Source organism: Pedococcus sp. (genome assembly GCF_036554925.1).
Lineage (GTDB): Bacteria > Actinomycetota > Actinomycetes > Actinomycetales > Dermatophilaceae > Pedococcus_A.
Genome location: NZ_DATBMI010000069.1, coordinates 1 through 42,050 on the forward strand (window position 1 = coordinate 1; position 42,050 = coordinate 42,050).

Genomic DNA, 42,050 nt, shown 5'->3' on the forward strand with positions numbered 1-42,050 from the left:
CACCGACGAGGACCGCGAGCTCGACACCCTCATCCCGGACAGCCCGAACCAGCCGTACGACATGCACACCGTGATCGGGCACGTGCTCGACGACGGCGAGTTCCTCGAGGTGCAGCCGTTGTTCGCGCCCAACATCGTCTGCGGGTTCGGCCGCGTCGAGGGCCGGTCCGTCGGGGTGGTCGCGAACCAGCCGATGCAGTTCGCCGGGACCCTCGACATCGACGCCTCCGAGAAGGCGGCCCGCTTCGTGCGCACCTGCGACGCCTTCAACGTCCCGGTGCTGACCTTCGTCGACGTGCCCGGCTTCCTGCCCGGCACCGACCAGGAGTGGGACGGCATCATCCGCCGTGGCGCCAAGCTCATCTACGCGTACGCCGAGGCGACCGTCCCCCTCGTCACCGTCATCACGCGCAAGGCCTACGGCGGCGCCTACGACGTCATGGGGTCCAAGCACCTCGGCGCCGACATCAACCTGGCCTGGCCGACGGCGCAGATCGCGGTCATGGGCGCGCAGGGAGCCGTCAACATCCTCTACCGCAAGCAGCTCGCCGCGGCCCAGGAGGCGGGCGAGAACGTCGACGAGGCACGCCAGCGGTTCATCACCGAGTACGAGGACACCCTCGCCAACCCGTACATCGCGGCCGAGCGCGGCTACATCGACACCGTCATCACGCCCAGCAACACCCGCATGAACGTCACCAAGGCGCTGCGGGCCCTGCGCAGCAAGCGGGAGACGCTGCCGCCGAAGAAGCACGGGAACATCCCGCTGTGAGCGCCGACGACCACGCTGCCGCGGCACACCAGACCCCGCCGCTGCGGCTGGTGCGTGGCGACGCGACTCCGGAGGAGCTCGCCGCCCTCCTCGCGGTGCTCTCCGCTGCGGGCGGCGGGGACGACGACCCCGACACGACGCCGCGGCCGCGTTCGCGGTGGGCGTCACGGGAGTCGGCCCTGCGCCGACCCCTGGCGCCCGGCCCCGGGGCGTGGCGCGCGTCCGGCCTGCCGCGGTAGAACGTCCCGATGACCCGCTTCGACTCACTGGCCCCGGTGCTACCGGTGCGGAACCTCGGCGACGCCCTCGGCACGTATGAGCGGCTGGGCTTCGCCGTCAGCCGGTACACCGGCGACGCCGCCTACGGCTATGCCCGGCGCGATGGGGTGAGCCTGCATCTCAGCGAGGTCGGGGGCCTCGACCCCCGGACGTCCCTGGTGTCGGTCTACCTCTACGTCGACAGCGCCGACGACCTGCACGTCGAATGGCTCGCGGCCGAGGTACCAGGCCGCCTGCACGCACCGCAGGACACGGACTACGGGCTGCGCGAGGGCGCCTACGTCGACCCCGACGGCAACCTGCTGCGCTACGGCTCCCCGCTCGAGGGCGATCGCGGCGGCGCCTAGGTCTGCGCCCCGGGGCTGGCGTCCGCGAGCACCGGACCAAAGCCCCTTCCGCGTCCCTGCCGACCCGGGCAGCGTGGGCAGGATCATGGGACTCCAGCACTCGACCAGGGAATGGCGGTTCGCGCTGCGGCGGTGGATGTACCGGGGCGGCCATCCTGACCGGCTCGCCCGGCTGGCGAACCGGCTCACGGCACGGCAGTTCTCGGCCGGTCTCCTGTCGCCACAGCGGGCGGTGACGCTGGAGGTCCGCGGGCGACGGTCGGGCCGGGTCGTCACCCTGCCGCTGGTGGTGACCGAGCTGGCCGGCGAGCGCTACCTCGTCTCGATGCTCGGCAACGATGCGAACTGGGTGCGCAACGTGCGGGCCGCAGGGGGCCGGGCAGTCCTGATCCGGGGTGGGCGCACCCCGGTGCGGCTGGAGGAGGTCGACCCGGGCCAGCGCGCAGCGATCCTGCGCCGCTACCTCGCGGTCGCGCCCGGAGCCAGACCGCACGTTCCGGTGGACCGCAACGCACCCCTCGAGGAGTTCGAGCGCATCGCCGACCGGTACCCGGTCTTCCGCATCACCCAGGCCCCGACGAGCCGGCCGGAGCTGCCCTGACGGATCAGGCCTGACGGATCAGGCCTCGTCGACCACGCCATCGGCGATGAGGGCGTCGACGTCGCGAATCCCCCACGCTTGCAGGGCCATTCGGGAGTGCTGCCCGGGCAGGCTCGGCGGCGCACCGAGCTTGGCCGGCGTGCGGGAGAAGCGGGGCGCCGGGGAAGGCTGCAGCACCCCTTCCCGCTCCACATAGGTGTGCCGCGCGGCCAGGTGCGGGTGGCGCGCCGCCTCCGTGAGCCGCAGCACCGGAGCGACGCAGGCATCGCTGCCCTCGAAGACCTGCACCCACTCGGCCTGGGTGCGCTCGCGGAACCGGGCGGCCAGCGCCGCGCGCAGAGCGGGCCACTGGGCCGGGTCGTCGCGGTCGGGCGCCCCCTCGGCCAGGCCAAGGCGGTCGAGCAGCTCCATGTAGAACTGGGCCTCGATCGCGCCGACGGCCAGGTGGCGCCCGTCCGCGGTCTCGTAGACGTCGTAGAACGGCGCCCCCGAGTCCAGCAGGTTGACGCCGCGCTCCTCGCGCCAGGCGCCACCGGCGACGAGCCCGGCGAGCATGGCACCCAGGTGCGCGGTGCCGTCGACGATCGCGGCGTCGACGACCTGTCCCTCCCCGCTCGACCGAGCCTCGAGCAGCGCCGCCAGCACGCCGATGACGAGGTAGAGCGAACCTCCGCCGAAGTCGCCCAGTAGGTTGTGCGGGAACTGCGGCGGCCCTCCCGCACGGCCCAGCCCGTGCAGGGCGCCGGAGACCGCGATGTAGTCGATGTCGTGGCCGGCGACCTCCGCGAGCGGGCCGTCCTGTCCCCAGCCGGTCATCCGCCCGTACACCAGGCGCGGGTTGCGCTCCAGGCACTCGCGGGGGCCGACGCCGAGCCGCTCGGCCGCGCCGGGACGCATCCCCTCGAGCAGCACGTCCGCGCGCGCCACGAGGTCGAGCACCACGGCGACCGCCCGGGGGTTCTTGAGGTCCATGGCGACGCTGGGCCGGCCTCGTGTCAGCACGTCCTTCTCGCGGTCGACCGCGGTGAGGGTGCCGCCGGGCCGCTCCACACGGATGACCTCGGCGCCGAGGTCGGCAAGAGTCATGGCGGCATGGGGCCCCGGGCCGATGGAGGCCAGCTCGACGACGCGCACCCCACGCAGGGGGCCGGCCCCGCTGCCGGTCCCACGCGGCACACGGGCGAGGTCCGGCGCGTGGGCCGCGCCCCTGCTCACGCGCCGAGCCCCGGCGCGGTGCGCCGGCGGACGGTCTCCGCGAGCTCCTCGTGGTCCTGCGCGTTCAGGCAGCGCGCGGCCAGCACCCGCTCGGCCGCCTGGAGGTCGCCGGTGAAGGCGCGGAACGCGAGCCGCACGCCGATCCCGTGGTCGGGGCGGCTCACCACCTCGACGGGGTCGCCGAGACGCACGGTCCCCGGCTGGACCACCGCGAGGTAGGCGCCACTGTTGCCGACCTCGGTGAACCGCCTGACCCACCCACGCTCCCCCATGCGGGAGGCGAAGGTGCTGCACGGGATGCGCGGCCCGGCCACCTCGAGGACGACGTCCTCGCCGACCTGCCAGCGCTCCCCCACCAGGGCGCCGTCGACGTCGAGGCCGGCCGTGGTGAGGTTCTCACCGAACAGGCCGGGCGGCAGCTGCCGGCCCAGCCGGCCCTCCCAGGCGTCGAGCTCCTCGCGCGCGTAGGCGTACACCGCCTGGAAGTCCCCGCCATGGTGCCGCTGGTCGCCGACGAAGTCGCCGACGACCCCGCTGCCGAGCCCACCGTGCTTCGGCCCTGGGGCACGCAGCTCCACGGCGTCCACCGGCTGCTTGCCGATGCCGGTGGGGATGCCCTTCTTGGCCGGGTTCGGCTCGGAGCGGCCGACGTTCAGGGAGAGGACGTGCGCCATGGCCGAAGGCTATGCCGTCCGCGCTCGCCGCCGCCGCCGGGCCGTCACCGACGCGTCGCGTTTCCGGCCGATATCCGGTGCGGTGCGGTCAGGGTCGTGGGGTACGTTCGCTCAGGTGACCACAGACGCTGCGCAGAACGCGCGACCCTCGACCGAGGTCGACCGCATCGCCGAGGAGTACCTCGAGGCGTTCGTCGACCTGAGCCCGATCACCGCGACCTACCTCGGCATCGCCGGCCACGACGAGGAGCTCGACGACTTCTCGCCCGCCGGCCACGAGGCGCACGCCGTCCTGCGGGGCCGCACCTTGGCCGCGCTCGACCGCGCGACGCCGGTGGATGACATCGACCGGGTCACCATCGCCGCCATGCGAGAGCGCCTCGGCCTCGCCGAGGAGACCCACCGTGCCGGGCTCGACGAGATGGCGCTCAACGTCATCGCGAGCCCGCTGCAGGAGGTCCGCGGCACCTTCGACCTCATGCCGACGGCGACCACCGAGGACTGGGGCGTGATCGCGCGGCGCCTGGCCAAGGTGCCGGACGCCCTCGACAGCTGGATGAGGAGCCTGCACTCGGCCGCCGACAAGGGCAACGTCGCCCCGCGGCGCCAGGTCGAGGCCTGCATCAAGCAGTGCGGTGACCTCATCGCCGACGACGGCTACTTCGCGGGGCTGGTCACCGGCGCCCTGGCCGGCGACGCCGACCTGACCGACGCGGTGCGCTCCGACCTCGAGAAGAGCGTGGCCGCCGCCTCCGACGCGTACCGCGTCCTCGGCGACCGGCTGCGCGACGAGATCCTCGACCGAGCCCCCGTGTCCGACGCCTGCGGCCGCGAGCGCTACCAGCTCCTCTCGCGCGCGTTTCTCGGCGCGACCGTCGACCTCGAGGAGACCTACCGGTGGGGTCAGGAGGAGCTCGCCCGCATCACCGCCGAGATGGAGGCGGTCGCCGAGCAGATCAGGCCCGGCGCGACCGTCAAGGAGGCCATCGCCGCCCTCGACGCCGACCCGGCATACCAGCTGCACGGCACCGACGAGCTCAAGGCGTGGATGCAGACCAAGGCCGACGAGGTCATCGCCAACCTCGCGGGCACCCACTTCGACATCCCCGACCCGGTGCGCACGATCGAGTGCCTCATCGCGCCGACCCAGACCGGCGGCATCTACTACACCGGCCCCAGCGAGGACTTCTCCCGCCCCGGCCGCATGTGGTGGTCGGTGCCCAAGGGTGTCACCGAGTTCGGCACCTGGCGCGAGCTGACGACCGTCTACCACGAGGGGGTCCCGGGCCACCACCTGCAGGTCGCGCAGACGGTGTTCCGCTCCGAGCTGCTCAACCGCTGGCGTCGCATGTTCGCCTGGACCTCCGGCCACGGCGAGGGCTGGGCGCTCTACGCCGAGCGGCTCATGGCCGACCTGGGCTACATGGACGACCCGGGCAACCGCATGGGCCTGCTCGACGGCCAGTCGCTGCGCGCCGCCCGGGTGGTGCTCGACATCGGCTTCCACTGCGGCTTCGAGGCGCCGGAGGAGGTCGGCGGCGGCGAGTGGACCTACGACAAGGCGTGGGAGTTCCTCACCGCCCACGCCAACATGGACGAGGCGTTCCTGCGCTTCGAGCTCGACCGCTACCTCGGCTGGCCGGGTCAGGCCCCGGCCTACAAGATCGGCGAGCGCCTGTGGATGGAGCTGCGCGACGAGGTCCAGCGCCGCGAGGGCGACGCCTTCGACATCAAGGCGTTCCACCGCCGGTCGCTCGACATCGGCGGCGTCGGGCTCGACACGCTGCGCGAGGCCGTGCTCGGCGACCTGGGCTGATCGACCGCCGCGCAGCGACGCGCTGAGACGGCACGAGGGGCGGCCCCGGCTGGGGCCGCCCCTCTCGCGTGTCTCCACGCCCACTGCGCTCGCCCCCGTCCGCGGAGGTCCCTGCGGAGGGAGGGTGCGGTGTGTCGTCCGCGCCGGTCAGCTGGCGACCGCGGCCTCGGCGTCGACGACACCGAAGCCGTACGTCGGCGAGTAGGTGCCGCGGGCGCCCGTTCCCGGGGTGACCGCCGTGCTGAGAATGGCGTCCTCGACCTGGTCGACGGTGCGGCCCTGGGCGTAGAGCAGGGCCGCGACGCCTGCGACGTGCGGCGTGGCCATCGAGGTGCCCGCGTAGGCGTCGTAGTCCGCCTGCCCGCAGCCTCCGGCGGTGCCGGTGCCCCGCGGGACCGTCGACCAGATGTCGTCGTCGCAGCCGGTCAGGCCGGCGCCGCCGGGAGCGGAGACCGCCTTGAGGTCGGTCTTGTTCGGCAGCTCGGAGTACCACGAGTGCAGGCCGTTGCGGTCGGTGGCGCCCACGCAGATGCCGTCGGTGGTGAAGGCCGGGTCGTTGCACAGGGCCGTGGAGCTGTTGCCGGCCGCGGCGACGGTGAGCACGCCCTTGGAGCGCGCGTAGTCGATGGCCTCCTTCATCGCCGAGTCGAGGCCGGTGATGGACAGGGCCTGCCCGCCCGGGACCGAGCCGAGCGAGAGGTTGACCACGTCCGCGCCGTGGTCGGCGGCCCAGCGGATGCCGTCACCGATGTCCTCGGAGGAGCCGGAGCCGGCCTCGAGGACCTTGACCGGCAGGATCTTCGCGCCCGGCGCCACGCCGACGACGCCGACACCGTTGTTGCGGGCCGCCGCGACGGTGCCGGCCACGTGGGTGCCGTGCTCGTCCCCGTCGTTCTGCCCGTCCGGGCCGCGGAAGTCGCCGTTGCCGCAGGGTCGCTGGTTCGCGGGGCAGCCGGTGAACGTGGCGCCCTGCAGGAGCTGGCCCCGAAGGTCCGGCTGGGAGAAGTCGACGCCGGTGTCCACGACCGCGACGACGGTCCCGGTCCCCGTGCTGCTGCCCCACGCCTGCTCGGCGCGGACCTGCTGCAGGCCCCAGAGCTTGCCGTGGAGGGGGTCGTTCGTCGCTGCCTGTGCCGTCGGGGCGGTCGCCAGGGTGCCCACGAGGGCGAGGGCGCTGGCTGCTGCTGCGCCGGTGAGTGCGCGAGTTCGCATGTGCCTGACCTTTCGGGTCGGTGGTCGTCTCGAGCGCGGGACCTCTCCCGCCCGCTGACCAACGAGCCGGCGCCACCGAGGACACGGGGGGACGCCCGGTTCCTCCTGGTTCGCGGGGAATTCGCCCGCCGACCTGCGGGCTCCTGGGTGCTGTGGCAGCCTCGGCAGGGCACCGGGCAGCGATGACGCGACAGGGGACCTCGATGACGACCGAGCACACGGCCGAGCACGCACCCGCGGCGACCGGCGACCCGTTGCTGCGGTCCGCCACGGCGAAGGTGGCCCGGCGCCTGACCCCCTACCTCGCGCTGCTCTACTTCGTGAACTACCTCGACCGCACCAACATCGGCTTCGCCGGCCCCAACGGCATGAACGACGAGCTCGGCCTGAGCGAGGCGGCGTTCGGCCTGGCTGCGGGCATCTTCTTCATCGGGTACCTCCTGCTCGAGGTGCCGAGCAACATGGCGCTGCACCGCTTCGGGGCCCGGCGCTGGATCGCCCGCATCATGGTGACCTGGGGCATCGTCGCGGCGGCGCTGGCCTTCGTCCCGAACGCCGGCTGGCTCTACACGCTGCGATTCCTCCTCGGTGTGGCCGAGGCGGGCTTCTTCCCCGGCATCATCCTGTACCTCACGTTCTGGTTCCCCCAGCGCGAGCGGGCCCGGATGACGGCGCTCTTCATGGCGGCGATCCCGATCTCCTCAGCGGTCGGCGCGCCGCTGTCCTCGCTGCTCATCGAGTTCGGCGAGGGCCTCTTCGGGCTGTCCGGCTGGCGGGTGATGTTCCTGCTCGAGGGCCTCCCCGCGGTGGTCCTCGGCGTCGTCACCTGGTTCTTCCTCACCGACCGGCCCGGCGACGCCACCTGGCTCGAACCCGCGGAGCGCCGGGCCCTGACGACCGCCCTCGAGGCCGACGACGAGCACAAGGCCAGCACCTACCACGTGTCGATCCGGGAGTCGCTCACCAGCGGCCGGGTCTGGGCGCTGGCCTTCGTGTACTTCGGCATCGTCTACGGCCTGTACGCCCTCGGCTTCTTCCTCCCGACGATCATCAAGGGCTTCGAGGAGCAGTTCGGCACGAGCTACTCCCTCGTCGAGCGGGGCGTCATCAATGCCATCCCGTATGCCGTGGGCGCGGTGGCGATGCTCTGGTGGGCCAGGCACGGGGACCGTCGCGGGGAGAGGGTCTGGCACGTCGCCCTCCCCGCCTTCGTCGGCGGCGCCGCGATCCCGGTCGCGCTCCACCTCGGCAGCCCGGCTGCGGCCATGGCCGCGGTCACCGTCTGCGCCGTGGGGGTGATGTGCGCGCTGCCGACCTTCTGGGCCCTGCCGACGGCGTTCCTCACCGGCGCGGCCGCGGCGAGCGGCATCGCGTTGGTCAACTCCGTCGGCAACACGGCTGGCTTCGCGGCCCCCTATGTCACCGGCTGGCTGGCCGACCTCACCGGCAGCCAGAAGACGGGGCTGTGGCTGGTCGGCGTCGCCATGGTCGCAGCCGGCGCGACGGCCGTCAGGCTGAAGGCGGCCCCGGCACCCCGGCGCGACTCCTCCGTCGCACCGGGTCGGGTCGGCGGCGCCAACCGGGTCTGAAGACCCGGGTCCGGACCACACCCGCGGGCATAGCCTTCAGGTATGGCCCTCCACAGGGCTGGAGGGCTGTCTCACAAGGAGGCCGCCATGGGTGACGTCAACAGCGAGCGGGCCCGTCGCGAGGCAGCCGAGCACGTCGGCAACACGCGTCCGACCGAGGGCGAGAACCGGGTGCAGGCGGCGATGCGTCGCTACCTCGGGGCGTCGTACTTCCACGACACCGAGGCGGAACCGAGGCCCACGGGCGAGAAGCCGAAGAAGGACAAGGCCGACCAGCGCGAGGACGGCGCCGACTGACCCGGGACGCCACCGCGCCGGTAGCCTTCGGCGCGTGACCGTCCACATCGTCCTCGCGTCCGCCTCCCCTGCCCGCAAGAAGCTGCTGCACGCCGCCGGCATCGAGCCGAGCGTGGTCGTCAGCAGCGTCGACGAGGACGCCGTCACGACAGCCGCGCGTGAGACGTACGGCGCGCTGGCACCGGAGGACGTCGCCCTGGTGCTCGCCCGGGCCAAGGCCGAGGACGTCGCCGCCGAGGTCGCCGGAGCCGTCATCGTCGGCTGCGACTCGGTGCTCGAGCTCGCGGGCGAGATCCACGGCAAGCCCGCCGATGCCGCAGAGGCCGTGTCGCGCTGGCGCCGCATGCGCGGCGCCAGCGGGGTGCTGCACACGGGGCACTGGGTGGTCGACACCCGCGAGCACTCCGCGGGCGGGACGGGCGCGACCCTGGGGGCCACCGCGTCGACGACCGTGCACTTCGCCCGGCTGACGGATGCCGAGATCGAGGACTACGTCGGGACCGGCGAGCCGTTGCGCGTGGCGGGGGCCTTCACCCTCGACGGGCTGGGCGGCCCGTTCGTCGCCGGCATCGAGGGCGACCCGAGCAACGTCGTCGGGCTGAGCCTGCCCCTCCTGCGCGAGCTCTTCGCGGAGGTCGGGCTGGCCTGGCACAGCCTGCGCGCCCCCGGCACCCCCACCTGACCCGACTTCTTGCCCCGGACCCACCGCGCCGGGGCCGGTGGAGACCCGTTTCAGGTGGGTGCCGGGCAGGAGTGGCTAGACCGGCGGGATGTCGCGGCGCTTGGTGGCGAAGTGCCGCTCGCGCCTCGCGGCGTAGCGCAGCCGCAGCAGCAGCTCCGGGCGCAGGGCGTCCGCCTCGACGACCTGGTCGAGCACCAGGTCGGCCGCGAGCCGCTCGAGGTCCACGTCGGCCTCGTACTCCCGGCGCTTCTCCTGCACGTACTGCTCGCGCTCGGCGTCGTCCTCGATCGCGGCGATCTTGTTGGCGTACACGGCGTTCACCGCCGCCTCGGGCCCCATGACGGCGATGCGGGCGGTCGGCAGCGCGATCGTCGCGTCGGGAGCGAAGCCCGGGCCTCCCATCGCGTACAGCCCGGCGCCGTAGGCCTTGCGCACGATGACGCAGAACTGCGGCACGGTGGCCGACGACACCGCTGAGACCATCTTGGCGCCGTGACGGATGATGCCGCCGCGCTCGACCTCCGACCCGATCATGAAGCCGGGCACGTCGGCGAGGTAGATGAGCGGGATCGAGTAGGCGTCGCAGAGCCAGATGAACCGCGCGGCCTTGTCGGCGCTGTCCGTGAAGAGCACGCCGCCCTTGACCGCGGAGTTGTTCGCGACGATGCCGACGGTCTCCCCCGCCATCCGCCCGAACCCGACCACGAGCTCGGGGGCGAAGAGCGGCTTGACCTCGAAGAACGACTCGTCGTCGACGAGGCCGTCGATGACCTCGTGGATGTCGAACGGCTGGCTCTCCCGCTCCGGGACGGTGTGCCGCGTGAGGGGCGTGGAAGGCTCCTCCGGCGCGTAGGTCGGCAGCTCGGAGCGCCAGCTCGCGGGCAGGTAGGAGAAGTACAGTTTGGCGAGCTCGATGGCCTCGGCGTCGTCCTGGACGAGGAGGTCCCCCACGCCGGAGACGGTGCAGTGCATCCGGGCTCCGCCCATCTCCTCGAGCGAGACTCGTTCTCCCACCACCATTTCCGCCATCCGGGGGCTGCCGAGGTACATCGACGCGTTGCCCTCGACCATGATCACGAGGTCGGTGAAGGACGGGATGTACGCGCCGCCAGCGGCGCTCGGCCCGAAGAGGCAGCAGACCTGCGGCACCTTGCCCGACAGCGCCACCTGGTTGTGGAAGATGCGGCCCGCGCCGCGGCGGCCGGGGAACATCTCGACCTGGTCGGTGATCCGGGCCCCGGCGGAGTCGACGAACCAGAAGACCGGCAGCTCCTCCCGTAGCGCCATCTCCGTGGCCCGCACGATCTTCTCGACGGTGCGCGCGCCCCACGAGCCGGCCTTGACGGTCGGGTCGTTGGCGATGACGATCGCGGGCCGGCCGTCGACGGTGCCCCGCCCCGTGACGACGCCGTCGGCGGGCAGTCCGTCGGCCATCGCGTTGGCGTAGCGGCCGTCCTCGACGAAGGACCCCTCGTCGAACAGCAGCCCGATCCGGTCGCGGACGTACAGCTTGCCCTGGCTGTCGAGCTTGGCCTTCGCCTTCTCCGGCGGCAGCGCCGACGCCTCGTGTGCCGCGGCGAGCCGCTCCCGGACGTCGGTCACCTTGGGGTCGGCGCCGGAGTCCGGGCCGATCGCAAAGGGTGGCTGTGCGCTGGTGGAGGTCACCGGCATACCCTCTCGCACTGTTGCCATGTCATGAGCCTCAGGCGCTGGGCAGGCCGAGGTTCCGGGCGATGACCATGCGCTGCACCTCGGAGGTGCCCTCGCCGATCTCGAGGATCTTGGCGTCGCGGTAGAACCGCGCGACGGGGTACTCCTCCATGAAGCCGTTGCCGCCGAAGACCTGGGTGGCGATGCGGGTCGCGGTGACCGCGGCCTCGGTGGAGTAGAGCTTGCAGATCGCGGCGGCCTGCTTGACCTCGGCGACGGAGCGGCGGCCGTGCTCGAGCTCGTCCTTGAGCCAGGCGGCCTTGTAGGTGAGCTGGCGCGAGGCCTCCACCATGACGGCGAGGTCGGCGATCTGGAAGGAGACGCCCTGGTTGACCCCGATGGGCCTGCCGAACGCCTTGCGCGTCGTGGCGTAGGCGGTGGTCTCCTCGAGCATCCGCTGGGAGAGGCCGACCGCGAGGGCGGAGATCGCGATGCGGCCGTCGTCGAGGGTCTTGAGGAACTGCTTGAAGCCCTCACCCTCGGCCCCGAGCAGGTTGCCGGCGGGGACGCGGCAGTCCTCGAAGGTCAGGCCGTGGGTGTCGGAGGCGTGCCAGCCGAGCTTGTCGTACGCCGGCTCGACCGTGAAGCCCGGCGTGCCGCTCGGGACCATGATCGCGCTGATCTGGGCCGAGCCGTCCTCGTTGGTGCCGGTGCGGGCGGTGACGGTGACGACGGAGGTGATGTCGGTGCCCGAGTTGGTGATGAACGCCTTGGCGCCGTTGACGACCCACTCCTCGCCGTCGCGGACCGCCTTGGTGCGGGTGGCGCCGGCGTCGGAGCCGGCGTCGGGCTCGGTGAGGCCGAAGCCGGCGAGGGCCCGGCCCGCCACCAGGTCGGGCAGGAAGCGCTGCTTCTGCTCGTCGGAGCCGTAGGTGAGGATCGGGTTGATGCCCAGGCCGACACCGGCCGAGAGCGTGATGCCGACCGACTGGTCGACGCGGCCGAGCTCCTCGATGGCGACGCACAGGCTCGTGAAGTCGCCGTCCTCACCCATGCCACCGAACTCCTCCGGCACGACGAGGCCGAACAGCCCGAGCTCCCCCATCTTGGGCACCAGGTCGGACGGGAAGTGGTGGTCGCGGTCCCACTTCGCGATGTGGGGCTCGACCTCGTCCTGCGCGAACTCGCGCACGACCTTGCGGAAGTCCTCGTGCTCCTTGCTCAGCTCGAACATCGCCCACTCCTTCGGGGGAAGCGCGGTGCGGGGGTCGCCCGACCGCGCGGCATACCGGTCACTGCTTGACGTTGACGTAAACGTAAAGCACGATGAGCGCCATGACAACCCCAGCCGCGACCGACGAGCGGACCTGGACGATCCGCGAGGTCGCGGAGGAGTTCGGGGTCACCCACCGCACCGTCCGCCACTACGAGGACCTCGGGCTCATCACCCCCGAGCGCCGCGGCACCACGCGGGTCTACCACCGTCGCGACCGCACCAGGCTGAACCTCATCCTGCGCGGCAAGCGCCTCGGCTTCCCGCTCGAGGAGATCCGCACGATCATCGACCTCTACGACCGGCCCCGCGGGAAGGCGAGCCAGCTCGAGTACGTCCTGGGGCAGATCGAGACCCGGCGGACGGACCTCGAGCAACGCCGGCGCGACCTCGAGGACGCCCTGGCCGAGCTCAGCGAGTTCGAGCGTCGCTGCCGCGAGGACCTGAACCGCCTCGGGTGAGCCGGCCGCCGGCCGCGGATAGGGTCCCGTCATGAGCCATCTGCGAGTGTTGTTCATCGGCGGGACCGGGATCATCAGCACGGCCTGCTCGCGCCAGGCTCTGGCCCGGGGGATGCGGGTCGCCGTGCTGAACCGCGGGCAGACGCAGCACCGGCCGGTGCCCGAGGGCGTCGAGGTGTTGCGGGCCGACGTGCGCGACGCCGACGCGGTTCGCGCGGCGCTGGGCGGTCGGGAGTTCGACGTCGTCGCCAACTTCCTGAACTTCACCCCCGAGCACGTCCAGCAGGACATCGACCTGTTCGCGGGCCGCACCTGGCAGTACGTCTTCATCAGCTCGGCCTCGGCCTACCAGACCCCGCCGACCCGCCTGCCCGTCACGGAGTCGACGCCGCTGCGCAACCCCTTCTGGGAGTACTCGCGCAACAAGATCGCCTGTGAGGACCTGCTGGTGCGGGAGTACCGCGAGCGCGGCTTCCCCATGACGATCGTGCGCCCGTCGCACACGTACGACCCGACCCTGGTGCCGTTCGACGGCGGCTGGACGGTCGTGGAACGGATGCGGCAGGGCCGTGAGGTGGTGGTGCCCGGTGACGGCACGTCGCTGTGGACCCTCACCCACCACGAGGACTTCGCGCGTGCCTTCGTCGGCCTGCTCGGGCAGCACGCAGCCCTCGGCGAGGCGTTCCACATCACCTCCGACGAGGCGCCGACGTGGAACGAGATCTACACCGCGATCGCCGACGCGGCGGGCGTCGAGCCGCGCCTCGTGCACGTCGCCTCCGACGCCATCGCGGCGGCCGACCCCGACCTCGGCGCCGGGCTGCTCGGCGACAAGGCGAACTCGATGGTGTTCGACAACACCAAGGTCAAGGGGCTCGTGCCGGGGTGGGCCGCGCAGGTCCCGTTCCGAGAGGGAGCACGCGAGATCGTGGACTGGCACGACGAGGACGCGTCGCGCCGGGTGGTCGACGGCCGGATGGACGCCCTCTTCGATGCGCTCATCGAGGCCTACCGCCCCCGCCCGTTGCGCTGACTGCTACCCGCCGACGCGGGTGCGCACGGCATACAGCTCGGGGAAGAAGGTCAGGTCGAGCGCGCGCCGCAGGAAGTCGACGCCGGAGGACCCACCCGTGCCCGTCTTGTGCCCGATGGTGCGGGTCACGACCTGCAGGTGCCGGAAGCGCCACTGCTGGAAGTTGTCCTCGAGGTCGACCAGCTCCTCGCAGGTCTCGTAGACGCCCCAGTGCTCGTCCGGCGCGGCGTAGACCGAGGCGAAGGTGTCGACGAGTGGCTCGCTCATCCGGTAGGGCTGTGACACGTCGCGCTGGAGCACCTCGGCCGGCACGTTGTAGCCGCGGCGGGAGAGGTAGCGCAGGAACTCGTCGTAGAGGCTCGGCTCGTGCAGCAGCCCCTCGAGCAGGGAGCGGGCCGCCTCGTCGTGCTCGAAGACCTGGACCATCTCGGCGTTCTTGTTGCCGAGCAGGAACTCGACGGCGCGGTACTGCCATGACTGGAAGCCCGAGCTGCTGGCGAGGAACGGCCGGATCTGGGCGTACTCGCTCGGCGTCAGGGTCGCGAGGACCGACCACTGCTCGGTGAGGGTGTTCTGGATGTGCTTGACCCGGGCCAGGCGCTTGAGGGCGGGGGCAAGGTCGTCGCCCGCCAGCAGGCTGCGGGCAGAGCGCAGCTCGTGCAGCATGAGCTTCAGCCACAGCTCGGAGGTCTGGTGCTGGATGATGAAGAGCAGCTCGTCGTGCTGCGCCGGCTCGCTGCGCGGGTGCTGCGCCGTCAGCAGCCGGTCGAGGCCGAGGTAGTCCCCGTAGGACATCGCGGCTGTGAAGTCCCGCTGGATGCCCTCTTCGAGCTCGCGGCGGGCGCGCGGGTCGGGGCTGTCGGCGACGCTCATGGCGCCCACCCTAGAACCGCCGCGGGCGTGCCGCGGCACCGCCGTCGCCGACGGCACCGCGGCACAGTCGCCGCTCAGCGCGAGGTCAGTTGAACTCGTTCGGGTGCGGGCCGGTGCGGTGCTCCTCCTCGAGCGTGGCGATGGCCGCGAGGTCGTCGGCGTCGAGCGAGAACCCGAAGATGTCGAAGTTCTCGGCGATGCGGCTGGGCGTGACCGACTTGGGGATCACGACGTTGCCGAGGTCGACGTGCCAGCGCAGGATCGCCTGGGCAGGCGTGACACCGTGCCTGGCAGCGATCGCCGCGATCTTCTCGTCCCGCAGCACCTCGCCACCCGAGGCCAGCGGGCTCCACGCCTCGGTGAGGATGCCGTGGGCCGTGTGGAACGCGCGCAGCTCCTCCTGCTGGAGGTACGGGTGCAGCTCGATCTGGTTGATGGCCGGGAGCTCGCCGGTCTCGTCCGCGAGCCGCTGCAGGTGGTCCACCTCGAAGTTGCAGACACCCACGGCGCGCACGCGGCCCTCCTCGCGCAGCCGGAGCAGCGCCCTCCACGTGTCGACGTAGGTGTCCTTCTCCGGCGTCGGCCAGTGGATGAGGTACAGGTCGAGGATGTCGAGGCCGAGCCGCTTCATCGACGCGTCGAAGGCCGAGAGCGTGGAGTCGAAGCCCTGGTCGTCGTTCCAGACCTTGGTGGTGACGAAGAGCTCGTCGCGTGAGACGTCGGCGCGCGCGATGGCCTGGCCGACGCCCTCCTCGTTGCCGTAGATGCGTGCGGTGTCGATGCTGCGGTAGCCGGTCTCGATGGCGGTCGACACGGCGGCGACCACCTCGTCCTCGGGCACCTGCCAGACCCCGAAGCCGAGCTGCGGGATCTCGATGCTGGACGTTCCGGCGGACAGGGGGAGGTTCGGGACAGCAGTCATGCGCACGACTGTATGCCGGGTGCCCGTCGCCCACAGCCCGGGTCACCTGCCGGGACGGCCGGGAACACCACGGTGCTCCGCGCTGTTGCCGAGCCCACACCGGTGGGGGGCGGGTTGACGCGGCGGAAAGCGACTAGGCTCCGCGCCATGGCGCCCATCTCCAAAGTCCTGATCGCCAACCGCGGCGAGATCGCCGTCCGCATCGCCCGTGCCTGTGCGGACTCCGGCCTCGGCTCGGTGGCCGTCTACGCGGAGCCGGACCGCGACGCCCTGCACGTGCGCGTGGCCGACGAGGCGTACGCCCTCGGCGGCTCGACCCCCGGCGACAGCTACCTGGTGCAGGAGAAGCTGCTGGACGTCGCGAAGCGCTCCGGCGCCGACGCGGTCCACCCCGGGTACGGCTTCCTCGCGGAGAACGCCTCCTTCGCCCAGGCCGTGATCGACGCCGGGCTGACGTGGATCGGCCCCTCCCCCGCCGCCATCGACGCCCTCGGCGACAAGGTCAAGGCCCGCCACATCGCAGCTGCGGCCGAGGCCCCGCTCGTGGCCGGCACCCCCGACCCCGTCGAGAGCGCGATCGAGGTCATCGACTTCGCCGAGGCGCACGGACTGCCGGTTGCGATCAAGGCGGCCTACGGCGGTGGTGGCCGCGGCCTGAAGGTCGCCCGCACCCTGGAGGAGATCCCCGAGCTGTTCGACTCGGCGACCCGCGAGGCGGTCGCCGCGTTCGGCCGCGGCGAGTGTTTCGTCGAGCGGTACCTCGACCGGCCGCGGCACGTCGAGACCCAGTGCCTCGCCGACACCCACGGCAACGTCGTCGTCGTCTCCACCCGTGACTGCTCGCTGCAGCGGCGCCACCAGAAGCTGGTCGAGGAGGCCCCGGCACCGTTCCTCTCCGAGGCGCAGAACGCCGAGCTGTACCGCGCCTCCAAGGCGATCCTGAAGGAGGCCGGCTACACCGGCGCCGGGACCTGTGAGTTCCTCGTCGGCCAGGACGGCACCATCTCCTTCCTCGAGGTGAACACCCGCCTGCAGGTCGAGCACCCGGTCACCGAGGAGGTCACCGGCATCGACCTCGTGCGCGAGCAGTTCCGGATCGCGAACGGCGAGCCCCTCGGCTACACCGACCCCACTCCGCGCGCGCACTCGATCGAGTTCCGCATCAACGGCGAGGACGCCGGCCGCAACTTCCTCCCCGCCCCGGGCAGGGTGACGACCTTCCGCCCACCCGCCGGCCCCGGCGTGCGCCTCGACACCGGCATCGTCGAGGGCGACACCATCGCCGGCGCGTTCGACTCGATGCTCGCCAAGCTCGTCGTCACCGGCCACGACCGCCAGCAGGCGCTCGAGCGCTCGCGCCGTGCCCTGGCCGAGTTCGCGATCGAGGGCATGCCCACCGTGCTGCCGTTCCACCGCGCCGTGGTTGACGACCCGGCGTTCGCCCCGAAGGACGCGCACGAGCCGTTCGCGGTGCACACCCGCTGGATCGAGACCGAGTGGGACAACACCGTCGAGCCGTATGCCGGGCCCGTCGCCGACGTGCCCGAGGAGGCAGGCGAGCGCCAGACCGTCGTCGTCGAGGTGGGCGGCAAGCGCCTCGAGGTCGTGCTGCCGGGCGGGCTCGCGCTCGGCGGTGGCGGCACCGCCAAGAAGAAGGCACCCAAGCGCTCCGCCGGCAGCAAGGGTGGCGCCGCGGCATCCGGCGACTCGCTCACGGCACCGATGCAGGGCACCATCGTCAAGATCGCGGTCGAGGACGGCCAGGAGGTCGCCGAGGGTGACCTCGTCGTGGTGCTCGAGGCGATGAAGATGGAGCAGCCCATCAACGCCCACAAGTCCGGCACCATCACGGGCCTGTCCGCCGAGGTCGGCCAGACGGTGACCAACGGCGCGGTCATCGCCGACATCAAGGACTGACGCCGGCAACAGGTCCCGTCCCGACGGGGAGACCTGCGCGTGGCCGGTGTGGCCCGTGCCGGTGCTACCGCTGCTCGGGACCGCCCGTGTCGGGCTGGGAGCCCCCGGGAGCCTGCGTGCCGGACTGCACCTCCCCCTGCTGGGTCGGGCCACCCTCGGGGAGCGGGGACCCACCCTGGGAGCCACCCACGGCGTCTGACGAGCCGGCGCCAGGGCGCAGCGACTCGTCGAGCGGACCGCCCGGCTGGCCGGGCTGCTGCGCTCCGGGGGTCAGCGGCTCGTCGACCGACCCGGGCTGCTGCGGGTCGCCGGTGGCGGGCTCGGGGTTGGGCGCGGTCGTCTCGGACACCGGGCCGGGGCCCGGCTCGGGCACGGGCGTGGGGCCGGGCTCCGGCACGGGCGTCGGCCCCGGCTCGGGCACCGGCGTGGGGCCCGGCTCCGGCATCGGCGTCGGCCCCGGCTCGGGCACGGGCGTGGGGCCGGGCTCAGGCATCGGCTCGCCGGCGTCGGGGTTCGCCTGCTCAGGCGTGGTCTGCTCCGGCGGCAGGCCGAGCTTCTCCCGCAGCAGGTCGCCGCCCTTGTCGACGTGCCCGGCGTACTTCCCGCCGGTGCGGGAGTCGATGGTGTCCTCGACCTTCTCGATCACCGAGTCTGCCTGCGCTGGGTTGCCCTTGACGAAGTCCTTGAACTTGTCCATGAATCCACCGGCCATGGTCTGCCTCACTTCGCGTCGGGGTCAGGATGCGCGCCCCGCGGGCAGGGCGGTCCCAGCACCCTACACACGGGCCAGCGGGCCGGCCCGCCGGAGACGACGGCACCCGCGACGCCGTCGCCGATGCTACTGCGGGTCGTGCAGCTGGCGCGCCGCCTCGGCCACCGACCCGGACAGCGACGGGTAGACCGTGAAGGTGCCGGCCAGCTGGTCGACGGTGAGCCCGTGCTGCACGGCCAGGGTCACGGGGTAGATCAGCTCGGAGGCCCGAGGCGCCACGACGACACCCCCCACGACGGTGCCAATCCCCTTGCGGGCGAACAGCTTCACGAAACCGTCCGTGATCCCCTGCATCTTGGCGCGGGGGTTCGTCGCGAGCGGGAGCATCACGGCGGCGGCGTCGACCCGACCCTCGTCGACGTCCTTCTGGGAGTAGCCGACCGTGGCGATCTCGGGGTCGGTGAAGATGTTGGCGGAGACGGCCCGCAGGTTGAGGGGGACCACCGCGTCACCGAGGGCGTGCGCCATCGCGATGCGCCCCTGCATGGCCGCCACGGACGCGAGGGGCAGGACACCCGTGCAGTCGCCCGCGGCATACACGCCGCGGACCGACGTGCGCGAGACGCGGTCGACCGAGACGTGGCCGGAGGGGGCCAGGCCCACGCCGACCTCCTCGAGCCCGATCCCTGACGTCTGCGGGATGGACCCGACTGCGAGGAGCGCGTGCGAGCCCTCGACCTCGCGGCCGTCCTCGAGGCGGACCAGCACACCGCTGGCGGTGCGCTCCACCGCGGCCATGCGCGAGCGGTCGAGGACCTCCATGCCGCGCTTGCGGAAGACCTCCTCGATCACGGTGGCCGCGTCGGCGTCCTCGCCGGGGAGCACGCGGTCCCGCGAGGAGACGAGGGTGACGCCGGCGCCGAGGCCGAGGTAGGCCTGTGCCAGCTCGGCGCCGGTGACGCCGGAGCCGACCACGACGAGCTTCTCGGGGAGCTCCTTGAGCGTGTAGATCTGCTGCCAGGTGAGGATGCGCTCGCCGTCGGGCTGCGCGGTGGGCATGACTCGCGGGGTCGCGCCGGTCGCGACGAGGACGACGTCGGCCGTGAGCTCCTCCACACCACCGTCCTCGAGCTCGGCCCGCACCCGCGAGGGCGACTCCAGCCGACCGACGCCCCGCAGCACCCGCACGCCGTCGGAGTCGAGGCGGGCGCCGATGTCGCGGCTCTGCGCCGCGGCGAGCCGCAGGACCCGCTGGTTGACGGCCACGATCTCGGCGACGGAGTCCGACACCTCGTCGCCCTCGTGGTCCTCGAGGTGGACCCCGAGCTCGGCCGCGGTGCCGAACTGCGACATGAAGTCCGCGGTCGAGATGAGCGTCTTGGACGGGACGCAGTCGGTCAGCACCGCCGCGCCGCCCAGGCCGTCGCGGTCGACCACGGTCACCTGCGCGCCGAGGTGCGCCGCGACCAGCGCCGCCTCGTAGCCGCCGGGGCCACCACCGAGGATCACGACTGAGGATTCGCGCGCGTTCACGCGCCCCATCCAACCACTGCGGCCATCCGTGCGCGGGGCCGGTGCAGGCCCGCCGGCCACCGCCTCAGCGCATGTTGCCCGTGTGGCCGAGCGAGTACCGGCCCGGCTGCGGCCAGACGCACAGGCCGTGGGGGCCGGGGTCGACCGGTATCCGGTGCGTCACCCGGCCCGTGGCGGTGTCGAAGACGTAGACCTCGGCGTGGTAGCGGCCGCTCAGCCAGAGCTCGCGGCCGTCCGCGCTGACCCCGCCCATGTCCGGGGACCCGCCCCCGGGGACCTTCCAGAGCGCGAGCTGCTCCAGGGTTCGCGCATCGAGCACCGAGACCGACCCGGCGTCGCGGTTGGAGACGAACAGCCGCGTGGCGTCGCGCGAGGGGTAGATGCCGTGCGCGCCGAGACCGGTGCGCAGGAACCTGGCGTACCTCAGCGTGCGGGCATCGATCACCCAGACGCCGTTGCGCAGCATGTCGGCGGCCAGGAAGTACCGCCCGTCGGGGGTGAGGCGCACGTCCTGGGGCATGGCGGAGGCCCCGGGCGCGAGCTGCTGCTTGGGGCTGCCGTGCAGGTGCCTGGCCTGCTCCGGCGAGGTGGCACCCGGGGTCCTGACACGGTTGAGGTCGATCACCTTGCGGATCCTTCGCGCCGACCGGTCCACCACGAGGAGCTCGCCGCTGAACTCGCAGCTGGCCACGAGGAAGGACCCGTCGGCCGAGAAGTCGGCGTGGTTGACCCCCTCGCAGGGTACGCGGAGCGAGTGCTGCAGCCGCAGGGTGCGCGCGTCCCTGACGTCGATGCGCCGCAGCCGCTCGGCCATCACGAGGGCGTGGGCGCCGTCCGGGGTGAAGTAGAGGTTGTAGGGGTCCTCCACGGCGATGCGCCGCCCGGGCCTGCCCGTCCTGGCGTCGATCGGCACCAGGTCGTTGCCCATGGCGTCGTTGACCCAGAGGGTCCTCAGGTCCCACGACGGGACGACGTGCTGGGGCTCGCGCCCGGTGGGGATGCGCCCGACCACGCGGTAGGTCCTCGGGTCGATGAGCTGCACGGTGTTGCTCAGGGTGTTCGGCACGTACACCATGGGGCGGGCCGTTCGTGCGGGGCCCCTGAGCGCCCCGGTGGTCGCCGCGGCATACACGTTCGTCGGCGGGCGGGGCGAACCCGTCGGCGAACTGCCGGCGGACTCCCCGGGCGTGGTCGTCGACGCCGGGACCGACGCCGGGGTGGTGGGCGCCCCCGGGGCGGTCGAGGCGGTCGGCGAAGCCGGTGAGGTCGTCGGTGCCGGCGCAGCCGAGGACGACCCGGACGCACCGGCCCCCGGTGCCGTGCCGGCGGAGCAGCCCGCGACCAGGACCGCTGCGATCGCGCCGGCCACGGCGGACGGGCGAAGAACCCCCATGGGCGCCATCGTCCCGCAGGGGGCGGGCTGGCGCAGCCTTTCGCAGGTCCCGGGTGAATCCGGCGGTGGGCAGCGCCGCGCTCGGTACGCTTCCCGCGTGACCGAACAGCATGCCGCCCCCGACCTCAGCGACCCCGCGACCGACCCGTTCGAGGTGGCCGGCGCCGCCGCCGCGGTCATCGCCGAGCGCACCGGTGCCGAGCGCCACGACGTCGCCCTCGTGCTCGGATCGGGCTGGGGCCAGACCGGCGACCTCATCGGCGAGACCCTCGCGACCATCGACAACGCCGACGTTCCCGGCTTCGCGAAGGCCGCCGTCGAGGGGCACTCGGGCACCATGCGCTCGGTCGCCATCGGCGACACCGGTCGCCGCGCGCTCGTCTACGGCACCCGCACGCACTTCTACGAGGGGCGCGGAGTGCGGGCCGTCGTCCACGCCGTCCGCACCGCCGCCGCAGCGGGCTGCAGGACCATCGTCCTGACCAACGGGTGCGGCGGGCTCAACCCCGCGTGGGCCCCCGGCACCCCGGTGCTCATCCGCGACCACATCAACCTCACGGCGCACTCCCCCATCGAGGGCGCGAACTTCGTGGACCTCACGGACCTCTACTCCCCACGGCTGCGCGACCTCGCCCGCGAGGTCGACGGCGACCTCGACGAGGGCGTCTACGTCCAGTTCCGCGGGCCGCACTACGAGACCCCGGCCGAGGTGCAGATGGCCAGGACCATCGGCGGCGACCTCGTGGGCATGTCCACGACGCTGGAGGCGATCGCCGCCCGGCAGGCCGGCATGGAGGTCCTCGGCATCTCCCTGGTCACGAACCTCGCCGCCGGCATCAGCGAGCAGCCCCTGTCGCACGCCGAGGTCATCGAGGCGGGTCAGGCGGCCGCCGGACGCTGTGGCAGGCTGCTCGCCGCTGTTGTGGCAACAATCTGAGAGGACCACCGAGATGACGTATGCCGGCCGGCACGGTCGTGACGAGGACGCCAGTCCCAGCGTGGAGGACCTGCGGTCCGAGCTCGTCGAGGCTGCCCAGGCGTGGGTGGACGACGACCCCGACCACGACACGCGGGTCGAGCTCGGTGACGTCATCATGCGTGCCAAGGCCGCCGACGAGGAGGCCGTGGCCGACCTGCGAGACCGCTTCGCCGGGATGCTGGAGTTCGGCACCGCCGGCCTGCGCGGCGCCCTCGGCGCCGGTCCCAACCGGATGAACCGGGCGGTCGTGATCCGCGCGGCCGCCGGCCTCACGGCATACCTCAAGGAGCGTGACGCCGAGCCGTTCGTCGTGATCGGCTACGACGCGCGCCGCAACTCGGACGTCTTCGCCCACGACACCGCCGCGGTCGTCGTCGGCGCGGGCGGGCGTGCCGCCGTCCTCCCCCACACCCTCCCGACGCCGGTGCTGGCGTTCGCGATCCGCCACCTCGGCGCCGATGCGGGTGTCATGGTGACCGCCAGCCACAACCCACCCCAGGACAACGGCTACAAGGTCTACCTCGGCGACGGCAGCCAGATCGTCCCCCCGGCCGACGCAGGCATCGCCGCACAGATCGCCCGGGTGCGCTCCGTCGCCGACGTCCCCCTCGCCGACGACGGCTGGGAGACGCTGGGCAACGACGTGCTCGAGGAGTACCTCGACGCCACTGCCCGGATCGTCTCGCCCGACAGCCCTCGCGACCTCTCGGTGGTCCACACCGCGTTGCACGGCGTCGGCAGCGAGACCCTGCTCGCGGTGTTCGAGCGGGCCGGCTTCCCGGCCCCGGTCCCGGTCCCGAGCCAGCAGCACCCGGACGCCGCGTTCCCCACCGTCTCGTTCCCCAACCCGGAGGAGCCGGGCGCCATCGACGCGGCGCTCGAGCTCGCCCGCGAGGTCGGCCCGGACCTCGTGCTGGCCAACGACCCCGACGCCGACCGGTGCGCGGTCGCGGTCAGCGACGGTGGTGCGTGGCGGATGCTGCGCGGCGACGAGGTGGGGGCGCTGCTCGGGGCGCACCTGCTCGCCCGAGGAGTGGGTGAGGACGCCGTCTTCGCGAACTCGATCGTCTCCTCGCGCCTGCTCGCTGCCATGGCCGCCAAGGCCGGCATCCGCCACGAGGAGACCCTCACCGGGTTCAAGTGGATCGCCCGGGTCGAGGGCCTGCGCTACGGCTACGAGGAGGCACTCGGCTACTGCGTCGACCCGGCGACGGTCCGCGACAAGGACGGCGTCAGCGCCTCGCTCCTCATGGCCGAGATGGCCGCCGGCCTGAAGGCCGAGGGCCGCACCCTCTCGGACGTGCTGGACGACCTCGCCGTCGAGCACGGCGTGCACGCCACCGACTCGTTCTCGGTGCGGGTCGCCGACCTGTCCCTGATCGGCACGGTCATGGAGCGCCTGCGCCAGCAGCCCCCGGCGGAGGTCGCCGGGATCCCCGTGGGGCGCGCGGACGACCTCGCCCAGGGCTCCGACCAGCTGCCGCCGACCGACGGCCTGCGCTTCTACCTCGACGACGGCTCGCGCGTCATCGTTCGCCCGTCGGGCACCGAGCCCAAGCTGAAGGTCTACCTCGAGGTCATCGAGCCGGTCGGCGGCGCGGCCAAGCTCGACAGGGCCCGCAAGCGCGCCGAGGTCCGGCTCGAGGCCATCCGCGAGGCGATGCGGGGTCTGACCGCCCTGTGAGACGCGGCTAGACTTCTTCGGTGAGTACCTCCACTGCCGTGCGCGACACGGTTGACGCGACTGCCCGCGCCCGCGACCTCCTCGGCGTGTCCCGCCTGACCAACGCCGCCCTGACCAGCTGGCTGCACGGCCTGCCGGGGGTCGACCAGGTCGGCTGCGAGGCCAGGGCCGCAGGCCTCGGCACCCGGTCCATCAAGACCACGGCCAAGGCATGGGCGATCGACACCGCCATCGGGATGATCGACCTGACCACGCTGGAGGGGGCCGACACCCCCGGCAAGGTCCGCGGGCTCTGCGCCAAGGCCCTCACCCCCGACCCCACCGACGCGTCCACCCCGCGCCCGGCCGCGGTGTGCGTCTACGGCGACATGGTGCCGGTCGCCAAGGAGGTCCTCGCCGGCGGCGGCGTCAAGATCGCTGCCGTGGCCACGGCCTTCCCTAGCGGTCGGGCCTCGATGGCGGTGAAGCTGGCCGACACCGCCGACGCCGTGGCGGCCGGCGCCGACGAGATCGACATGGTCATCGACCGTGGCGCGTTCCTGTCGGGCCGCTACCTCGACGTCTTCCACGAGATCGCCCAGGTCAAGCAGGCCTGTGGCGACGCGCGCCTCAAGGTGATCATGGAGACCGGCGAGCTCGTCACGTACGACAACGTGCGCCGCGCCTCCTGGCTGTCGATGCTGGCGGGCGGCGACTTCATCAAGACCTCCACCGGCAAGGTCTCCCCCGCCGCCACCCTCCCCGTCACGCTGATCATGCTCGAGGCCGTGCGCGACTGGCGCGACCTCACCGGTGACATGGTCGGCGTGAAGCCCGCCGGCGGCATCCGGACCAGCAAGGACGCCATCAAGTTCCTCGTGTCGGTCAGCGAGGTCGCCGGCGACGACTGGCTGGACCCGTTCTGGTTCCGTTTCGGCGCCTCGAGCCTGCTCAACGACCTGCTGCTGCAGCGTCAGCGCATGCGCATCGGCGCCTACTCCGGTCCCGACTACGTGACCGACGACTCCCCCAGCCTCTACTGACCCCCCGGATCTGAGGACCCCCACTCATGGCCAAGTTCGAGTACGCACCAGCCCCGGAGTCCCGGGCGGTCGTCGACCTCAAGCCCTCCTACGGGCTCTTCATCAACGGTGACTTCACCGAGACCGAGGGCGGCTCCGCCTTCAAGTCGATCAGTCCCTCGACCGAGGAGGTGCTGGCCGAGGTCACCGAGGCGTCGGAGGCCGACGTCGACCGCGCGGTCGCGGCCGCCCGCCGCGCCTTCACCGGCGCCTGGGGCCGGATGTCCGGCGCCGACCGCGGCAAGTACCTCTTCCGCATCGCCCGGATCCTCCAGGAACGGGCCCGTGAGTTCGCGGTCCTGGAGAGCCTCGACAACGGCAAGCCGATCCGGGAGAGCCGCGACGTCGACGTTCCTCTCGCCGCGGCGCACTTCTTCTACCACGCGGGCTGGGCCGACAAGCTCGAGTACGCCTCGCTGGGCAGCAACCCCCGCCCCCACGGGGTCGTCGGCCAGGTCATCCCCTGGAACTTCCCGCTGCTCATGCTCGCGTGGAAGATCGCCCCGGCCCTGGCCGCAGGCAACACGGTCGTCCTCAAGCCGGCGGAGACCACCCCCCTGACGGCGCTGCTGTTCGCCGAGGTCTGCCAGCAGGCCGACCTGCCCGCCGGTGTCGTCAACATCGTCACCGGCGCCGGTGCGACCGGGCAGGCCATCGTCGACCACCCGGGCATCGACAAGCTCGCGTTCACGGGCTCGACCGGCGTCGGCAAGATGATCGCCCGGTCGATCGCCGGCACCCGCAAGAAGGCCACGCTCGAGCTCGGCGGCAAGGCCGCGAACATCATCTTCGACGACGCCGCCATCGACCAGGCCGTCGAGGGCATCGTCAACGGCATCTTCTTCAACCAGGGCCACGTCTGCTGCGCCGGCTCGCGCCTGCTCGTGCAGGAGTCCATCGCCGACGACGTGGAGAAGCGGCTCAAGCGTCGCCTCGCCACGCTGCGCGTCGGCGACCCGCTCGACAAGAACACCGACGTCGGCGCCATCAACTCCAAGGCCCAGCTCCAGCGCATCACCGAGCTCACCGCGGCGGGCGAGGCCGAGGGCGCCACCCGCTGGGAGCCCGCGTGCGAGCTGCCGAGCAAGGGCTTCTGGTTCCGTCCCACCGTGTTCACCGGGGTCAGCCAGACGCACCGCATCGCCCAGGAGGAGATCTTCGGCCCGGTGCTCTCCGTGCTGACGTTCCGCACCCCGCACGAGGCGGTCGCCAAGGCCAACAACACGCCCTACGGCCTCTCCGCCGGCGTGTGGACCGAGAAGGGCTCGCGCATCCTGTGGATGGCCGACCAGCTCCGGGCCGGCGTCGTGTGGGCCAACACGTTCAACAAGTTCGACCCGACCAGCCCGTTCGGCGGCTACAAGGAGTCGGGCTACGGCCGCGAGGGCGGCCGTCACGGCCTCGAGGCCTATTTCGTGACAGGAGACGCCAAGTGAGCCCCACCGCCCAGCGCACGGCCCAGGCCGACACCCGCGTGGACGTGAGGAAGACCTACAAGCTCTACATCGGCGGGAAGTTCCCCCGCTCGGAGTCGGGCCGGTCCTACGAGGTCACCGACGCGCGCGGGCGGTTCCTCGCCAACGCGTCCCAGGGCTCGCGCAAGGACGCGCGCGACGCCGTCGTCGCCGCGCGCGGCGCTTTCCCGGGGTGGGCGGGCGCCACGGCATACAACCGCGGGCAGGTGCTCTATCGCGTGGCCGAGGTGATGGAGGGCCGCCGCGCCCAGTTCGTCGCGGAGGTCAGGGCCAGCGAGGGCGTCACCGACCGCAAGGCGGAGACTCTGGTCTCGCAGGCCATCGACCGCTGGGTCTGGTATGCCGGGTGGTCCGACAAGTTCGCCCAGGTCCTGGGTGGGCTGAACCCCGTCGCGGGCCCGTACTTCGACATCTCCGCCCCCGAGCCGACCGGTGTCGTCGCCGTGCTGGCCCCGCAGCGCTCCTCGCTGCTCGGCCTGGTGTCGGTGCTCGCGCCGGTCATCGTCTCGGGCAACACCGCCGTGGTGCTCACCAGCGAGCTGCGGCCACTGCCGGCCATCACGCTGTCGGAGGCGCTGGCGACCTCCGACGTGCCGGGCGGCGTCGTCAACCTGGTCACCGGCCGCACCGCCGAGGTCGCGCCGTGGCTGGCGTCGCACCGCGACGTCAACGCCATCGACCTCACGGGTGCCGCCGATGCGGAGGGCGTCGTCTGGGGCGACCTCGAGCTCGCCGCGGCCGAGAACCTCAAGCGCGTCATGCGCCCCGCCGGCAACGGCACCGGCGCCGTGGAGCCGGACTGGTCGGCGACCCCCGACCTCGGCCGGCTCAGCGCGTTTCTCGAGACCAAGACGGTCTGGCACCCCAAGGGCCGCTGACCCTTGGGCGAGACCAGCGACCCCGCGGGGGACACCGTGGGGCAGGACCGCGTGGTCGTGCTGGCCGGCCCCAGTGGGGCCGGCAAGTCGCGTCTGGCCGCCCGGCTCCAGGACGCCCACGGCTGGCCGATCCTGCGGCTCGACGACTTCTACCGCGACGAGGACGACCCGTTGGTGCCGCGCAGCGAGCAGCTCGGCATCGTCGACTGGGACCACCCCGACTCGTGGAACCGGGTCGCGGCGCTCGACGCCCTGGCCACCCTGGCCACGACGGGCCGGGTCACGACGCCGGTCTACGACCTCTCCGCCAGCCGGGCCGTCGGGACCGCCGAGCTGACGGCCGAGCCGCACGACCTGATCCTCGCGGAGGGGATCTTCGCGGCCGACATCATCCCCGACCTCAGGCTCCGCGGCCTGCTCGCCGGCGCGTTCTGCGTGCACCACCGGCCCGGCGTCACGTTCGTCCGGCGGCTGGTCCGTGACCTGTCCGAGCGCCGAAAGCCGCCGTTGACACTGGTCCGACGAGGCCTGGCCCTCATGCGCGAGGAGCCCGCCCTCGTGCGACGGCAGCAGGACCTCGGTGCCGAGCCGGCGCGCGCCAGGCACCTCGAGCCCAGGCTGAGCGCGCTCGCCCGGCGCTGAGCGGTCGGGAGGTGACCGGCCCGGGCAGATCACCGCAAGAGCACACATGTCGGGCCCGCCCCGCGATAGGTTCTTACCAGACCGCAGCCGCGGTGAGTGAGGGGGCTGGATGAGTGAGGGCATCCTCCCGGGCAGGACGCCCCGGGAGGCCGGAGCCGTGTCCGGGAACGGGTCGGAGACCAGCTGGACCGCACCCGGGTCGACCCCTGCCCCCGCGGGCCCTCCCGGCGCGCCTCCTCCAGGCTGGCCTCCTCCCAGCCCTCCCCCGCCCGGCCCGGCGGGGCCGACTCCTCCGGCGGGACCGACGGGCTCCCTTCCCGGTGGGCCTCCCGCCTGGCAGCCCGCGTGGGCCTCCGCCCTGACCGCCCACAAGCCCGGCATCGTCGCCCTGCGGCCGCTCAGCCTCGGCGACATCGTCGAGGGCGGCTTCGCCTCGATCCGCCGCAACCCGCGCACCTTCCTCGGTCTCGCCGTCCTCACGGCCCTGGCCGTCCTGGTCGTGGCGGGGCTGCTGTTCCTGGTCGGCTACCTCGTCAGCACCGCCCTCGAGGGCTCCACCACTCTCGACGTCTTCCTCACCTTCGGCATCACCTCGTTCGCGGTGGTGATGCTGTTCCTCAGCGCCGCCACGTCGATCGCCCTCTCCGGGATGCTCGCCTACCCGGTGGGCGAGGCCGTCCTCGGCCGGAAGCCCACGATCGGCGAGACCTGGCGCAAGACCCGCCGCATGCTCCCGCGCCTCATCGGCCTGTGCGCCGTCCTGGTCCTCCCGACCACGGCCCTCTTCGCCCTGGTGGTCGGCGGCACCATCTGGGCCTTCGCCGGTGACCTGCCCGCAGTCGGTGTCCTCGGTGTGCTCGGCGTCCTCGCCGCCGGCGCAGCGGTGCTCTGGCTGGGTGTGCGGCTCGCCCTGGCCACGCCCGCCCTGGTCCTCGAGGACCTGCGCGTCATCGGGTCCCTGCGGCGCTCCTGGGGCCTGACCGCCGGGCTGTTCTGGCGCACCTTCGGCATCCTGACGGTCTCCAGCCTGCTCATCGGGGTCGTGCAGTACCTCCTCTCGATGGTGCTGCAGATCGGCGGGATGCTCCTGGGCCTCGCCCTCGGCACGATGCTCGACTCCGGGTCCGACTCCGACACGCTCGTCGGCGTCGTCGCCGCCGCCTCCAGCGTCGTCGGCGGCCTGGTCAGCGGCATGGTCACCCAGCCCTTCCTCGCCGCCGTGGCCGCGCTCCTCTACACCGACTCCCGGATCCGCAAGGAGGGCTTCGACCTCGCCCTCGCCCGGGCCGTCGCCGACGCCGGCAGGAGCCCGGCTCGCTGATGCCTCTGTCCGTTGCTGCCGTCCCGGACGCGGCCGCGCGCCTCGACCCGGGCAACGACCAGGCACGGCGCTGGCTCGAGGAGGAGCTGTCCTCCGCCGCCTACCGCGAGCACACCGACCCGCTGCAGCGGCTCCTCGACGCGGTCGACCGGGCGCTGGACAACCTCCTCAGCGTCGACCCCAGCACGGCGGGCGCCCTGCCCTCGGCCGCTGCCGGGGTGGTGACCGCCCTGGTGGTCGGGCTGCTGCTGTACTCGCTGCGCCACGTGCGCCGCGAGTCCCGCGTGGGGCAGGCGCCCGAGACCGTCCTCGGCGGCGAGCGCCTGACTGCCGGGGCGTTCCGCGAGCGGGCGATGGCCGCGCTGCGCGAGGGCCGGTGCGCCGCCGCGGTCATCGACGCGATGCGCGCCATCGCCCAGCGCGCAGCCGAGCGGACCCTGTTGGACGACGCACCTTCCCTGACCGCCCACGAGGTGGCGCAGCGCCTGGCCCAGCCCTTCCCGGCGCAGGCCGATGGTCTGCGCTGGGCGGCCGACCTCTTCGACGAGGTGGCCTACGGCCGACGCGACGCGTCCCCGGTGGAGGCGGAGACCATCCTCGCCCTGGACTCCGAGGTGGCCGCCAGCCGGCCGGCGCCCCGGCGCACCAAGGCCGACGCGCAGACCCTGCCGACGCCCGGGGGGTCGCGATGACTCTCGAGGTCTGGGACCGCCCGGACGCGCAGCCGGGCGCTGGTGGCGACGCCCCGGGCGAGTCGGCTGAGCAGCCGGGCCGCCGGTGGTCGCGGTGGCCGGGCGGGCGACGACGGGCCACGGTCGTCGCCGCGGCCACGGTCGCCTTCATGCTCATCGTCCTCGGGGCCGTGGCGCTGCGTGGGCGCAGTGGCGCCGACCTCCCACTCGACCCCGGCAACGCCCGACCTGCGGGAAGCCAGGCCCTCGCGAGGGTGCTGGAGGAGCGGGGACTCGCCGTCGACATCGCACGCGGAGAGGCGGACCTGCTCGGCCTCGACCAGCCGGGTCCTGACACCACCGTGGTCATCACGCAGACCCAGGCGCTCTCGGAGGAGACGGCTGCCACCGCCCTGGACCACGCCCGGCGTGCCAGGCGCATCGTGCTGGTGGAGCCCGACACCTTCCTCCTGCAGTCCCTGGGCCTGCCCGTGGACCCGGCCGGGGGCGCGGCGTCCACCCGGAGCGTGCGCGCCGACTGCGTCGCCGACGGGATCGCGGCTGCCGACACCATCTCGTCGGTCGGCAGCGGGTACACCACGACGGACCCGTCGGCCGACACCTGCTTCACCTTCGAGCGCTCGTCGGCGCTCGTGACCGTGCCCTCCCGGGCCGGTACCCCCGAGGTCGTCGTGCTGGGCGCCGGCGAGATCCTCAGCAACCGCGAGATCACCCGCTACGACAACGCGGGGGTGTCCGTGCGGCTGCTCGGCCGCGGCGACCGGCTCGTCTGGTACACCGCCGATCCCCGCGACGTCGCGCTGGAGGACACGACGCCGACCTCCGAGATCCCCCGGGCGCTCGGTCCGCTGGTCTTCCTCGGCCTGACCGCACTGCTCGCCACGATGCTCTGGCGTGGCCGGCGGTTCGGACCACTGGTCACCGAGCCGCTCCCGGCCGTGGTCAAGGCCATCGAGACGACGCAGAGCCGTGGGCGTCTCTACCGCCGGGCCAAGGACACCGCGCGGGCCGGCTCGATCCTGCGGACCGCAGCCCGTGGCCGGCTCGGCAGGTACCTCGGGCTGCAGGCGGGCGCGCCGGCGCGGGCCGTCGCCGAGGCCGTCGCGCGCGCCACCGGGCGCCCGCCCGAGCACGTGCTGGCGCTGCTGGACGGCCCGCCCCCCGCCACCGAGGACGCCCTCGTCGCCCTCGCCACCGACCTGTCCACCCTGGAGAAGGAAGTGCACCGCCCATGACGGACCAGCCCGTGACCCCCGCACCCGCGGGGGCCGCACCCCAGGAAGCCGCCCCCTCGCCGTCGTCGGGCGCCCAGCCGTGGGCCGGGCGCCCGACGCCCTCGGGGACCGAGACGGCCCGTTCGGAGGCTGCGCGCCGAGCGCTGCTCGCCGTCCGCACCGAGGTCGCGAAGGCGGTCGTGGGGCAGGACGCCGCGGTGACCGGCATCCTGATCGGCCTCCTGTGCCGTGGGCACGTGCTGCTCGAGGGGGTGCCGGGCGTGGCCAAGACGCTGCTGGTGCGCAGCCTCGCCGCGGCCCTCGCGGTGGAGACCAAGCGCGTGCAGTTCACCCCTGACCTGATGCCCGGTGACGTGACCGGCTCGCTGGTCTACGACAACGCGACGTCGGAGTTCTCCTTCCGCGAGGGCCCGGTCTTCACCAACCTGCTGCTCGCCGACGAGATCAACCGCACCCCTCCGAAGACCCAGGCGTCCCTGCTGGAGGCCATGGAGGAGCGCCAGGTCTCCGTCGACGGCAAGCCCCGCCCGCTGCCGGTGCCGTTCATGGTCGCGGCGACACAGAACCCCGTCGAGTACGAGGGCACCTACCCCCTCCCCGAGGCACAGCTCGACCGCTTCCTGCTCAAGGCGGTCCTTCCCCTGCCGCCCCGTGAGGACGAGGTCGCGGTCATCCAACGACACGCCGCCGGCTTCGACCCGCGCGACCTCGCCGGGGCCGGCCTGCGCCCCGTCGCCTCGGCCGACGACCTCGCCGCCGGCTCCGCCATGGTGGCGCAGGTCCAGACCTCTCCCGAGGTGGTCGGCTACATCGTCGACATCGCCCGCGCCACCCGGCACTCACCGTCGCTGTCGCTCGGGGTCAGCCCCCGCGGGGCGACGGCCCTGCTCGCCACGAGCCGCGCCTGGGCCTGGCTCAACGGCCGCGACTTCGTCACGCCGGACGACGTCAAGGCGTTGGCGCAGGCCACCCTCGCGCACCGGCTGTCCCTGCGCCCCGAGGCCGAGCTCGAGGGCGTCGGCGTCGCGGCCGTCCTCGACAGCGCCATCGGCTCGGTCCCGGTGCCGCGGTGATGGTGCGCCCGTGATCGTCACCGGCCGCCTGGTCGTCCTCGTGCTGTGCGGGGCCGTCCCGGTCCTGCTGCGCCCCGAGGCGACGACGGTGTGGCTGTGGGCGCTGGTCTGCCTCGTCGTGGCCGGGTTCGACGCCCTGCTCGCCGGGAGCACGCGCTCGCTGCACCTGGAACGGCTGGCCTCGCCCCAGGTCCGGCTCGGGGACCCCAGCAGCACCACCCTGCTGGCCAGCAACACCGGGTCCCGGCCCTTCCGCGGTTGGCTGCGCGACGCCTGGCAGCCCTCAGCCGGGGCGACCGACAACCGCCACCGCCTCGCTGTCCCGGCCGGGGAGCGACGCGCCCTGCGCACGCCGCTGCTGCCGACGAGGCGAGGCGACCGCCAGGCTGACCGGGTCACGGTCCGCCGTCTCGGCCCACTCGGCGTCGCGGGCCGGCAGCGGTCCTCCGTGGTCGGCGGCCACGTCCGCGCGCTGCCGCCCTTCCACTCACGACGCCTGCTGCCCTCCCGGCTCGCCCAGCTCCGCCAGCTCGACGGGCGCTCCGCGGTCCGGACCCGCGGCCAGGGCACGGAGTTCGACTCGCTGCGCGACTATGTCGACGGCGACGACGTGCGCAGCATCGACTGGCGCGCGACGGCCCGGCGGCGCTCCACGGTGGTGCGCACCTGGCAGCCGGAGAAGGACCGCCACATCGTGCTCGTCCTGGACACCTCACGCACCTCGGCCGGGCGGGTCGGCGACACCCCCCGCCTCGACGCCGCCATGGACGCCGCGCTGCTGCTGGCCGCGCTCGCCTCCCGTGCCGGGGACCGCGTGGACCTCATCGCCGGTGACCGGCGTGTGCACCGCAAGGTCGTCGGGTCGAGCCGCACGTCCCTGCTGTCCGACCTGGTGACCGCCATGGCACCCCTCGAGCCCGCCCTGCTCGAGGCGGACTGGCGCCTGCTCACCTCCGAGGTGACCCGGCTCAGCCGGCACCGCGGCCTCGTCGTCCTGCTGACACCGCTGGAGCCGTCGGCGATCGAGGAGTCGCTGCTGCCGCCGCTCGGCGTGCTCGCGCAGCGCCACCGGGTCGTGCTGGCGTCGGTGTCCGACCCTGCCCTCACCCGGCTGCGCACAGGCGGCGGCGACGCCGCGTCGGTCTACGACGCCGCGGCGGCCGAGCGCACCATCGCCCTGCGGCAGCGCACCGCGGCCGCCCTCGGCCAGCTCGGTGTCGAGGTTCTCGACGCCGACCCCGAGCACCTGCCCGCCGCCCTCGCGGACCACTACCTGCTGCTCAAGAGCCGCGGCCTGCTCTGACGTGATTGCGCACTTCCTGACCGCTCGCGCGGAGGGCACCAGCCCTTCACGGACCATCCGACGCTGTGGCGTCATTCCGCCCAGTTGGATGCTGGTCAGAGCACACCATCGCCGTCCTCTGGACAACGACGCCCTCCGTGACGTGGACGCCAAGCCGGCCGCCTCCTTAGCCTGCGGGGATGGACGCAGACGAGGTGATGCAGGAGTACGGCGCAGCATGGGGTCGGGGAGATCCCGCGGGAGCGTTTGCGTTCTACGCCGACGACGTCGTGATGCACCTGCCCGGCCGCAGCGCGCTGGCGGGCGAGCATCGCGGGAAAGCCGCGGTCGTCGACGCGATCTTGGCGCTGCTCGCGCGCACCGACGGGCTCCCGGTGACCGTCGAGGTGCTCGACCGCCTGGTCTCCGCGAACACGGTCGCCCTCGTGCTGCGCGAGGTGGCCACCCGCGGCGACGCGACTCTGGAGTTGAGGCGTGTCAACGTCTACCGGATCCGCGACGGCAAGATCACCGACATCGACATCTTCGAAGCCGACCAGTACGAGGTCGACGCCTTCTTCGGTGGGGAGTGAAGCGCCACATCGAGTTGATCGATGATTCACGCGGTCAGCTCGAGGGTTCGTTGGGGTAGGCAGTCCCCCGCTTCGCCGTCGGCCCCCGCGAAACGCCCGTGCGGCCCTGTCCCACCGCCACGACAGCGGCCACTGCCTGCCGCCGCCGCTTACCGTGCCGCTACGCGTGTCACAACGCCGCATAGGAGCGCACTCGAGGCACGGCACGACTCCAGCGGAACGCGCCGCAACGGCATACCCGCACGCCTTGGGGCGGTCGGCGTCAGCCCGCGACCGGCGCCTCGAAGCCCCGCTCGGCCTCGGCGACGTCGCCGCGCTCGCCGCGGCGGTGGGCCCACCGGCCGGCGGTGAAGACGTAGGTGAAGAAGGCCGCCTCGGCGAGGACGCCGATCCCCACCCGCACCCACGTCGGCAGGGGCGAGGGAGTCACGAAGGCCTCGATCACACCGCAGAGCAGCAGCAGGACGACCAGCCCGAGCGCGGTGCCCAGGGCGGCCCGGCCCTCCTGGCCCAGGGCCTGCGCTCGCGTGCGCGCCCCCGGCTCGACCCACGACCAGAACAGCCGCAACCCCACACCGGCCGCCACGAAGAGGCAGGTCAGCTCCAGCAGCCCGTGGGGCGCGATGAGGCCGAAGAACAGCGCCCCACGGTCGTGGCGCACCATGATCGAGCCGACGACCGCGAGGTTCAGCATGTTCGTGGCGAGCATGTAGAGCACGGGCAGGCCGAAGACCCCGGACGCGATGCACAGCGCGGACAACCAGAAGTTGTTGGTCCACACCCGCAGCGCGAACGAGCTGGCGGCGTACTCGCTGTAGTAGTTCTCGAAGTCGTTCTCGACCAGCTGTCGGATCTGCTCCGGGGAGGCGAGCGAGCTCTCGACGGAGGGATGCTCCAGCAGCCACCACCCCATCACGAGGGCGAGCAGGACGTCGGCGACCAGCACGCCGATCCACCACCACCGCATGCGGTACAGCGCGGCTGGGAACGACTGGCCGAAGAAGCGGCCGACATCGGACCAGGCCACCACCCGTGACCCGGCAGACCGTGACCTCGCGCGGGCCAGGAGCATCGAGAGGTAGGCCACGAGCGAGGGGTCGGGGGTGGTCGAGCGCACCAGGGAGAGATGCGTGGCCACGCGCTGGTACCGGTCCAGGATCTCGTCGGCCTCGGCACCTGTCAGGTGACGCCGCTTGCAGAGCTCCTCGAGCCGGTCCCAGTCCCCCCGATGGGCTGCCACGAAGGCGTCCAGGTCCACGTGGCAACCCTAGTAGGGTGAGCGGCCATGGGGAGCAGCACTGTCGGTGTCGGTGCCGACGATCTCGTCACCGGCGAGGCGGTCGCCCTGGACCTCCCGCACGCCGGCCTCGGGCTGCGGATCGGCTCGGGCCTGATCGACCTGCTCATCGGCTTCGGCGCGCTGTACGTGCTGCAGTTCGCCGCCTACGCCCTCGCCGGGTCGGGTGACGACGCCCTCATCGGCGCGGCGATCACCATCTCCATGGTCGCCGCCCTGGTGGCGATCCCCACCACGCTGGAGACACTGACGCGCGGCAAGACCGTCGGCCACTACGCACTGGGGCTGCGGACCGTCCGCGACGACGCGGGCCCGATCTCCTTCCGCCACGCCCTCACCCGCGCCATGGTGGGGGTCGTCGAGGTGTACGGCTGCCTCGGCATGCCGGCGCTGCTCTGCGCCGTCTTCAACCAGCGCGGGAAGCGCTTCGGCGACCTGCTGGCCGGCACCTACGTCGTCCGCGACCGGCAGCGCGTGGCGCTGCCACCACCCCCGCAGATGCCGCCGCACCTCGCGTCCTGGGCGGCGACCGCCGACATCGCCCCGCTGCCGGACACCCTCGCGGCCACCATCCGGCAGTTCCTCTCGCGCACCGGCAGCTTCGCCCCGCACGTCCGCGAGGAGCTCGGCCGGCGGCTGCTGGCCGAGGCGCGCCCCTTCGTGGCGCCGGCGCCGCCGGAGGGCAACCACCCCGAGTGGGTGCTCATGGCGGTGATGGCCGAGCGCCGCAGCCGCGACGCCGCGCGCCTGGCCCGCGAGCAGCAGCTGCGCGAGCGCGTCGTGCCCGCCGACCCGCTGGCCCCGTCGCCGACCCACCGTACGCCGCACCGGTTCTAGCCGAGGAGCTCCGCGTACCCCGGCTTGACGACGTCCTCGATGATCGCCAGGCGCTCGTCGAAGGGGATGAACGCGGACTTCATCGCGTTGATCGTCACCCAGCGGAGGTCCTCGAGGGTCCACCCGGCCTCGCCGACCAGCAGACCCAACTCCCGGCTCATGCTGGTGCCGCTCATGAGCCGGTTGTCGGTGTTGACCGTGACCCGGAACCGCAGCCGCTTCAACAGCGAGATCGGGTGCAGGGCAACGGAGTCCGCGGCACCCGTCTGCACGTTGCTGGTGGGGCACATCTCCAGGGGGATGCGCATGTCCCTCACGTACGCCGCGAGGCGCCCGAGGTGCACCTCGGAGGGGTCCGCTGCGATCGCCGCCGCGACGTCGTCCCCGAAGGCCCGGTCGCGCACGGTGATGTCGTCGACGATCCGCACGCCGTGGCCGAGCCGATCGGCACCGCACCACTGGATCGCCTCCCAGATGCTCGGCAGGCCGAAGGCCTCGCCCGCGTGGATCGTGAAGTGGGCGTTCTCGCGGCGGAGGTACTCGAAGGCGTCGAGGTGGCGCGTCGGGGGGAAGCCGGCCTCGGCACCGGCGATGTCGAAGCCGGCGACGCCCTGGTCGCGGTACCGCACGGCGAGCTCGGCGATCTCGGTGCTCTTGGCGGCGTGGCGCATCGCCGTCAGCAGCGCCGTGACGCGGATCGGGTGCCCCGCCTCGGCGGCGAGCCCCTCGCCCTCCCGGAAGCCCTCGTTGACGGCCTCGATCACGTCCTCGAGCTGTAGCCCGCCCTCGATGTGCTGCTCGGGGGCGTAGCGGCTCTCGGCGTAGACGACCCCGTCCAGCGCGAGGTCGAGGACGCACTCCCGCGCCACCCTGCGGAGGCCCTCCGCGGTCTGCATGACCGCGATGGTGTGGTCGAAGGTCTCGAGGTACCGCTCGAGCGAGCCGGAGTCCGCGCTCTCACGGAACCACGCACCGAGGCTCTCGGCGTCCGAGGCCGGCAGCGCGGCATACCCGACCTCGTCGGCGATCTCGAGGATCGTCTCGGGCCGCAGGCCCCCGTCGAGGTGGTCGTGCAGCAGCGCCTTGGGCGCCCGCTGGATCTTCTCGGCCAGGCTCAGCTCGGCAGCCCCTGCCTCCTCCTGCACGACTCCGGTGGCCACGCCCGCGTCGCCGTCCTCGCGTCGCTTGAAGATCACGCCTCGTCCTCACGGTTGACGAGCTCGGGCGAGAAGGCGGGAAGGCAGACCGCGACGTACTCGGCGCCCTCCGGCCCGCAGGAGTAGCGCACCCTCTCCCCCGCCGAGGTGATGATCGACTGGCCCGCGGCGACCGTCGTGGGTCCGCCCTCGTGCTCGACGACCACTTCGCCCTTGAGCACCAGCGTGACCTCGTCGAAGTCAGGGGTCTGGGCGGGCTCCTCCCACCCGGGCGGGGCCACCATGTGGGCGACCGAGACCGCCTCGGTGCCGCTGTTCACCCGCCCCACGTGCTCGTTGATGATCTTGCCGCCGGGGACGGGGATGGAGGTCGGGGACGTGATCAGACGTGGCATGGGCAAACCCTAGCCGGGGTCCGGTCAGCCGACGCGGTCGATGACCAGGGGCAGCAGGTCGGGGCGCGAGCCCTCCGGCGCGATGGTGAACGCCCCGTCCAGCACCTCGAGCGCCCGGTCGAACTTCTCCGGGGTGTCGGTGTGCAGGGTCAGCAGCCGCTCCCCCGAGCGCACCGTGGCACCCGGCTTGTAGTGCATCTCGACACCCGCACCGGCCTGCACGGCGTCCTCCTTGCGCGCCCGGCCGGCGCCGAGTCGCCAGGCCGCAACTCCCACCTTGTAGGCGTCGAGCTCGGTGAGCACGCCGTCGGCCGGTGCGAGCACCTCGTGGGTCTCCTTCGCCGTGGGCAGCTCGGCGTCCGGGTCGCCGCCCTGGGCGCGGATCATCGCCTTCCAGACATCCATCGCCCGACCGTCCTTCAGGGCGTCGGCCGGGTCGACGTCGTCCTTGCCCGCCGCCGCGAGCATCTCGCGCGCAAGGGTCAGGGTGAGCTCCACGACGTCCTCGGGCCCGCCGCCGGCCAGCACCTCCACGGACTCGCGCACCTCGAGGGCGTTGCCCGCGGTGAGGCCCAGCGGCGTCTGCATGTTGGTCAGCATCGCCACGGTCTTCACGCCCGCGTCGGTGCCGAGCGCCACCATGGTCCGGGCGAGCTCGCGGGCGCTGTCGACGTCCTTCATGAAGGCGCCACTGCCGACCTTGACGTCGAGCACCAGCGCGCCCGTGCCCTCGGCGATCTTCTTGCTCATGATCGACGAGGCGATCAGCGGGATCGCCTCCACGGTCCCGGTGACGTCACGCAGCGCGTAGAGCTTCTTGTCGGCCGGGGCCAGGCCGTCTCCCGCGGCGCAGATGACCGCGCCGACGTCCTCGAGCTGGCGCATCATCTCGTCGTTGCTCAGCAGCGCCCGCCAGCCCGGGATCGACTCGAGCTTGTCGAGGGTGCCCCCGGTGTGGCCCAGGCCTCGCCCGGACAGCTGCGGGACGGCCACCCCGCAGGCGGCGACCAGCGGCGCGAGCGGCAGCGTGATCTTGTCGCCGACGCCGCCGGTCGAGTGCTTGTCGGCGGTGGGACGCGAGAGCGAGGAGAAGTCCATCCGCTCCCCGCTGTTGATCATCGCCTGCGTCCAGCGGGCGATCTCTCGGCGGTTCATGCCGTTGAGCAGGATGGACATCGCGAGCGAGGACATCTGTTCGTCGGCGACCACGCCCCGGGTATAGGCGTCGATGACCCAGTCGATCTGGCCGTCCGACAGCTCGCCCCGGCCGCGCTTGGTGATGATGACGTCGACTGCATCGAATGATTCGCTCACGGGCACATCATCACAGATGGCCCCCGGTGGTCGCGCGGCCCCGGCGAGGGTGGCGCAGACTGTCGGCATGGCGTCTGGACAGCGGCTCGCACTCGTCACCGGGGTCACCGGCTACATCGGCGGCCGGCTGGTCCCGGAGCTGCTCAAGGCCGGGTATGCCGTGCGCGCGGTCGCACGCCACCCCGAGCGCCTGCGCGACCAGCCGTGGCGCGATGCCGAGGGAGTGGAGGTCGTGCAGGGCGATGCCTCCGACGCGGAGTCCATGGCCAGGGCCATGGAGGGAGTCGACGTCGCCTACTACCTCATCCACTCGCTCGGCTCCGGCCGTGACTTCGAGGCGCGCGACCGGCACACGGCGCGCACGTTCGCCCGGGCGGCCCGGGAGGCCGGTGTCTCCAGGGTCGTCTACCTCGGCGGCCTCCACCCGGAGGGCGAACGGCTCTCCCCCCACCTCGGGTCGCGCAAGGAGGTGGGCGACATCCTGCTGGCCAGCGGCGTGCCGACGACCGTGCTGCAGGCGGCCGTCATCCTCGGCTCCGGGTCGGCGTCCTTCGAGATGCTCCGCTACCTCACCGAGCGGCTGCCGGTGATGATCACCCCGAAGTGGCTGGAGTCCCGGATCCAGCCGATCGCCGTCCGCGACGTCCTCCACTACCTGGTGGGGTCGGCGTCGATGCCCGGCGACGTCAGCCGCGCCTTCGACATCGGTGGGCCCGACGTCCTCACCTACCGCGACATGATGCAGCGGTATGCCGCCGTGGCGGGGCTGGCGCCGCGCCGCATCGTCCCGGTGCCCCTCCTCACGCCATCGCTGTCGAGCCACTGGGTGGGCCTGGTCACGCCCGTGCCCAACGGCATCGCCCGGCCGCTGGTCGACTCCCTCGTGCACGACGTCGTCTGCCAGGAGCACGACATCGCGCACTACGTCCCCGACCCGGCCGAGGGCCTCGCCGGCTTCGAGCGGGCGGTCGAGCTGGCGCTGGCGAAGATCCACGACCTCGAGGTCGCCACCCGGTGGTCGTCGGCCGCCACGCTCGGCGCGCCGAGCGACCCGCTGCCCAGCGACCCGGACTGGGCCGGAGGCTCGCTCTACGTCGACGACCGCTCCAGCGTGGTGCAGGCGAGCCGAGAGTCCCTGTGGTCCGTCATCGAGGGCATCGGCGGCGACAACGGCTGGTACTCCTGGCGGCTCGGCTGGATGGCCCGCGGCCTGATGGACCGGGTCTTCGGCGGGCCGGGCCTGCGGCGCGGGCGGCGCCACCCCCACGACCTCGCCGTCGGCGACGCCCTCGACTGGTGGCGGGTCGAGGAGATCGAGGACCTCCACCTGCTGCGGCTGCGGGCCGAGATGCGCCTGCCCGGCCTGGCCTGGCTCGAGCTCGTCGTCGACGAGGACAGCCGCGGCCGCACCGTCTTCCGGCAGCGGGCGCTGTTCCACCCCAGAGGGCTGGCCGGCCACGCGTACTGGGCCGCCGTCTACCCCTTCCACGGCATCGTCTTCGGGGGGATGCAGCGCAACATCGCGGCCGCCGCCGAGGCCGCGGAGCAGGCTGGAGGAGAGCCGCGGTGGCGGGCCTCCGGCAAGGCCTCCTGACCCACGGCTCCCCTGCAGCAACCGCTGCTAGCAGAGGTTGCTGCCGTCAGGGCAGGTTGCTGAATAACCCGCGGGCAGCAACCTCTGCTGAGCGGACGACGTTCAGTCGTGGCTGCGGGCGGCTGCGGCGTCGAGGTTGTCGGGCCCGAACGCCTGGGGCAGGACGTCACTCATCGGGAGCACGCCCTCCGGCGTGAGCAGCAGGCACTGCGGGCCGCCGTTCTCCCAGAGCAGCTGCCGGCACCGGCCACACGGCATGAGCGGCTGGCCGTCGTCGCCGACGCACGAGACCGCGACCAGGCGACCGCCGCCGGTGGCGTGCAGCTGGGACACCATCCCGCACTCGGCGCACAGCCCCACGCCGTAGGCGGCGTTCTCGACGTTGCAGCCCACGACGACCCTGCCGTCGTCGACCAGGCCCGCCACCCCCACCGCGAAGTGCGAGTAGGGCGCGTAGGCCCGGTGCATGACCTTCACCGCCTCGGCCTGGAGGGCCGACCAGTCGACCCCACCCTGCGGCGGGGTCGACTGGTGCCGTGCGTGCTCGGCCACTAGTGGCCCTCGCCCTTGCGGTAGACCTGCCCGTCGGCGGCCGGCATGCGTAGTCGCTGGGAGGCGAACGCGAGCACCAGCAGCGTGGTGACGTACGGCGTCATGCCCACGAGCTCGCCGGGGACGGTCTCCGTCCCGATGTAGTAGATCGCGGTGAGCACGGCCGCCACGATGGCCAGGCTGCCCTGGACCATCCGCTTGTTGCGCACGATCTGCCAGATGCCGATCGCGAGCAGGAGGACGGCGAGGAGCAGGAGCAGCGCGTGGACGGTGGTCCCGCCGCCACGCAGCTGGATCGCGTCGGTGTAGCCGAACAGACCGGCACCGGCCATCAGGCCGCCCGGGCGCCAGTTGCCGAAGATCATGGCCGCAAGGCCGATGTAGCCTCGGCCACCGGTCTGGCCGTCGCGGTAGACGTTCGCCGCCACGAGGGCGAGGAACCCGCCACCGAGGCCGGCGAGACCGCCCGAGATCAGCACGGCGAGGAACTTGTACCGGTAGACGTTGATGCCGAGGCTCTCCGCCGCCACCGGCGACTCACCGCAGGAGCGCAGGCGCAGGCCGAAGGAGGAGCGCCAGAGGACCCACGCCGTGAGGACGAACAGGCCGACCGCGATGAGGGTGAGCACCGAGACGTTGGTGACGAAGCCGCGGATGATGCCGGCGAGGTCGGAGATGAAGAAGATGTCCTGCTGCTCGAGGGTGCCGAGGGCGTCCGAGATGCCGGGCAGCGAGACG

The 42,050-nt window shown here is 72.7% G+C and carries 41 protein-coding genes and 2 pseudogenes; 25 read left to right on the forward strand and 18 right to left on the reverse strand.

Annotated features, from left to right (window positions below; genetic code table 11):
- The 4 genes from VIB11_RS06055 to VIB11_RS06070 all read left to right on the forward strand — a co-directional run.
- Positions 1-772: acyl-CoA carboxylase subunit beta (locus tag VIB11_RS06055; RefSeq protein WP_332029352.1), on the forward strand; the 772-nt coding region annotated here is incomplete at its 5' end.
- Positions 769-1,011, forward strand: a complete 243-nt coding sequence (locus VIB11_RS06060) for an acyl-CoA carboxylase subunit epsilon (protein WP_332029354.1) — start codon at positions 769-771, stop codon at positions 1,009-1,011. The genes VIB11_RS06055 and VIB11_RS06060, both read left to right, overlap by 4 nt.
- 9 nt (positions 1,012-1,020) lie before the next feature.
- Entirely contained in the window at positions 1,021-1,398 is a 378-nt protein-coding gene (locus VIB11_RS06065; RefSeq protein ID WP_332029355.1) for a VOC family protein, read from the forward strand.
- Between the two features lie 85 nt (positions 1,399-1,483).
- Entirely contained in the window at positions 1,484-1,999 is a 516-nt protein-coding gene (locus VIB11_RS06070; protein WP_332029357.1) for a nitroreductase/quinone reductase family protein, read from the forward strand.
- 18 nt (positions 2,000-2,017) lie between these two features.
- Here VIB11_RS06070 and VIB11_RS06075 read toward each other — a convergent pair whose 3' ends face one another.
- Positions 2,018-3,214 carry a CaiB/BaiF CoA-transferase family protein gene (locus tag VIB11_RS06075; protein WP_332029359.1) on the reverse strand — a complete coding sequence of 399 codons (1,197 nt, stop codon included), beginning with the start codon at positions 3,212-3,214 and terminating at the stop codon, positions 2,018-2,020.
- Entirely contained in the window at positions 3,211-3,888 is a 678-nt protein-coding gene (locus VIB11_RS06080; RefSeq protein ID WP_332029361.1) for an MOSC domain-containing protein, read from the reverse strand. The genes VIB11_RS06075 and VIB11_RS06080 overlap by 4 nt, the downstream gene beginning before the upstream one ends.
- Before the next feature lie 115 nt (positions 3,889-4,003).
- Between VIB11_RS06080 and VIB11_RS06085 the strand changes: the two genes are divergently transcribed.
- On the forward strand, positions 4,004-5,704 hold the full coding sequence (locus VIB11_RS06085; RefSeq protein ID WP_332029363.1) for a DUF885 domain-containing protein: 1,701 nt from the start codon (positions 4,004-4,006) through the stop codon (positions 5,702-5,704).
- Positions 5,705-5,851: 147 nt separating this feature from the next.
- Here the strand turns inward: VIB11_RS06085 and VIB11_RS06090 are convergent, their stop codons facing one another.
- On the reverse strand, positions 5,852-6,916 hold the full coding sequence (locus VIB11_RS06090; RefSeq protein WP_332029365.1) for a S8 family serine peptidase: 1,065 nt from the start codon (positions 6,914-6,916) through the stop codon (positions 5,852-5,854).
- 203 nt (positions 6,917-7,119) lie between these two features.
- On the opposite strand from VIB11_RS06090, the gene VIB11_RS06095 reads away from it, so the two are divergent.
- The 3 genes from VIB11_RS06095 (at position 7,120) to VIB11_RS06105 (ending at position 9,484) form a co-directional block, all read left to right on the forward strand.
- Positions 7,120-8,505 carry an MFS transporter gene (locus VIB11_RS06095; RefSeq protein WP_332029367.1) on the forward strand — a complete coding sequence of 462 codons (1,386 nt, stop codon included), beginning with the start codon at positions 7,120-7,122 and terminating at the stop codon, positions 8,503-8,505.
- An 87-nt stretch (positions 8,506-8,592) separates the two neighbouring features.
- Positions 8,593-8,802: a hypothetical protein gene (locus VIB11_RS06100; RefSeq protein ID WP_332029369.1), complete on the forward strand. Its 210-nt coding sequence runs from the start codon at positions 8,593-8,595 to the stop codon at positions 8,800-8,802.
- Positions 8,803-8,836: 34 nt separating this feature from the next.
- Positions 8,837-9,484: a Maf family protein gene (locus VIB11_RS06105; RefSeq protein WP_332029371.1), complete on the forward strand. Its 648-nt coding sequence runs from the start codon at positions 8,837-8,839 to the stop codon at positions 9,482-9,484.
- A 75-nt stretch (positions 9,485-9,559) separates the two neighbouring features.
- Here the strand turns inward: VIB11_RS06105 and VIB11_RS06110 are convergent, their stop codons facing one another.
- The 4 genes and pseudogenes from VIB11_RS06110 to VIB11_RS17775 all read right to left on the reverse strand — a co-directional run.
- Positions 9,560-11,155 (reverse strand): acyl-CoA carboxylase subunit beta, encoded by a 1,596-nt coding sequence (locus VIB11_RS06110; RefSeq protein WP_332029423.1) that lies wholly within the window; start codon positions 11,153-11,155, stop codon positions 9,560-9,562.
- 31 nt (positions 11,156-11,186) lie between these two features.
- The gene (locus tag VIB11_RS17765; protein WP_414695773.1) at positions 11,187-11,723 is read right to left on the reverse strand and encodes an acyl-CoA dehydrogenase family protein; all 537 of its coding nucleotides are present in this window, start codon (positions 11,721-11,723) and stop codon (positions 11,187-11,189) included.
- A 42-nt stretch (positions 11,724-11,765) separates the two neighbouring features.
- Positions 11,766-11,939, reverse strand: a pseudogene (locus VIB11_RS17770) (acyl-CoA dehydrogenase family protein); the annotation flags it as partial.
- An 87-nt stretch (positions 11,940-12,026) separates the two neighbouring features.
- Positions 12,027-12,368, reverse strand: a pseudogene (locus tag VIB11_RS17775) (acyl-CoA dehydrogenase family protein); the annotation flags it as partial.
- 101 nt (positions 12,369-12,469) lie between these two features.
- On the opposite strand from VIB11_RS17775, the gene VIB11_RS06120 reads away from it, so the two are divergent.
- Both VIB11_RS06120 and VIB11_RS06125 read left to right on the forward strand, forming a co-directional pair.
- Positions 12,470-12,868, forward strand: coding sequence for a MerR family DNA-binding transcriptional regulator (locus VIB11_RS06120; RefSeq protein ID WP_332029375.1), 399 nt, complete (start codon positions 12,470-12,472; stop codon positions 12,866-12,868).
- Positions 12,869-12,899: 31 nt separating this feature from the next.
- A complete protein-coding gene (locus tag VIB11_RS06125; RefSeq protein ID WP_332029377.1) occupies positions 12,900-13,901 on the forward strand; it encodes an SDR family oxidoreductase in 1,002 nt (333 codons plus the stop codon).
- 3 nt (positions 13,902-13,904) lie between these two features.
- Here the strand turns inward: VIB11_RS06125 and kynA are convergent, their stop codons facing one another.
- Positions 13,905-14,774: a tryptophan 2,3-dioxygenase gene (kynA, locus tag VIB11_RS06130; protein WP_332029379.1), complete on the reverse strand. Its 870-nt coding sequence runs from the start codon at positions 14,772-14,774 to the stop codon at positions 13,905-13,907.
- 85 nt (positions 14,775-14,859) lie between these two features.
- Positions 14,860-15,696: an aldo/keto reductase gene (locus VIB11_RS06135; RefSeq protein WP_332029381.1), complete on the reverse strand. Its 837-nt coding sequence runs from the start codon at positions 15,694-15,696 to the stop codon at positions 14,860-14,862.
- A gap of 147 nt (positions 15,697-15,843) precedes the next feature.
- Here VIB11_RS06135 and VIB11_RS06140 point away from each other — a divergent pair, with 147 nt between their 5' ends.
- On the forward strand, positions 15,844-17,613 hold the full coding sequence (locus VIB11_RS06140; protein ID WP_332029383.1) for an acetyl/propionyl/methylcrotonyl-CoA carboxylase subunit alpha: 1,770 nt from the start codon (positions 15,844-15,846) through the stop codon (positions 17,611-17,613).
- A gap of 64 nt (positions 17,614-17,677) precedes the next feature.
- On the opposite strand, the gene VIB11_RS06145 is transcribed toward VIB11_RS06140, so the two are convergent.
- The 3 genes from VIB11_RS06145 to VIB11_RS06155 form a co-directional block, all read right to left on the reverse strand.
- A complete protein-coding gene (locus VIB11_RS06145) occupies positions 17,678-18,325 on the reverse strand; it encodes an antitoxin (protein WP_332029385.1) in 648 nt (215 codons plus the stop codon).
- A gap of 126 nt (positions 18,326-18,451) precedes the next feature.
- Positions 18,452-19,918, reverse strand: coding sequence for an NAD(P)H-quinone dehydrogenase (locus VIB11_RS06150; RefSeq protein WP_332029387.1), 1,467 nt, complete (start codon positions 19,916-19,918; stop codon positions 18,452-18,454).
- Between the two features lie 4 nt (positions 19,919-19,922).
- A complete protein-coding gene (locus tag VIB11_RS06155; protein ID WP_332029389.1) occupies positions 19,923-21,251 on the reverse strand; it encodes a hypothetical protein in 1,329 nt (442 codons plus the stop codon).
- A gap of 97 nt (positions 21,252-21,348) precedes the next feature.
- Here VIB11_RS06155 and VIB11_RS06160 point away from each other — a divergent pair, with 97 nt between their 5' ends.
- The 12 genes from VIB11_RS06160 (at position 21,349) to VIB11_RS06215 (ending at position 34,166) form a co-directional block, all read left to right on the forward strand.
- Entirely contained in the window at positions 21,349-22,188 is an 840-nt protein-coding gene (locus tag VIB11_RS06160) for a purine-nucleoside phosphorylase (RefSeq protein ID WP_332029390.1), read from the forward strand.
- A gap of 13 nt (positions 22,189-22,201) precedes the next feature.
- Positions 22,202-23,914: a phospho-sugar mutase gene (locus VIB11_RS06165; RefSeq protein ID WP_332029392.1), complete on the forward strand. Its 1,713-nt coding sequence runs from the start codon at positions 22,202-22,204 to the stop codon at positions 23,912-23,914.
- A gap of 20 nt (positions 23,915-23,934) precedes the next feature.
- Positions 23,935-24,936 carry a deoxyribose-phosphate aldolase gene (gene deoC, locus VIB11_RS06170; protein WP_414695771.1) on the forward strand — a complete coding sequence of 334 codons (1,002 nt, stop codon included), beginning with the start codon at positions 23,935-23,937 and terminating at the stop codon, positions 24,934-24,936.
- A gap of 26 nt (positions 24,937-24,962) precedes the next feature.
- Positions 24,963-26,411 (forward strand): aldehyde dehydrogenase family protein, encoded by a 1,449-nt coding sequence (locus VIB11_RS06175; protein ID WP_332029394.1) that lies wholly within the window; start codon positions 24,963-24,965, stop codon positions 26,409-26,411.
- On the forward strand, positions 26,408-27,328 hold the full coding sequence (locus VIB11_RS06180; RefSeq protein ID WP_332029396.1) for an aldehyde dehydrogenase family protein: 921 nt from the start codon (positions 26,408-26,410) through the stop codon (positions 27,326-27,328). The genes VIB11_RS06175 and VIB11_RS06180 overlap by 4 nt, the downstream gene beginning before the upstream one ends.
- A gap of 3 nt (positions 27,329-27,331) precedes the next feature.
- Positions 27,332-27,970, forward strand: coding sequence for an ATP-binding protein (locus tag VIB11_RS06185; RefSeq protein WP_332029398.1), 639 nt, complete (start codon positions 27,332-27,334; stop codon positions 27,968-27,970).
- 109 nt (positions 27,971-28,079) lie between these two features.
- Positions 28,080-29,291, forward strand: a complete 1,212-nt coding sequence (locus VIB11_RS06190; RefSeq protein ID WP_332029400.1) for a glycerophosphoryl diester phosphodiesterase membrane domain-containing protein — start codon at positions 28,080-28,082, stop codon at positions 29,289-29,291.
- The gene (locus tag VIB11_RS06195) at positions 29,291-29,983 is read left to right on the forward strand and encodes a DUF4129 domain-containing protein (RefSeq protein ID WP_332029402.1); all 693 of its coding nucleotides are present in this window, start codon (positions 29,291-29,293) and stop codon (positions 29,981-29,983) included. Before VIB11_RS06190 ends, VIB11_RS06195 begins: the two co-directional genes overlap by 1 nt.
- A complete protein-coding gene (locus VIB11_RS06200; protein WP_332029404.1) occupies positions 29,980-31,218 on the forward strand; it encodes a DUF4350 domain-containing protein in 1,239 nt (412 codons plus the stop codon). The genes VIB11_RS06195 and VIB11_RS06200 overlap by 4 nt, the downstream gene beginning before the upstream one ends.
- Positions 31,215-32,291, forward strand: a complete 1,077-nt coding sequence (locus VIB11_RS06205) for a MoxR family ATPase (RefSeq protein ID WP_332029406.1) — start codon at positions 31,215-31,217, stop codon at positions 32,289-32,291. The genes VIB11_RS06200 and VIB11_RS06205 overlap by 4 nt, the downstream gene beginning before the upstream one ends.
- Positions 32,292-32,301: 10 nt before the next feature.
- Positions 32,302-33,594 carry a DUF58 domain-containing protein gene (locus VIB11_RS06210; protein WP_332029408.1) on the forward strand — a complete coding sequence of 431 codons (1,293 nt, stop codon included), beginning with the start codon at positions 32,302-32,304 and terminating at the stop codon, positions 33,592-33,594.
- A 179-nt stretch (positions 33,595-33,773) separates the two neighbouring features.
- Positions 33,774-34,166, forward strand: coding sequence for a nuclear transport factor 2 family protein (locus VIB11_RS06215; RefSeq protein WP_332029410.1), 393 nt, complete (start codon positions 33,774-33,776; stop codon positions 34,164-34,166).
- A 262-nt stretch (positions 34,167-34,428) separates the two neighbouring features.
- Here VIB11_RS06215 and VIB11_RS06220 read toward each other — a convergent pair whose 3' ends face one another.
- Positions 34,429-35,424, reverse strand: a complete 996-nt coding sequence (locus tag VIB11_RS06220) for a stage II sporulation protein M (RefSeq protein WP_332029412.1) — start codon at positions 35,422-35,424, stop codon at positions 34,429-34,431.
- Positions 35,425-35,451: 27 nt separating this feature from the next.
- Here VIB11_RS06220 and VIB11_RS06225 point away from each other — a divergent pair, with 27 nt between their 5' ends.
- Entirely contained in the window at positions 35,452-36,300 is an 849-nt protein-coding gene (locus tag VIB11_RS06225) for an RDD family protein (RefSeq protein ID WP_332029414.1), read from the forward strand.
- Here the strand turns inward: VIB11_RS06225 and VIB11_RS06230 are convergent.
- The 3 genes from VIB11_RS06230 to VIB11_RS06240 form a co-directional block, all read right to left on the reverse strand.
- Positions 36,297-37,418 carry an adenosine deaminase gene (locus tag VIB11_RS06230; RefSeq protein WP_332029427.1) on the reverse strand — a complete coding sequence of 374 codons (1,122 nt, stop codon included), beginning with the start codon at positions 37,416-37,418 and terminating at the stop codon, positions 36,297-36,299. The two genes, VIB11_RS06225 and VIB11_RS06230, sit on opposite strands and share 4 nt — an antisense overlap.
- 74 nt (positions 37,419-37,492) lie before the next feature.
- Positions 37,493-37,852: a cupin domain-containing protein gene (locus tag VIB11_RS06235; RefSeq protein WP_332029415.1), complete on the reverse strand. Its 360-nt coding sequence runs from the start codon at positions 37,850-37,852 to the stop codon at positions 37,493-37,495.
- A 24-nt stretch (positions 37,853-37,876) separates the two neighbouring features.
- Positions 37,877-39,166 (reverse strand): thymidine phosphorylase, encoded by a 1,290-nt coding sequence (locus VIB11_RS06240; RefSeq protein WP_332029418.1) that lies wholly within the window; start codon positions 39,164-39,166, stop codon positions 37,877-37,879.
- Between the two features lie 67 nt (positions 39,167-39,233).
- Here VIB11_RS06240 and VIB11_RS06245 point away from each other — a divergent pair, with 67 nt between their 5' ends.
- Positions 39,234-40,760 carry an SDR family oxidoreductase gene (locus tag VIB11_RS06245; protein WP_332029420.1) on the forward strand — a complete coding sequence of 509 codons (1,527 nt, stop codon included), beginning with the start codon at positions 39,234-39,236 and terminating at the stop codon, positions 40,758-40,760.
- A gap of 102 nt (positions 40,761-40,862) precedes the next feature.
- Here the strand turns inward: VIB11_RS06245 and VIB11_RS06250 are convergent, their stop codons facing one another.
- The gene (locus tag VIB11_RS06250) at positions 40,863-41,312 is read right to left on the reverse strand and encodes a cytidine deaminase (protein ID WP_332029422.1); all 450 of its coding nucleotides are present in this window, start codon (positions 41,310-41,312) and stop codon (positions 40,863-40,865) included.
- Positions 41,312-42,050 (reverse strand): ABC transporter permease (locus VIB11_RS06255; RefSeq protein WP_414695772.1); only part of this gene is annotated, 739 nt, incomplete at its 5' end. The genes VIB11_RS06250 and VIB11_RS06255, both read right to left, overlap by 1 nt.

Coding starts and splice junctions, on each gene's coding strand:
- VIB11_RS06100 (WP_332029369.1), top strand. CDS start 8,593: ATGGGTGACGTCAACAGCGAGCGGGCCCGTCGCGAGGCAGCCGAGCAC.
- VIB11_RS06110 (WP_332029423.1), bottom strand. CDS start 11,155: ATGCCGGTGACCTCCACCAGCGCACAGCCACCCTTTGCGATCGGCCCG.
- VIB11_RS06095 (WP_332029367.1), top strand. CDS start 7,120: ATGACGACCGAGCACACGGCCGAGCACGCACCCGCGGCGACCGGCGAC.
- VIB11_RS06135 (WP_332029381.1), bottom strand. CDS start 15,696: ATGACTGCTGTCCCGAACCTCCCCCTGTCCGCCGGAACGTCCAGCATC.
- VIB11_RS06195 (WP_332029402.1), top strand. CDS start 29,291: ATGCCTCTGTCCGTTGCTGCCGTCCCGGACGCGGCCGCGCGCCTCGAC.
- VIB11_RS06090 (WP_332029365.1), bottom strand. CDS start 6,916: ATGCGAACTCGCGCACTCACCGGCGCAGCAGCAGCCAGCGCCCTCGCC.
- VIB11_RS06140 (WP_332029383.1), top strand. CDS start 15,844: ATGGCGCCCATCTCCAAAGTCCTGATCGCCAACCGCGGCGAGATCGCC.
- VIB11_RS06125 (WP_332029377.1), top strand. CDS start 12,900: ATGAGCCATCTGCGAGTGTTGTTCATCGGCGGGACCGGGATCATCAGC.
- VIB11_RS06155 (WP_332029389.1), bottom strand. CDS start 21,251: ATGGGGGTTCTTCGCCCGTCCGCCGTGGCCGGCGCGATCGCAGCGGTC.
- VIB11_RS06145 (WP_332029385.1), bottom strand. CDS start 18,325: ATGGCCGGTGGATTCATGGACAAGTTCAAGGACTTCGTCAAGGGCAAC.
- VIB11_RS06165 (WP_332029392.1), top strand. CDS start 22,202: ATGACGTATGCCGGCCGGCACGGTCGTGACGAGGACGCCAGTCCCAGC.
- kynA (WP_332029379.1), bottom strand. CDS start 14,774: ATGAGCGTCGCCGACAGCCCCGACCCGCGCGCCCGCCGCGAGCTCGAA.
- VIB11_RS06200 (WP_332029404.1), top strand. CDS start 29,980: ATGACTCTCGAGGTCTGGGACCGCCCGGACGCGCAGCCGGGCGCTGGT.
- VIB11_RS06070 (WP_332029357.1), top strand. CDS start 1,484: ATGGGACTCCAGCACTCGACCAGGGAATGGCGGTTCGCGCTGCGGCGG.
- VIB11_RS06205 (WP_332029406.1), top strand. CDS start 31,215: ATGACGGACCAGCCCGTGACCCCCGCACCCGCGGGGGCCGCACCCCAG.
- VIB11_RS06190 (WP_332029400.1), top strand. CDS start 28,080: ATGAGTGAGGGCATCCTCCCGGGCAGGACGCCCCGGGAGGCCGGAGCC.
- VIB11_RS06245 (WP_332029420.1), top strand. CDS start 39,234: ATGGCGTCTGGACAGCGGCTCGCACTCGTCACCGGGGTCACCGGCTAC.
- VIB11_RS06225 (WP_332029414.1), top strand. CDS start 35,452: ATGGGGAGCAGCACTGTCGGTGTCGGTGCCGACGATCTCGTCACCGGC.
- VIB11_RS06215 (WP_332029410.1), top strand. CDS start 33,774: ATGGACGCAGACGAGGTGATGCAGGAGTACGGCGCAGCATGGGGTCGG.
- VIB11_RS06120 (WP_332029375.1), top strand. CDS start 12,470: ATGACAACCCCAGCCGCGACCGACGAGCGGACCTGGACGATCCGCGAG.
- VIB11_RS06080 (WP_332029361.1), bottom strand. CDS start 3,888: ATGGCGCACGTCCTCTCCCTGAACGTCGGCCGCTCCGAGCCGAACCCG.
- VIB11_RS06065 (WP_332029355.1), top strand. CDS start 1,021: ATGACCCGCTTCGACTCACTGGCCCCGGTGCTACCGGTGCGGAACCTC.
- VIB11_RS06175 (WP_332029394.1), top strand. CDS start 24,963: ATGGCCAAGTTCGAGTACGCACCAGCCCCGGAGTCCCGGGCGGTCGTC.
- VIB11_RS06235 (WP_332029415.1), bottom strand. CDS start 37,852: ATGCCACGTCTGATCACGTCCCCGACCTCCATCCCCGTCCCCGGCGGC.